This window comes from Pseudarthrobacter linnaei (assembly GCF_055412825.1).
Map to the genome: position 1 here is coordinate 1 of NZ_JBVAYX010000020.1, position 56256 is coordinate 56256.

Sequence of the window (56256 nt, forward strand, 5' to 3'; positions counted from 1 at the left end):
TAATACCCCCGGGGGTATCCTGCAAGTGGGTTACCGGCGAGCTGGCGCCAACGGATTGGCGCCAGCGGGTTACCGGCGGATTGGCGCCAGCAGGGCGGCGCCCGGTCAGCCCTGCGGCTGTACTGCCTGGGCCCGCACGCTGGCCATGTCCAGGTTCTTGACGCCCTCGATGACTTCCTCGAGGCCGGCGGCGTTGAGCGCGCCGGGCTGGGAGAAGACCAGGGTCTTGTCGCGGAAGGCCATCAGGGTGGGGATCGAGGTGATTCCCGCCGCAGCCGCCAGGGCCTGCTCGGCTTCGGTGTCCACCTTGGCGAAGACGACATCCGGGTGCTTCGTCGAGGCCGCTTCATAGGTGGGCGCGAACATGCGGCAGGGGCCGCACCACCCGGCCCAGAAGTCGACAAAGACGATGTCGTTGGTTTCCAGCGTTTCGGCGAGAGTCTTTTCGGTGATGTCGATGGTTGCCATAACTATCTTCCATTCCTCCGGGTCGTGGGGTGAGAGGGAACTGCTGTTCAGGGACGGATCAGGTGGTCGGCAGGCCCGCGCGGGTCCATGCGATCATGCCGCCATCCATGGTGTCTGCGGTGAAGCCCGCGGCATTGAGGGCATCCGCCACACGGGCGCTGCGGTTGCCACTGCGGCAGATGGCGATAACGGGGACCTTGGCGTCCAGCTCGGACAGGCGGGCCTGCAGCTCGCCCATGGGGATGTGGATTGCTCCAGGGATCATTCCTTCGGCGACTTCGGAGTCCTCGCGGACGTCCAGGACCTGCGCCTTGTTCCGGCGTTGGTCTGCTTCGGTGATGCTGATTTCTGCCATGGTGATGCCTTTCGTTTCGGGATTGACTGTGGGTGGCCGGTTAGGTCAGACCGACGTGGGCTGGGAGTCTTCGCTGGTGGTGCGGTTAGAACTGCGCAGCGGGCAGGTGCTGACGAAGAACCAGCAGACTGCTGCCGCGACGAGCGCGGTTCCGGCAACACCCAGGGCGATCGGTCCGCGCAGATCCACGGGGGCCTGCTGGATGAGGACGAACGCGCCCATCACCAGCACGAACCAGCCGAAGCCCTTGCGCAGGGCCGCTTCCGGAATGCGACCGGCGAGCTTGGACCCGATCAGGGTGCCCACGATGGCGGCACCCGTCACTGCCAGCGTGATCCCCCAGTCCAGCTCCACGGTGGTGAGGTAACCGGCCAGGCCCGCGAAGGACTTCATCGCGATCACGACGAGCGAGGTTCCGACGGCGATTGCCATTGGCAGGCCGCCGAGCAGCGCCAGGGCCGGGACCACGAGGAATCCGCCGCCGGCACCGACGAGACCGGTGACCAGGCCGACGACGAGGCCGTCGAGCAGGACGCGGAACAGCGGCAGTTCAGTGTGCTTGGGCGCCTCGGTGCCCGAGCCAGCCTTCTTCTTGCGTCCGCGGATCATGGCGATCGAGGTGGCCACCATCATCAGGGCAAACGCGATAAGCAGGATCTGGCCGGGGATGTGCCCGCCCAGTAGACCGCCCACGAAGGCGCCGACCATGCCGGCAGCGCCAAACAGCAGGCCGGTGCGCCACATGACGCGTCCGGCCCGGGCGTGGCTGAAGACGCTGACGGCCGAGGTTACGCCGACCACGAACAGGGAGGCGGCAATCGCTTCCTTGGCTTCGAATCCGGCCACGTAGACCAGGATCGGAACCGTCAGGATGGATCCGCCGCCGCCGAGCACACCGAGCGACAGCCCGATGAGCACCGACAGGGCAAGAACGAGGATCAGCGTTGTGGTCATGAGGCCTTGGACTCCGGGGTCACGGAAGCAGCAACGGGGAACTGCAGGATGGCGGACTCGCGGGTCGGCTCCTGGGCGGCCTTGTTCCAGGGCATGGCAGAGATGGCCTGGCCCATGGCGCAGGTGTTCGTGGCGGCTGAGAAGGTCAGTCCGCCGCCGATGGCTCCGGCGAGGAACCGGATCTTCGGCGAGACGAACTTGCCTCCGGCAAGGCCCAGAACCACGAGGGAACCCGCGGCGAGCCGGACCTGGCGTTCGAGGTCCCAGCGCGACTTGCCGCGGACCACGTCTCCGCCTGCCTCAGCGAATCCGGGTGCGCCGCCCGCCAGGACATAGGCGGTGCCGATACCCGCGCCACCCAGGCGCTGCCGTGCCTGCTCGGCCCGCGCTCCCGACTGGCAGACCAGCACGACGCGGCTGCCCAGACGCGCGGCCAATTCGTCGGTGTGCTCGGAGAGCAGCGGCAGCGGGACGTTGTAGGAGCCGCGGATGTGCATGTTTTCAAACTCAGCGGCCGAACGGACATCAATCACGATGAGGTCCTTATGTTCCTGGAACCAGCTGCGCAGCGTCTCCGGCGCCAGCGAGGTGACCGCCTGTGCGGGGGAAGAAGCCTGGGCGGAGGAAGTGGAAGAGGGCGTCATGGGTGTCCTTTCGAGACGGGCTAACAAAAACTGAATACCCTACCGAGTATTGCAGATACCCCTGGGGGTAGTCAAAAATACCCATGGGGGTATAACCTTGAGGATAGCCAGCCCTACCTTTGGAGACACCCATGGACCTTGATTCAGCTGAACTCGCCCCCGCCATCAACCGGCTCAAGCGCGCTCAAGGGCAGCTTGGGGCCGTCATCCGGATGCTGGAGGAAGGACGCGACTGCAAGGACACCGTCACGCAGCTGGCCGCCGTCTCGAAAGCCCTGGACCGGGCAGGCTTCGCCATCATTGCCAGCGGACTGGAGCAATGCGCGGTCCGGAAGGACTCAAGCATGAACACAAAGGAGCTGGAAAAGCTCTTCCTCTCGCTCGCCTGAGGCTCCGGCCATCGCGGGTTCCCCGCGGCTCAGGTTCCGCAGAAGGTCCGGTAGGCGCCGAAGTCTTCGGGCGCGGCGGCGGCGTAGCGCCCCAGGCCGGGGCGCTCGTCGTACGGCCCGGTCACTGCCTCCAGAAGGCGTCCGAGCGGTTCCAGATCGCCGCCGGTAGCAGCGGCGAGTGCCTCCTCGACCAGATGGTTGCGCGGGATGTAGGCGGGGTTGACCCGGTCCATCGCGTCAGCGTCGGGGCCGAGGGCGATCCAGCGTGCGGCCCACGCATCGAACGCTGACGGATCAGGCAGCAGGCTCCGCGCCGGTTCGGCGTCGCCCCGGGCGGCCGCGCTGAGGCTCCGGAAGAACAGTGTGTGGTCAGCACGGCCCTCCTGGAGAAGGCTGAGCGCCTCGTCCACGAGAGCCGAGGCCAGGTCGTCGTCGAGCCCGTCAGGCAGACCGAGTTTGGCCGCCATGCCGGCGGCCCAGGCCGCGCCGTACTGCCGCCGGAACGCGGCGAGGGACTCCTGCGCCCGGGTGACCGCCTGCTCCTGCTCGTCATGGAAGAGGGGCAGCAGCGACTCCGCGAGCCGCGTGAGGTTCCATTCCGCCATGACCGGCTGGTTGCGGTACGCGTAGCGCCCGGTCTCGTCGATCGAGCTGAAGACCGCGGCCGGGTCGAAGGCGTCCAGGAAAGCGCAGGGCCCGTAGTCGATGGTCTCGCCGGAAATGGTCATGTTGTCGGTGTTCATGACGCCATGAACGAAACCCACCAGCATCCACCGGGCCACCAGCGACGCCTGGGCAGCGACCACCGCCTGGAACAGTGCGAGATAGGGCTGCGCGGCCTCCGCGGCGCCGGGGTAGTGACGGGCGATCGCATGATCGGCAAGGCGGCGCAGGAGGTTCAGGTCGCCCGTGGCCCGGGCGTACTGGAAGCTGCCCACGCGCAGATGGCTGGAGGCGACCCGTGTGAGCACTGCCCCCGGCTGCATGGTTTCGCGCAATACCGGGCGCCCCGTCGCCACCACCGCGAGGGACCGGGTGGTGGGGATGCCCATGGCGTGCATCGCTTCGCTCACGATGTACTCCCGCAGCATCGGACCGACCGCCGCCAGGCCGTCGCCGCCGCGGGCGAACGGTGTGCGCCCGGAACCCTTGAGGTGGACATCGCGAAGGTGGCCGGACGCGTCCGTGATCTCACCGAGCAGAAGCGCGCGGCCGTCGCCGAGCCGGGGGGCCAACCAGCCGAACTGGTGGCCGGTGTAGGCCTGGGCCACAGGAGTAGCGCCGCTGGGGACGAGGTTGCCGATCAGCAGAAGTACGCCGTCCGAGCCCCGCAGGTAGTCGGCGCCCAGGCCCAGTTCTGCGGCCAGCGCCTCGTTGAGCACGAGGAGCCTCGGCTCAGGTGCCTCCTCCGCCTGCCAGGGTATGGCCATTTCCGCGAGCTCCCGGGCAAAGCGTCCGTCAAAGGCAACGTTTGAGGGGGCTGCGGCAGTCATATGCCAAGAATATCCTGCGGCGCGGTGGTGCGCTCGGCTCAACCCGGCCGTCGGCCCGCCGCGACGAGCCAAACCTTCAGTCGCGGGAGTGGAACGGCCGGCCTAGAAGGCGGACACCGTCTCGATGGCGACCGTCTCGATGATCCTGGTCGACGGCTCACCGACCAGCGCCGGTGCCGTCACACCTGTCTTCCAGGTGTCGTTCTGCAGCCGGCCGAGGAAATCCACGGCAGCTGCCTGCGTATCGAAATCCATCTCCAGCATCACGTAGTCCTCCTGGTCGAGGGGACGTGAGATCCTGTACGACCGCACGCCCGACGCGGCGCGGTTCAGGGGGTCACTGTCAAAGGCCCTCCTCCACATGCCGAAGTCCCGGACCTGGTGTTCGATCTGCAGGGTAATCACTGGGGCACTCCTGTCGACGGCCTGTACATGCCCCACTGTAGGCCCGGAAGGCCGCGGCAGGTAAGGCATCGGCAGGGTGATATTTCGGGCGTGGCCCTGCGGCCGCCCGAGGAGGCGCAAAAGAACATCGCGGGCGGAAAGACGCGGTCAAGACTGGTCCCGGCAGTGCTGGCACGGTGTGATCATCTATGCCGCAAGGGCACTCACCACGGCACTTGCTCCTAACCTTGGAGTGCTCTTGGGCTGGTCCCTCCTGAAGGGCCTCGGTGCGCACTGATTATGCCCAGGTCCGGCTCGATTTTGTGGGGTCCGCATTGTCGGTCGTGGGACTGGGAATGGTGGTGTACGGCGTTCCTGCGGCGGACATCGCACCCTGCCGCAGTGGGCGGCGATCCCCTGATCGACCCCGGGCTGTTCCGGAACCGGCGTCTCACCGGCGGGCTCAGCGTCTTCTTCGCTCAATTCCTCGTGCAGGCCGGGGCGTTCTTCACCATTTTTCTGTTCCTGTCGGTCGTGTTGGAGTTGAGCGCGCTGGAAACCGGAATCCGGATTTTCCCGGTGTCAGTGGCATCGATTCTGGCCGCCGCCGGAATCCCCAAGGTCTGGCCGCGTGCCAACCCACGCCGTGTCGTCCGCCTGGGGCTGATGCTGTTGATCGTCGGCATCCTCATCCTCGTGGCGGGAATGGACCCCGGGGCAAATGCCGGCATTGTGGCCAGCCCGATGCTGTTGATGGGCTTCGGGTTGGGGCCGCTGTCCTCCGGCGTCCCGGTCCATTCCCGATACGCAGCTCCGCGGCGCACTAAAGGAGGCCGTCGGGACGCAGGGAGAGTCTGCACACGGCCGGTAGCGTGAGGAGTGCGCCGTCCCTGCGGAGTCCCCCAATGACGCAGTGACGGCGCACTCATGGCCGGCGCTTCTAGCGCTGGAAGAGATTCAGAATGTTGCCTTCGCTGTCCAGGAACCACGCGGCCTTGCCCACCGGAGTAGAAGCGATCCCGTTCTCAGTCTTCAGACCGGGAAAGTCGTACTCCTCGAACACGACACCGCGGCCGCGTAGATCCTTCACCTCGGCTTCGATGTCGTCTGTTCCCCAGCCCATCTGGGTGTTTTTCGCTGATCCTGCGTTGTCGGTCTTGTAGAGCAGGAACGCCGTTCCCTTGCCGCAGCGGTACAGCAGATTCTCCTCGTCCATGGCGTCGGCAGGCTCCAGTCCCAGCACGTCACGATAAAAGCCTCTCGCTCGGGCGATGTCCTTCGCGGGGAGGACTGCATTAATTTCGAGATCCTTCAGCATGATTGTTACTCCCTCTTTGATCAGACTTGATCAGGTTCCGGGGGGTCACCCCAGCTGCCATCCACGATGTAATCGACGTCCGCCGGCAACTCGGCGCACCCGGCCCGTCGGGCTGACCCCGGGCCTCGCGCCCCCGGTCACCAACTTGCTCAGCATCGGCAATGGACAACACACATCTGCTCCTCGACGGTGCTGATGCGCACTATCGTAGGCCCGGGGCTGCGGGAGTCAATACCGTCTGAAATCGCCGACGGCACGGAGGCAACTTCGGGGCGGCTGGCGGGTGACGGCACCAACGAGGACGCCTAGGATCCCGAGTCCGTGGTGCTGGTCGGGGCGTTGGCCTGGTCGGACCGGTGGCGCTGCCGACGGCTCGCCAGCAGGAAGGGCACGGCGATCAACTCGATCACTCCGCCGATGGCCAGCGAGGCAGGGTAGCCGTAGACGTCGGCTGCCCGGCCAAGCACCGGCTGCACCACGACGCCTCCGCTGGAGCCGATAAGCGAGTCGAAGCTCAGCACCGTCGCCCGCTGCTTCGAGGCGATCATGTCGTTCAGGTAAGCCTGCCGCACCGGAGTCCCCGCCGAGGACACCACGGCCCAGACCGCCAGCAGCACAAGGGCCACCCAGAACACCCGGGTGAACCCGAGAACGACCAGAATCAAGACACTCATCATGCTGCTCAGAATCAGCACCGTCGTGCGTCTGCGGACGAGGCGCCGGACGCGGGGCGCCAGCCAACCGCCGAGCACGTCTGCCCCTGCCACGAGTGCCGCCGCCAGGCCTGCCACGGAGTAGGCGCGCGGGTCGCCGAAGAGCTCAAGGAGGTAGGGCTGGAGGGCATAGAAAACGTAGAACCCGACGCCGGCAGTGAACGGCGCTGCCAGCATCACGTAGCGTACCGGCGGATTTTTCAATCCGTTTTCGATCGAGGCGGTGAGGACGGCACGGGTTGCCCGAAGAGGATGGGCCGAGCGTTCAGGGGTGAAGCCGACGTCGCGCATCAGGGCAAAGGCCACGACGAACATCACCAGCAGCACACCCACGCGCAGCAGGAACGGCACACCGAGGTTGGTGGCCTGCGCGATCACACCGCCGGCTACCGAGCCGACGAGCATCCCTACGCCCGAGACCATCTGTCCCCGCCCGAGGACCGTCTCCAGTCCGCCTTCATAGCCCGAAAACCGCAGCTCATCGACGAGCCACGCTTCGACCGCGCCGGAGAAGAACGTAAATCCCAGACCGAGCAAAACCGACACCACCGCCCACCACCAGAACGGGGCGGCAAGTTGCCAGAGCACGTAGTAGAGGTAGGTCGAGACGGCCAGGGTCACGGTCCCAAGCAGGAACGAGGCGCGGCGCCCCCACCCGTCTGCAATCACCCCGGTGGGGACCTCGAACAGCACCATACCGGCCATGAAAAACGCGTTCGCAGCAAACGCCTCGAGGTTGCTGAGCCCGGCATCCAGCAGGAAGAGGGTGTTGATCCCCCAGATAAACGAGGCCGCGAGGGTATTGCCCAGCGTCAGCGTGAGGTAAATGCGCTGGATCGTGCGGGCGGCGGCGTTCATCGGAGGGCCGTCCCTGTCAGGGCGAGAGGGGGACACGGGCCCATTCTTGTCTCCTTCGCCGGCGGGCGCCAGAGGAACAGGGACTGCATCCGGTGGTACTCAGCCGGGCGCGGGCACTTCAAAGTGAACCGTGACCTGGTCCCCTGCCTCGAGTCCGGCCGCCGTTCTGATGGCCTTTTTGACGGGCAACAAATAGGTTCCGCTTCGGCTGTCGGGAAAGAGTGAAGTGGACCAATTGTGGCCGGAGACCGTGGCCGTGATTTTAACGGAGCCAAAGCCGCGACGGAACGCTGCCGTGTCCTCCCTGATCTCGGCTGCAAGTTCTTCCGGAAGGGTGAGGAAGTGCCAGCCTGCTTCTCCCGGATAGTGCCACAGGGTCGCCGTGAAGGCGTAGCTCAGCGCCATTCTTGACGGAGCCTAGAGTGAACGCCGGCGACTCCCGGGCGTTTGCGTGTCGGAGGGTCCCCCGTTGCCGCCTTCCTGGCCCGGCGTGCGACCTTGTGCAATGTGGACATCGATGCCACCTCCTCGACCTGTTCCTTAAGGAACCAGAGCATGGACTGTTCACCCAGCGGGTCATATTCCGCCCGGGCCGCCGCAAACAATTCCTTGATGCGGTCCGTGACCTCAACCTCCTGGGCGAGGGCCAGGATCAGCGGTTCCTTGGGCCAGCTGCTCGTTGAATTGGGGGCCCATGGGAGCTCTCCTCAGGTCGGTGTTCAAGGGTGTGGACCAGGGGCGCCGTGCCTGTGCTGGCCCGGAACCACCGGAGGGCCTGAACCGAGCGTCCCCGTTTGGGATCTCCGCGTCAAGACCCTGTTGCTCTGCGTCAAATCTTGGGGCCCACAAGAGGGTGAGACCGTGGGCTCCTGCCCGGTGGCCCGCAAACATCACAACTTCCGCCGTCTGTTGACACCGACATCCGGGGGTCTGAAGCTGGGCTGATCAGGGTCATGCTGACCCTCAGCCGGACAGTCAGCATCGGGCAGTTGCAGCATCCGCTCTCATCATGGACCCACCGGAGAGATAGCCAAGGAGCACACCATGCACATTGATATGCCGACCCGATACGACGTGGAGCGCCTGGCGGCCGCACGCGATCCGCACAGCGTCACAGTCTATCTTTCGACGAGCAGCGTCCCGGCCGATTCGGAGAAGAACCAAACCAGGGCGCGTGTTTTGTTCGGATCCGCCATTGCTCAGCTCCGTGAGGGGAGAGGCAAAGAACCGGTCGCCGCGATAGAAATGTTTCTCAACGAGCTGCTGGAAGCCCCGGAATTCTGGTTCGACATGGGGCGCAGCCTGGCCATCTTCGCGACGCCGACGTCGGTTCTTGAGTTCCGATTGCCCAACGACCTCGAAGACCATGTCAGCGTGGCCGATCGATTCGCCATTACCCCGCTCCTCCGGGCCCTGACCTTCCCGAACGCGGCGCTGGTGCTCGCGATCTCCCAGAACGGGGTCCGCCTCGTGGAAGTCTCGGCCGACCGGCCGGCCGAAGAAATCACCGTGCCGGGCATGCCCAGTGATGCCGCGAGTGCTGTCGGGCTCGACTCCATCGGCGGCCGCGCCCCCTCCGGGCGTCTGCAGGGCGACGAGGGACGCAAGGTGCGGCTAACCCAGTACGCCCGGTCCGTCGACCACGCGCTTCGTCCCGTTCTGAACGGCCAGTCCTTGCCGCTGGTTATCGCTGCGACGGAGCCGCTCAGGAGCATCTACCGCAACCTCTCAGGTTACGCACACCTCGCGTCAGAGGTCATCGAGGGGAACCCCGACGAACTGACCGCGGCCCAATTGGCGGATGCGGCGCGCCGTGTGCTCGACCGGATCTACGCCGCCGATCTCGTTGCGCTGCAAGAGACCTTCGAAGAGCGCCGCACCAACGGGCGTGCCTCGACGGACCTCAGCGATCTGGCACGGGCGGCTGCCTTCGGTGCTGTTGCTACCCTCCTCGTGGACATGGATGCAGAGGTCAAAGGTTCCGTCGGAGACGATGGCCTGCTCAGCCTGGATGCGGATACGGGCCAGGATGCGATCGAGGAAATTGCCCGTCGGGCGCTCGGAACGGGTGCCCGCGTGCTCGCGGTGCGACGGTCCGATATGCCGGAGAATGTGCAGGCTGCCGGAGTTCTTCGCTACGCCATCTGACGCCAGCACTGTTCGGTTTGACGGGAGGTGGCAGCGGCCGGGACGCCCGGCCGGGCCGCCGGCCGGTCAGATAGCGTGAAGACCTTGCGCACCCAGGTCAAAGGGAATAAGCCATGGTGACTGATAGCAACAACCCGGGCGAGAATATCGCCGCGGGCAGACCGCCCGACGGCGTGACGGCGGCAGTCACCACGATGATGCGCCAGGGCGCCATCCCGGGTCTCTCCATTGCCGTGCTCAATCGCGATCGTGTGCTCCTCGCCGCCGGATATGGCCTCGCCGACCGCGCAGCACATACCCCGGCGACAGCCTCGACGTCGTACCTGTGGTTCTCGATGTCCAAGATCGTGACCGCGACGGCTGCAGTCCGGCTCGGTGACGAAGGCCGCCTGGATCTCCAGGCCCCGGTTGGCGAGTACGTCGATTACCTGCGGGTGCCCGGGACAACGGCGCCGACCGTGGGACAGTTACTCAACCACACCGCCGGTTTCGGCAACCCGATGCCCATCCGCTGGGTGCACCCGGCCGACGCGGATCCGCCGGGCCCCGAGGCACTGCTCCGCCGTCTCATGGGCCGGCGCCGCGCCTACCGGTACCCGGCCGGGCAGAGTGCCAGGTACTCCAATGTCGGCTACCTTGCCGTCGGACAGGTCATGGCCGCCGCGTCCGGGATGCCGTTCGAGGCTTATGTCCGCCAGTCCGTCCTGCGGCCTGTGGGCATGGAACACACCGGGTTCCGCTATCAGGGCGGCGCGGTCAAGGCGACCGGTTACGTCAAGGCACCCCGGATCGTGGATCCCATGCTGCGCGGCCTCCTGCCCGGCGGTATTTCCGGGGACCGTCGCGGGCCGTACCTGTCATTGAACCCCTTCTACGTGGACGGACCCGCCTACGGCGGCCTGGTGGGCGACGTCCTGGATGCGGGCAGATTCCTTCGCCTGCACCTTCGCGACGGCGAGATCGACGGAACGCGGGTCCTCTCCCCCGGATCGGCCTGCAGCATGCGCACCATTGACCAGGCGGGAAAGCCGTTCGACCACGGAACCGGCTGGTTTCGCCGGCCGGCGGCCACCCCGGGGCAGTGGGTGGAGCATTTCGGCGCCGGCGCGGGCTTCTGGAACGTCATGCGCCTCTACCCCGGCCTCGGTCTCGGCATCGTTGTTATGAGCAACAGCAGCCGCATGTACGGTTTCGAGCCGCTGTTCGCGCTTCTGGCATCAGCGCCATGGTCGTAATCGCCGCATTAGGCCACGGTACCCAAAGCTGGTGCACGCCGGCGCCGGATTCGCAGCCGGGCCACCAACGTTGAGGCGAGCCACGCCGTCGTAAGCTCCCCGCCACCAGCCACACGTGGAAGAGGCAGGAGCCGGCCGTCTGGGCGGAAGCGCGGACGTCCTGCACGGGGAGACGTGGAAGCTACTCGTCCTTGCCGACGTTCTGGATGCCGACAAGCGCGCCCGGCCCGGTGTTGGTCCGCTTCGTAATCAACCACGTGATGAACCACAGCACGACGCCGACCGCCATCAGCCCCCCGGCGATCTGGTACTGAATGACGGGCCGGCCGACCCACGGACCGGCGAGGAAAGCACACAGCAGGGCAGCGACGACCGGCAACTGCCCGGGCGAGGTGAAGAACACCTTGCGGTTGGGGTCCCTCTTGCCGCGGAGCACGAGGCAGGCCACATTCACCACGGTGAAAACGCACAGCAGCAGGAACGCCGTGGTGCCGGAGAGGTTCGCGACGACGTTACTGTCCGGGTCACTGGTGACGTACAAGATGAGCCCCAGAGCGAGGACGGTGGAGAAAACGATCCCGGCCCAGGGTGTACGGCGTCCCGGGAGGACCTTTCCCAGCGGCCGCGGCAGGACGTCCTGGCGGGCCATGCCGTAGATCAGCCGGCTGGCCATCAACATGTTAATCAGTGCGGTGTTGGCGACCGCGAAGACCGCGAGGAACGGAAAAACCTTGTCGATCGGAAAATCCGGTGAGCCCTTGGACACGACCTCAAGGAGCGCGGCGCCCTCGGCCTCCCTGATCCCTTCGAGTTCGGTGGGCGAGAGCACGGTGACCACGGACACGGCCACCAGCATGTAGAGGATCACCGCGATGCCGAGACCGGTCAGCATCGTCCGGGGGAAAATCCGCTCGGGGTCCTGGGTCTCCTCGACCATGTTCACCGAGTCCTCGAAGCCGACCATGGCAAAAAACGCGATGGACGTGGCGGCGGTGACTGCCAGGAACAGGCCCTTGTCCTGGGAGTCGGTGAAGACTGTGATCTCTCCGAGGTTTCCGGTTCCTTGGGCCATCACGAAGAAGCCGACGCCGATCACGATACACAGGGCGGTCATCTCGACCAGGGTCAGGACTACATTGAACTTCACGCTCTCGCCCACGCCGCGCAGGTTGATCGCCGCCAGCAGCAGCATGAAGCCCATCGCGACGGCGGTGACCGCTCCCTGTCCGGGCATGCCAATCCACCCGTTGACTTCAAAGCCCCCAAAGAGGTTCTGGGCGAGCACGTTCGCGGATGTGGAGGCGCTTGTGACACCGGAGCAGACGACGGCGAACGCCACCAGGAAGGTCACGAAGTGGATACCGAACGCCTTGTGGGTGTACAGCGCAGCACCGGCCGCCTGGGGGTACTGCGTGACCAGTTCAAGGTAGGAGAAGGCGGTCAGCGTAGCGACGACGAAGGCGAGCAGGAACGGCAGCCAGACGATGCCGCCAACGGTGCCGGCCATGGTTCCGGTGACGGCGTACACACCGGCGCCGAGGATGTCACCGACGATGAACAGCAGAAGGAGCTTCGGTCCCAGGACCCGCTTGAGTTCGGGTGTGTCACCTTCGGGAGTTGCGTCGAACACTTTGTCTTCAGTCGTGCTCATGCGTGACCTCCGCAACAGTTACACGGCGCGCTGATGAACCCCGGCCGGACGCCCGATCTCAATGTGACCTACTTCACCTTGGCCCTCCCTTGTCGCTTTGGCAACAGCCAGAGTCACGCCGGGATCGGGCAGGAACACCCGTTCCGTCGCTGTGATTTAGAAGGGCAGCCTCCCCTCAGCGGCGCCGGTCGAGTGCTTCGAGAAGTCTGCTGACCGAGCCGCCGAGGTTCCATTCGGTCGCGAGACGCTCAAGTTCAGCGCGCGAATCGCCGGCGACGGGTCGCAGCTGCGCGCCCGCCTCCTCCAGCGTCGGCAGCTCAAGGTCGCGCACGACGTTGACGACGGCGGGCGCGACCGCGAGGTAGTCCGTGGCCGCGGCGAGCTTCGACCGCACGGACGCGGACAGCCCGCTTCCAGCGTCCGCCGCCGCCGCGAGCAGCCCGTCGAGGGTGCCGTACTCGCCAAGCAGCGAGGCGGCGGTCTTCTCACCGATGCCGGCGACGCCCGGCAGCCCGTCGGAGGTGTCGCCGCGGAGGGCAGCGTAGTCGGCGTACTGCCCGGGCAGCACACGGTATTTCTCGACGACGACCGCTTCGGTGAGGACTTCAAGGTTCTTCATGCCCCGCGCGGTGTAGATCACCCGCACCTGACGGGCGTCGTCCACGACCTGGAACAGGTCGCGGTCGCCGGTCACCACGTCGACGGGCCGCTGCGCGCGGCTGGCGTAGGTGCCGACGACGTCGTCGGCCTCATGTCCGGCTGTCCCCACGACGGCGATGCCGGCGCGCTTGAGCACCCGGCGGATCATCGGGATCTGCTCCAGGAGCGCGTCCGGCACGATCTCGACGTCGGGGCCATCTGCGACCACTTCCGCGACCCGGTGCGACTTGTAGCTCGGGATGAGATCGACCCGCCATTGCGGGCGCCAGTCGTCATCCCAGCACGCCACGAGGTGCGTCGCGTCATAATCGGTGGTGAGCCGGGCGATCATGTCCAGCAGCCCGCGCACGGCGTTCACCGGAGTGCCGTCGGCGCGGCGGATCGTGTCGGGAACGCCGTAGAAGGCGCGGAAGTACAGCGACGCGGTGTCAAGCAGCATCAGGCGGTCGGGCATACCTGATCCTGACACGGAAGACCCTCCCTGAGAACCCGCCCGGGACCGGACTGCCGTTCAGGGCTCGAGGTAGTAATACAGCATCGGTTCTGCGCCGTTTGGCTCGGCGGTGGTCAAGCCGCGTGCTTCATAGAATCGGGGTGCCCCAACGCGCCCTGCCGGACGCTGACTACGAAGGCCTGGACCAACGTAAAGTTCGTCCAGGATCGCGACCGGACCCTGGTACCAGGCATTGAGCCGGAAGTTGAGCAGCGGCAACTCCGCCGGCCGGTTCGCCGACCAGCAGCACCACCACCTCCTCGCCCGCCAACAACTGGGCCAGCCGCGACGTCAGCTCCTCGACGCCAGGGGTGGGCGTCGAATAAACTCTGGGTTCCACGGGTCCATCAATTCGAGCCCCGACGGTCATCCAGGCCGACAGATCGCCGGGTTGACCAAGGGAGGCCAGCCATGGACTTCGCCCCGGCCAGTGAGCAGGCGCTGGATCCTTTTCCCCATTACGAGAGAATGCGGAGAACCGCACCCGTCTTTTACGACGAGCAATCCTTAACTTGGCATGCCTTCCGGTATGACGACGTGCAGCGGGTGCTCTCCGAACATGCCAGGTTTTCCTCCCGAATGGGCGGCGACGAGCCATCCGGGACAGGCCACCTGTTCGCGTCGAGCCTGATCACCACCGATCCCCCGCGGCACCGGCAATTGCGCTCCCTGGTGACCCAGGCGTTCACGCCGAAAGCTGTGGACGCGCTGGCGCCCCGCATCTCAGAACTCACTGACGGGCTTCTGGAAGGGATCGCTTTGCTCGGCACAGCGGACCTGATCCAGGCATTGGCCTACCCGCTGCCGGTCATCGTGATCTCCGAACTCATGGGCATACCCGCCGCTGACCGTGACCGCTTCAAGCAGTGGTCCGACGTCATCGTCAGCCAGACGCGGACCGGAGCGGCGACTGATGACCACCAGGCGACCAACCAGGAGATGACCCAGTACTTCCTGGACCTGATCGAACAGCGCCGGAGGCGGCCCGGCAATGATTTGATCAGCAACCTGCTCGCCGCCGAGATTGCCGGGCAGAAGCTGAACGCGGCCGAACTGCTGGGCTTCTGCGCCCTGCTGCTCGTCGCCGGGAACGAAACAACCACCAATCTGATCGGCAACGCGGTTCTGTGTTTCACCGAAGTGCCCGGCACCATCGAACGGTTAGTGCAGGAACCATCGCTGCTTCCCCCAGCGATTGAAGAGGTGCTCCGCTTTCGGTCCCCCGTCCAGTCCATGTACCGGGTGACCGTTGCCGACACCACCCTGGGCGACGTTGAGATTCCGGCCGGCGCCCCGGTGGTGGCGTGGATCGGCTCCGCGAACCGCGACGAGCGGCAGTTTGAGCGGGCAGCCCAGTTCGATATCGACCGCGGCCAGACCCGGCATCTGGCGTTCGGCCACGGCATCCACTTCTGCCTCGGTGCCCCGCTGGCAAGACTGGAGGCCAGGATCGCACTGGAGGCAACCCTGGCCCGGCTGCCCGGCCTGAGCCTCGCCCCCGGAGCGGACCTTGAACGGATGGACAGCACCATCGTCTACGGGCTGAAGACGCTCCAGGCCAGCTGGCAGGCAGCCTGATCGGAAAAGCGCCCGCGCAGCCGGTCTGGCTGCGGCATCCGATGGTTGCTAGCGTGGCAAAATGAACCCGTCAAAGGCCCCGGCCGAGATCCTCAACATCGCCGGCACCGAAGTTCGAATCTCGAGTCCGGACAAGGTGGTGTTCCCCGAGCCCGCGCTGACGAAGCTTGACCTGGTGCACTATTACCTCGCCGTCGCGGAGGGTGCGCTGCGCGGCGCCGGCGGCCGGCCCATGGTGCTCAAGCGCTTCCCGAAGGGGATCGACGCCGAGCCGTTCTTTCAGAAGCGTGTGCCCGAAAACCACCCCGACTTCATCGATACGACCACGCTGCGCTATGCGTCGGGAACATCGGCCGAGGAGGCCGTGCTCCGGGATGCTGCGGGCTTGGCGTGGGTGGTGAATCTTGGCTGCCTGGACCTGAACCCGCACCCCGTCCGCGCCGAGGACCTCGAACACCCCGATGAACTGCGGATCGACCTCGACCCGATGCCGGGAGTCGACTGGAAACAGATCGTCGACGTCGCCCATGTCGCGCGGGACGTGCTCGACGACGCGGGGCTGGTCGGGTGGCCGAAGACGAGCGGATCGCGGGGACTCCACATCCTGGTGCGCATTGCGCCGCGGTGGTCATACCGCGACGTGCGGCTCGCCGCCGAGACCCTCGCCCGCGAGGTCGAAAACCGGGCTCCGGGCCTCGCCACAGCGCGATGGTGGAAGGAGGAGCGGGGCGAGAGTGTGTTCGTCGACTTCAACCAGAACGCCAAGGACCGCACCGTGGCATCGGCGTACTCGATCCGGCCCCTGCCCGACGCCCGGGTCTCGACTCCGCTCACCTGGGACGAGGTTCGCTCCGCCCGGCCGGAACAATTCACGGTGCCGACGGTGCTTGAGCGTTTCGCCGTGATGGGCGACCCGCACGCCGGGATCGACGACACGGTCGGGACGCTGGCCGGACTTCTCGCCTTGGCGGCCGAGCTCGGCCCCGCGGAAAAGCCGCCGCGCGGCGGCGACGGCTCGGGCCGCCGGCAGTCGGTAATGCCGCTGATCGAGGTGGCACGTACCAGGACCAAGCACGAGGCGCGCGTGGCGCTCGACGAGTGGAAGACCCGGCATGCGGACCTCGTCCCGGCCCTGCATCCCGCCGACATCCTCGTCGACGGAATGCGCGGAACGAGTTCGCTTTGGTACCGGGTGCGGGTTAACCTGCAGCATGTCCCCGAACATGAGCGGCCGCCACAAGAGGAGCTAATCGCCGACTACGACCCGTGGGCGGGCAAAGAGTGGCCGGGGCGGCCCTAGGCCACCTTTTAACCCGGGTCAGTGGCGTTTCGGTATTGGCCACCCCTGCACCGCCCAGCCACGTTTGAACACTGAAACTGTATTCACCGATGTGGTTGGCAGAGGACGGGAACTAAAATCGCACCTCTTCGGGAACTCAACTGCGTCGCCACTGCTGCTGCTGCCCAATGCGTTGGACATCGGATCCGCCTTGGCATTTGTGTCAGAGACGGTTACTCCGATGATCCCGTCGAGGTTGCGGAACTGGGGGCCCATCTGGCCGCCCTCGGTGTGCCCGGGGTCAACCTGGAGGACAGCACCGCCGGGCGCGCCGGCCACCCTCATCTGCATGCCCGGACTGTGGTTCAAGAAGTCCAGATCGTCACCGCTGGCATCGGACTGCCGGTCAATGTGCTGGCGCACCCCCCGCAGACGGTTGCCGAGCTGGGCGAGCCGGGGTCCGGCGGGTGAGTTCCGGCTCCCCGCCGTACCGGGCAGCCATCGACGCGGCAGCGAACGTGGCCAGCGGGGAAGATACGGACGGCAGCCCCGGAGGCCACATGATTTGGGGTGTGGTGTTGCTGCCACGGATCGACCAATACGATGATGCCATGGAGCGGCGGATCAACGACGTCCTGATTCATTACGTCGAGCACGGTTGCGGAGTGCCGCTTATTGCGCTTCACGGCGCCGGTGTGGATCACCGCGAAATAGAAGCGGCGATCGAGGCCGTCGTCCCCGGCTCGGGATACCGGCGGATCTATCCGGATCTGCCAGGAATGGGCCGCTCCACAACCGGCGACCTGGCCTGCAACGATGATGTGGTCGCGCTAATCGTCGACTTCATTGATCGGTTGGAGGCGGGACCGGTGATGCTGCTTGGACATTCCTACGGCGCATATCTTGCGCGCGGCGTGGCCGCGCAGCGGCCAGAGATCGTGCGCGCGCTGGCTTTGCTATGCCCCGTGGCCGAGCGCGCACAAAATGTGCCCGACCATCAGGTAGTTTTTCAGGGCGCTGACGCGTACGACGAACTCGAACCTGAGCAACGTCAAGGTTTCGACGAATACTTCGTCGTGCGCACACCGGCCACCGCCCGCCGCTACCGCAGCCACATCGTGCCGGGCACGAGGCTCGTCGACGCGACCGGGCTGGGCCGGATCTTCGCCGAATGGACGGTCGACGTCGGATCCGGCACCTTCCCGGCGCAGACCCTAATCGCGGCCGGACGCCGCGATTCGGTCGTTGGCTATACCGACGCAATGGACTTACTCGAGCGCTATCCGCACGCCACCCTGGCAGTAGTAGACGGCGCGGGCCATGCACTCATGCACGAGCGGCCCGACCTCCTCGCCGCGTTGCTCGGTGACTGGCTTGACCGGGCCCGCCCAGACGACAAGTGACGGCCTTTCGCCCCAGCGGCTCAAGGAACGCTACCCGTCGTAGCCCTCGGCGCGGCTCCTGATACCGTGGAGCATCCGCCGGGACATGATGAAACTGGCAACCTCCACCGCCTCGACCAGGCACCGGGCCCACCACTGCAGGTAGGCATACCGCTCCCGCACCAGCAGCCGGGTGGTCCCGTCGGACTGTGGCTGCAGGACAAAAGCCCAGGAAAAATCGAACGGGCCGGGCGGAGAACCGGGAGGAACGCGCAGCACGAGCGCCTTGCCCTCGACCACTAACCCCACTTCCAGGTCTGCGGAAGCAGCCGGTGCCAGGTGAAAGCGATCGCCTACCTTGATGTCCTGCCACTCCGGGTGGATCCGGTCAGCACTGTGGATATCCAGACCGGCCAGATTTTCGAGGAAGTCGTAGCTGTAGAGTCCGCCGCGTCCCTGACCCATCTGCGCCAACCAGGGCCACACTGCATCCGCCAGAGCCTCGATGGTGATCGCCCGCGTTGACTGTAGACCGGCAATGGACAGGAAGTCGTCGCCCGGAAGCCCGCCGTCGGCTTCGGCGGGGGTGGCACCCCAGCGCAATTGAAAGCGCCGGAACAGAAAGCCCGATGCCACCAGCCCAGCGAACACTGCGGCTGGCCTGTAAGGCGTTTTCATGTTTTGTGGCTTCGTCATCTAGCAATCCTCCAGACCGCCGAGTCCGCTGTCACGGGCCATTGGCCCCGGGGCGGTTTCACTCCTGAATGCATTTCCGGGCCACCGCCTACGGGACGTTTGTCCTTGCCCTTGCTTCGTGGACCCGGGGGCTGGATACGGGAGCGGTCCTTCCGGCGTCCTGCCGGCACTCCAGCGTCGGGGCTGACATCGGCGCTTACCGGCGGCGCTAACCCCGGCTCGAGTAACCGACGTGGCGCTTGATTTCATCGAGTTCAGTGCTGAGCCGTTCGACCTGCAGTCTGAATCTCGCAAATTCGGCCCTACGGCGCTGGGCGTCCCGGTAGCCCACCACGAGCGCCACCAGGCCCAGTGGCACGGCAACAGCCAGGGCCCAGCCGGCTGATGCCAGGAAATCCACGGCTACCGGAAGCGAGGCCCGGAAATCGTTGAATTCATTCACGCCGTCCACTACGCCGTCCAGGAGCGCGTCCAGGGATCCAAGGAACTGTCCAACAACGGGGGTATCAGCCAGCGAGGGGGCATCCAGCCGCTCCTCCGCGCCCCCGCCCCAGCGCGAATCTCCGAGGTGGGACAGGACGTAGATGCCCGCTGCGATGTTCGCCACCGCAAACGCGAGGACGGAGCCGAGCGCGGCCCAGTGAACGCGGCGAGGCCGCCAAAAACACAGCAGCAACCCTGTGGCAAGGGCCGAGAGCCACGTCAGGGCCTTCAACCACTCGCCGCTTACACCGCTCAGAATGTCCACAGCACAGCCCCTTCCAAGACTCCCTTGGCAGGTTACCCGCCTTCGCTCCCGTCCCCGGGTGCGACACGTCTGACCCGTGCGCGGCCGGTGGGATTGGCAGCGTGACAATTTCCGGTTCCCAGCTCCGGTCCGTCACTTGCCTCCGTAGCCCGCTCCCGCCACCTGGGCCAGCCGAGACCTCCCCCGGCCTGCACTGTGGCATCCCAGCGCAGGATGGGATCATGGGTATATGACTCCTGCTCAGGGCCCATCCGGCGTCTTCCGGCGTCCCCAGCCCATCAAACCCAAAGCCGGTCAGGAATCGGTGTGGGACTACCCTCGGCCGCCAAGGGTCGAGCCGCGATCCGAACGGGTTATTGTGCGCCTTGGCGGGCAGGTGATTGCCGACACCACCGATGCAGTGCGCGTCCTGGAGACGAGTCATCCGCCTGTCTACTACTTGCCAGTGGACTCATTCCCTGACGGGGTGCTCGTCCCGGTCGAGGGAACCACCTTCTGCGAGTTCAAGGGAGAAGCGCACTACTTCGACGTCGTTGCCGGCGGAGTCGTTGTTCCCCGTGCCGGGTGGACTTACCCTGCACCCACCCGGGGGTTCGAGTCGCTGAGGACCCGGGTGGCCCTCTACCCGGGTCACATGGACTCCTGCGAAGTCAACGGCGAGCAGGTGACCTCCCAGAATGGGGACTTCTACGGCGGCTGGATCACCAAGCAGATCGTTGGTCCGTTCAAGGGTGGTCCGGGCACGGCCGGGTGGTGAGCACGCCGCCGCTGTGCGTCCGGGACGATCTCATCGGAGCGCCGGCGCACGAGATCTCAGGATGCGGAACCGGACCATCCTGCCGGTTCCCGTCGCCTACCAGTTCATTCCGCGGGGGCAACTCACGAGCCAAGGGCTGGCCGCAGCGCTCAGCGGCGCGCTGGGCGACACGGCCTTGCGGTCCAGGGCCGCGGAATTCGGAGTCAGGATCCGTGCGGAGAACGGCGTCGCTGCAGCGGACCTGCAATTCGACCGGATCGGACGTCAGGACACAGGCTCCCCGATCTGACACCGCACCGGCTGACCGGCAGCTGGTCATGGCGGACATGGGCCCACCGGACATGAACCGTCTCGCTCAAAAAGTGATGCCGCGGTCTTCGTCCGAGCTCCCTGACGCTTGAGCTCCCCATGAGCACTGGCCCAGACACTCAGTCCCTGGAGCCCCAGGGAAAACTGCCCTAGTCTCGGGCGCGGCACAGTGGGACTATGCAGAGATGAGCGAGAACGCACGGTGCCGCTAAGGCGCTACTCCTCCTGGGGGCGAGGAAGAAGCCCCGCGCCGACGCCACTTGGAGATCATCCCGGAGAACCGTCCCTGCAGCAGAAGAGCGCCGCAGGCCAACGCCCGATGGGATTCAGAGGAAAAGACAGAACACAAACAACGCGAGACAGGGTCAGGCCGGTCAACTGAGCCGGCGTTCGCCATCGTCTGTGCGCTCGTGGTACCGGAAAGAATACCGGTACGGGAGGAAATCAATGGACGTCAACGTTCTGCGCCGGGCGGCCCGGAACGGCTTGGACGATGGAAACTTCACCCTGCTGGATCTCTCGCTCGGCTTCTGGGCAAACGGAGGCCACGCTGACGCGTGGGACCTCGACGCCTTCATATACGGCCTGACGACCTTGTCAGGTCCGGACATACTCGTTCTGGCTTGGACGCTGGAGGAACGCCACATTGCCTGATAAGTCGGCTGCGCCACCACAGACACTCCGATGGCTTAGCCGCTATCCGGGTTCTCGGCGGTCAAGGCCTCAGGGGGTCGAGTCTGTAGCCGACGGTGGAGACCGGAGCAGGTGATGCCGGTTGCCTGCACGATCTCCCCAGATCGAGAGCCTATGGCCACGCAGGTGAGCGGCGTAGGCAAGTTTCCTCTTCACGGCCCCGGCTTTACCCGGAGACGGCCCGCTGGGGTGCCTGGATCAACGACTACCGCTCGGAAGCTGCTACCCGCGCCGCGGCCAGGGCTTCCCGTATGCTGGCCGGGGCAGCTCTTGCCCGCCGTGATCCGAAAGATACCAGTGACCAGTCCCGCCCCGTGGAACGAACCTGACGGCTTTGCCTAGGCCACGCCGCCCATCTCGAACACGCTGCCGATGTGGGCGAGGACCCTCCGTACCGTCCTGATGGCACTCGGTTGGGTCGGTGTTGCAGCCTTCATTGGGATTTCTGTCAGCTTTGCTCTCCCGGCAAGCATGTACGAGCCCGGAGGGCTTCGCGGAGTCGGCTTTGGCATCATGCTGTCGCTTTTCTGCGCGGCCGGATCGGTCCCCTATTTGATCGCGAACGTCGTTTACGCCATTCGCCGGGCAACCTCTCTGCGCGGCCACGGCTACAGTGTCTCCCGACTCAGCTCAGCCTTCCTCGTAGCTGCCCCGATACTGGTCGCCATTAGTGTCGCCCGTGGCGTTGCATTGCTCTGGTGGCATTAGCGCGGACCGCGGCACACGTCTCCCCGGAGAAGCTGGAGCAGGCCGCCCATAGGGGACCCCGTCATGCCGGACTACCTAGGCCAGGTCATTGAAGCCCGGGCCAGTCAGCCAGGAAATGCCGCTTTGGGAAGTGAGCTGCCCCCGATCTCTGCTTTCCGCACCCTCATTGAGGAGGGCTCGCTGTCCGAGATCTCCGCGGCAGTTCACTCCTACACTGGGACCCGGCCACCGTCCATTTAGTCGGGGTGGTCACCGGGTTCAGTTACACCCGCTCGTGCCCTGTTCCGGAATCTTCCGCGCCCGACAGGAGTGCGTAGTATCCCGGAACCCACTGCGAAAGACCGCTTGCGTTCAACGGGACCACTTCAATGTCCACCGGGCCGTCCGCAATCACCTGCCACTCCAAATCCGAAAATACGCTGCGCCGTTCTTTAGCACCGAAGTGCCCGGGCCGGGGAAGATTTTCCAGGGCGCGCTGCACCTGCAGGGGCATGCTTTGCCGGGTGGCGCCGAGCCCCGCCAGGTAACCGAGACTATTTCCGCGGAAATTGGTCTCGGCCAGTAACACTCGGCCTTTGTTCCCGATGACGGTTCGCAGGTTGGCAGCCACGGCGGCCTGCCTGTCGGGCTTCAGGACGTGGAATACTCCGCGGACGAAGACATTGGCGGGCCCCAGCCGGTCCAGCAGGAGGTCTCCCGCACCTGCCCCCGCAGCATCCAAAACAATGAAGTCGGCATTTGGGATGCCTTCTGCTTCCCTGCTCGCCATCTCGACCGCCCCCTTGGATACGTCGATGCCGAGAACTCTTGGAAATAGGCTGGCAAGCCAGCGGGTGTGGGTTCCGTTGCCGCACCCGACGTCAACTACCGGAAGAGCTGGATCAAAGTGCGCAAGAACCGCGCCGGAGTACTGCGCACGCTCTGCCAGGGAGTCGGAGTCCCAAAGCACCTCGCCTGAACGGCCAGTGGTGCGGATTCCGCGCCAGTATCCTTCCCACGCAGCGTCCGGGTTCTTCGGTGCCCGCGAAGCGAGGCGTATTACTGAGGGGACAAGCAGCATCCGGTCCCAAAGCGTCGACATACGCTAACTCTACAGACGCCGTGCGGGCCGGCGGAGTTGATCCGGTACTTCCGCGGCCGGTGCCGGAAGTCCGTAGAAGTAACCTTGCCCGTAGAGGCAACCCATGGCCCGCAGCTGAGTCTCCTGCTCGGCTGTTTCGATGCCTTCCACGATCGCCCTAAGTCCCGCTGCGGAAATGAGCTGCAGAATGGCTGAAACGAACTTTTGTTGCCGGGGGTCCGACCCTATGTTCTTTATCAGAGACTGGTCTACCTTCACGGCGTCTGCCGGAAGCGACATAAGGTAGCTGATGGACGAATACCCGGTACCGAAGTCGTCAATTTGCAGCCCCACGCCCAGCTCCCGGAGCCTGCTGAGGACCTGTTCTTCCCCGGTTCCCCGGGACATCAACACTGTCTCAGTGATCTCCAAGACCAAACGCCGCGGATCCACGCCATGTTTGGCCAGCGTGTCCCGGATGTCCTCCAACAAGTCGGTTCGAAGCAGTTCGGCGGCAGAAAGATTGATGTGCAGACAAAAGTCTGGAAGGTCCGGGTCGGTTTGGCTCCAGCGCCTCAATTGTGCGACACCTTCATGCAGCACCCACCGTCCCAGTTCAAAGATCAAGCCGGTTTCTTCTGCGATGCCAATGAAGCTGCCCGGCATAACGGTTCCGCGTTCAGGGTGATGCCATCGGAGGAGGGCTTCTAGGCCGATGACGCTACCGGAAGCCAGTTCAACCACCGGCTGGTATAGCAGTGCCAGCTCCCCTCGGGCAACCGCTGTTCGTAATTCGGCGGTTATTTGCGACCGTTCCCGGACGGCGTCAAGCATGTCTGGGTGGAAGAGTTGTACATTGTTGCGACCCCGCAGTTTAGCCTGATACATGGCAATGTCGGCATCGCGCATCAGCGCCTCCGCCGGGTACCCCGGCGCGCCAATGCAAACGCCGATGCTGGCCATTGCCCAAACCGTTTCTGTTCCGATACGCACGCTGTCCTGCAGATACTTCGACGCACGGTGCGCGATTTGAAGGATCTCCTCTTCCGTGGCAGCGGTAATGAGGATGGCAAATTCATCCCCGCCCAGGCGGGCCACAGTATCCGAGGCCCTGACGGCGGAGCGGAGACGTTTGGCAACCTCCACCAGCGCGGCGTCACCGGCACTATGGCCCAGGGTGTCGTTGATGGCCTTGAATGAATCCAGATCCAGGAGCACCACGGCCGGGAGTTTTCCGCCGTCCGCGCTGGACCGGATTGCTTCTTGGATCCTCTCGGTGAGCAACGTCCTGTTTGCAAGTCCCGTTAAGGCATCTGTCTTGGCCATCTGCTCCAGTTCAACCTGCGTTCGCCGCAACATAGCCGTGCGGGCGGCCACCCGCTGTTCCAGCTCCGAATGAATGTGGCCCAGTTCTTCCGCGAGCAGGTTGACTCCCGTAATAACAGCATCAATGTCATCCCGGTGCTCCGAGGGTTCGATGCGTGCGTCCAGCTCTCCGGCGGCCAATCGGACAACGCCGTCAACCAACAGCTGCAGGCGCGGGTCCTCAACACCTTTTCTCGAAGTCATGAAATCCCTGGGAGCAGAAAACTGCGGGAAGGTGGGCCGTTGACGGGCTCCTCCTTACGAACGCAGCAACAGGGAGAAGTGCGTTCACTAACTGGGAGCTGCCCCTGGGTGCCCCTCGACTTATTTCTCTTCACGTCCCGGATTCCCGTTCACCGGCAACCTCGGATGCGGTGTCCCGTTGTCGCATCTCCGCCCAAAAACGTCTGCTCCGGGCGGGCGCGCCAGCTAGCGGATGAGCAGGAATGCGGCCGGTGGCCAGTCCTGGACCCGAGGACGCCCGCGTGCTGAAAAAGCGCACCGGTCGGACTGCGCCCACCTCCAATACCGGTTCGCCTCTCAAAATCGGCCCAGTTGAGTGGCTTGGCCTCGTCGGCCGCTGGAAGGACATCCGGAACTCACACACCGGCAATCAGCCAGGCCACAGCCTCGCTGCGCGACGTAAAAAAACGGGTCGGGCAAGGCGGGACATGCACTCCAAGGAAGAAGTTCGCCAGGACCCGGTCTACAGGCGACTCACCTAACAACGCGATGCGGGAAGCGCCGCAGGGAATGGACCATATACCCCTGGCCTCTCGGCTAACGGAAGCGACTGCTGCCATGTCCACAAGCATTGGATGGTGCTCTTGCTGGCATACCTCGTTGACTTTCGCCATCGCCGCCCGGGCATCCTCGACCTCAATGCGGGCCCCGTGAGGCCAGAGCAGATGGAGAAGCCCGTCGGCGCCCAAATCGACACTGGCCTTTCCGCCGCCATCAGCGACTGGTACCACGATCACGTCCTCCCCGAGCAGGCAGCCGAACATTTCGGCAACTCCTCAAAAGTACCCCCGGTTCCCCATTTCTCATTAAACGACGCCCGGCTGACGCCCCGCGTGTTAACCAGCTACCGTGTGAGGCCGTTCATGCCTCTCTCCGGACCCACTGATGGCCCTGCCCGCGGTTTTCTGGCCTTGGTCGCCTCCTTGCCCATCGTCGCAGCTGCGCTGGGGTCTGTGCCTTCGGTCCGGCTTCCGCGAGGCGCGTGGACCTGGGTTTCATTCGCACCAGTGTTGGCCGGGGATCCGCGAATTTCTCGTGTTGTTCGGCGGAGCCGTAGCCGGCGGCGGAGGCGCTCTCTGCTTTGAGGCTCTGGTCTTCGCGCCCGGCTGCTGTCGATGCCGGTGACGCGGTCCTCGACCTCGCGGCCGACTTTTTCCATGCTGGCAAGGAGTTCCTGTTCCGCGCGCTCGTACCGCTGCTCCACCAGTGTTCGTTCGGAGCCCTTGAACCCGCCCTCGGCCAGAAGCTTGGCCTCGTGCATCTTTTGCCTGCTTTGACCAGCGCGGGATCCTCGAAGCGTGAGGTAGGCGGCGTCTGTGCCGACGTCGTCGGCGTCGATGCCGTAGCGGGTGAGCACTTCCTGACGGATCTTCTCCGACGCGGCCAAAGCGGCCGGGACGTGCAGGCCCGGGGGTACCTTCGCGTCAAGCAGCGGCAACGGCGCCCTTCATCCGGCCAGCCGGCGGGTAGCCTTACGGCATTGACCACCGGGACGCCACCGCTGCCCAGGGCGCGCACGCGGCCCGTACCGTTCTGCCTGGCCTCACGGGGGCACCGGACCCTGGACCCAACAGCGACGAAGGGGGATTCACTCTCGCCGCACGCGCAGCCGGCTCACCAGCCCGTAAACACATATGACACGAATCAAGCTGCACAGCCCGAAACCACAGGAAGGGTTCCGCAGTCAGCAGCTGAAAATGACATCGCCCCTCCCAATCGGAACGCGCTGGAAGGTCAGCCCTCAGTGTAAAACGGGGCATCGGTCATCTTGCGCCCAGTCAGGCACGAGCGCTATTGCGGTGCGCGCCCTCCAGGTGCGCTACATGCCTTTCTGACCCTTGAATATTGTTCTTCCGGTTTGTACCCGTTATGAATGATCTGAGTGGGCCGAGCTGTGCTTGCTGGATCTGCGGAGAATCAGGAGTCCGAAGATGAGTGGACGTCGCCGCCGACCATCAGAATCCATCGCCAGGCGCTACGCACGGCCCCCAGTCGGGAGGGTGGTGACCCCGAGGGTGTGGTGGATGATCAAAGGCCACAATGATGCGCCACGCAGCCCCACGACGACCTGCGCTGCTGTGACGGCGGGGTTGACGACGAAAGCGATGCCGGCGAGGCCCATTACTCTAAGGAACGCAGAGGGCAACGGCGTAGCGCTGATGGATGCCCACTGGACGACGTTTTTCGAGAACAGTCCGCGGAAGCACAGATCCTTGGGCGGCCTTACCCTTCTTCTTCGGTACCCTGTCGGCCATCCCCGGCCACCACTGGGGATTGGGTACAGGATTGCCGCACCTTCCCGATTGGTTGTGCGCCTCGGGGCGGGGTTCGTATGGCACGTCCGCTGATCTCAACGAAGCTGTTCATCCCAAGAGTGCGTCGCCATGTTGTGACGCGCCCACGGCTCTTAGATCGCCTGCGTCGGGGAACTGAGGCGCGATTGACGCTGGTGTCTGCTCCGGCCGGGTTCGGCAAGACAACACTCCTTGCCGAGTGGCTCGGCGGAATGGAGGAGGACCACCGTCGTATTGCGTGGGTTTCGCTCGACGCTGCCGACAGCGACCCTGCGTCTTTTTGGACCTATGTTGTGACCGCGCTGCAAACAGCGGTGCCTGGTGCCGGAGGGTCTGCCTTGGAGCTCATTGCTCCTGCAGGCGTCTCGACCGAGTCCGCGCTCACCATGGTGCTGAACGATCTGGCGATGGTGCCGGCGGATGTCTGGTTGGTGCTCGATGACTACCACCTCGCTGACAGCCACGAGGTCGCCAGCGGGATGGTCTTCCTGCTTGACCACCTTCCGTCCCACGTCCACGTTCTGATCAGCACGCGCGCTGACCCCGAGCTGCCTTTGCCCCGTTGGCGGGTGCGCGGCGAGCTTGTCGAGCTCCGTGCAGCGGAGCTGCGTTTTACATCGGAGGAGGCTACCGCATACCTGAATGACGTAGCAGGATTGGACCTTTCCGCCGTAGACGTCGAGGCGTTGGAGCAGCGTACGGAAGGGTGGGTAGCAGCGCTGCAGCTGGCAGAGCTCTCGCTCCAGGGCCGCACGGACGTTGCCGGTTTTATCGCCGGGTTCGCCGGGAATGACCGGTACATCGTCGACTACCTGGTCGAGGAGGTACTTGCGCATCAACCCGGTCCGGCTCGCAGTTTCCTATTGCTCACGTCCGTTCTCGACCGCTTCAATGGCCCCCTCTGTGACGCGGTGACGGGACGCGGTGACGGGACGGAGATGCTCACGTCACTGGAGCGCGCCAACCTTTTTATCGTCCCGTTAGATGACCGGCGGGAGTGGTACCGCTACCACCACCTCTTCGCGGACGTGCTGCGGGCGCGTCTGCTCAACGAACAGCCTGGATTGATGCCGTTGCTTCATCAGCGCGCCAGCGCATGGTACGAACGCAAGGACCTGATGGAAGAAGCGGTCAGGCATGCCTTGGAAGCCCAGGACTTTAACCGCGCGGCCCACCTTGTGGAATTGGCCGTGCCGATAATCCGGCGCAACCGGCAGGAGGCAATTTTATTCGGCTGGCTGAAGGCACTGCCGGCCGACGCCGTCCGGAACAGCCCGGTGCTTAGCGTGTTCTACGGATTCATGCTCATGGTCTCCGGTGACCTCCACGGGGTGGAGCCGCACTTTGAGGATGCGGAACGTGCACTGGCTGCCTTCCCGTCCCGGGCAGCTCAGCCCTGGGCCGTCACTGAGGAGCTCCGGACGCTGCCGGCGACCATCGCCGTCTACCGAGCCTCCCTTGCGCAGGCGCGGGGCGATGCGGCAGGCACGTCCGATCACGCCCGGCACGCCCTTGCCCTGGCCGGTCCCGGCGACCATCTTGCACGCGGCGCTGCTGCGGGCTTTCTAGGGCTCGCCGCGTGGGCGGACGGGGACTTGTCGTCTGCGCTTGATACGTTCACGCAGGCCGTGGCCAGCCTGCACGCATCCGGCAACCTTATTGACGCGCTCAGCAGCACCGTCGTGCTCGCTGACATGTGGCTCGTGGCCGGCCGGCCCGGCAAGGCGCGGCGGCTTTACCAGGATGCGCTGCAACTTGCCGACGCCGAGGATGAGCCTGTCGCCCGGGCATCCGCCGAGCTGCATGTGGGGCTGGGTGGGCTTGACCTGGAAGCCGGAGATATCGCTGCCGCAACACGGCACCTCACGAGCGCTGGTGAGTTCTTCGAACGGGCGCCCATGACCGAGAGCCGCTACCGGTGGTTCGTAGCGAGGGCGCTGGTTGCCCGTGCCGAGGGAAGCTTGGCCCAGGCCACCGACCTGCTTGACCAGGCGGAGCAGATCTACCGGCCAGGATTCTTTCCTGAGGTGCAGCCGATTGGAGCGATGAGAGCCCGGATCTGGATCGCCCAAGGCAAGACAGCGGAAGCCGCCGAGTGGGCACAGACGCGAGGCGTGTCTGTAACGGATGACGTCAGCTACCTGAGCGAGTTCGACCACCTCACGCTCGTGCGGCTGCTCTTAGCGCAGAACCGGGAACATCCCGACCGCGGCGCGTCCGGGCAAGCCGATCGCCTGTTGGGACGGCTGCTCCAGTCCGCAGAGACAGACGGACGCGCCGGCAGCAGGGTGGAGATCCGCATGCTGCAGGCTCTTTCCGAAGCCGTTCAAGGAAACCACGCGCAGGCCCGCGGGATACTTGGCCGGGCTTTCGCGGAGGCGCCCGAACCTACCGGCTATGCCAGGGTCTTCATAGCCGAAGGGGCACCGATGATGGAGCTGCTGCATGATGCGGCCGGCCACGGAATCGCCGAAGATCACACCCAGCGGCTCCTCGACCTGGCTGCGCCGCCCAAAGCGCTAGCCCCCGTCCCGGGGTACAGGCTGACCTCCTCGGCAGAAGAGAAGTTGAGCCGGCGCGAGCTGCAGGTACTCCGGCTCCTCGACAGCGAACTGAGCGGCCCGGAGATCGCCCGGGCGCTGTTCATCTCACCCAACACACTCCGGACCCACACCAGGCACATCTTCACGAAGCTCGCCGTCACCACCCGCCAGGCCGCGGTCCGCCAGGGGCGCGACCGGGGCCTCACATAACCGGCAAAGTCAAATCTCACCCTGTCGCTCACATCACGGGGTGATGCCTGCTCACCCAGCCCGTCCCTAGGTTTGAACCATCCCGCGATGGCCTGTTGCGGAAACCCAGACCCAGGAGACGAAGATGACCATCACCACCACCACCCTCGCCCGGGCTGCCGGCCTGTCCGCTGTCGCGGCAGGCCTGCTGTTCATCGGCGTCCAAATTAACCACCCCCAACTTGATGCGGCGTTCGCCGCCACCACCGAGTACACGGTCCGCCAAAGCCTGAAGGTGCTCATGGCCGGATTGTCGCTGGCCGGCATCACCGGAATGTACCTGCGCCAGGTGAAGCAGACCGGAGTGCTGGGCCTGATCGGGTACCTCGTGTTCAGCGCCGGATACCTCATCATGATGAGCGTGGAAGTGATCGGGGCCGTTGTCTTTCCGACTCTTGCCCACACGGCACCCGGATACGTCAACGACGTCTTTGCTGTGGTTACTGGCGGGCACGCCAGCGGCGACATCGGCCTGATGCAAGTCCTCATCCTCGCTTCGGCAGCCACATTCCTGGGCGGCGGACTTCTGTTCGGGATCGGGCTCTTCCGCGCCAAGGTCCTCCCCCGCTGGGCCGCCGTGCTGCTGGCCGCCAGCTCCGTGGCGACTCTGGCCATCCCCTTGCTGCCGCAGGTCAACGAAAGGCTGTTCGCCATACCCACCGGTGTCGCACTGGTGGGCCTGGGATACTCGTTGTGGCGGGACCAGCGCGCCGGGGCTATTCGACCACTGCCCCAGGACGCAAACCGCCCGCTCAACCCGGCCGGCGCCAAGTGACCATCCACAACATGGCGCGCCCCACCTGGCCGGCGCGATCGACCGGGTGGGTGCCGTTCGCGCTGGTCGCCCTCGTCCTGGTCCCTGCCGCAGCCGGCACTTTGCGGCTTATCGACTGGCCGGCGGCCCCCTTCTCATCCCGGAGAATGCCCGCATGAGAGCCTCACCCGCGCCCGTGGTGGTGCACATCGTCAGCGCGATCCCCTACGCGGTCCTGGGCGCCTTCCAGTTCTCCCGCCGGTTCCGGCGCCGCTGGCCAGCCTGGCACCAGGGGGCCGGACGCGCCCTCGTGGTCCTGGGACTCGCCGTTGGGTTCTCCGCTCTGTCGATGACGCAGTTCTACCCCCGACAGCCCGGCACCGGAGAGCTCGCCTATTTCTTCCGGCTTGCGGTCGGTTCTGGCATGGCAGCCAGCATCATCCTCGGCCTCGCAGCGATCCGCCACGCCGACGTCGAACGTCACCGGGTCTGGACAACACGCGCCTGCACTGGCTCTCGGCGCCGGCACCCAGGTCTTCACCCAAGGCATCGGCAACGCCGTCTTCGGCGTCAGCGAACTCACCACGGACCTCATGCTGGGGCCAGGATCGGCCTGAATCTCATTGCCGCGGAGTTCATCATCCGCAGCAGCGGCAAACGAACGGCCAGGACAACGGGCGAGACCCCGCTCTCATGACAAAATCCCACGTACCCCACGGCTACCGGCTTCGGGTCGACGGGCATCTTCCGGACCGCTGGTCAGCCTGGTTCGGTTACCTCACCCTGACCCGCGAAAACGACGGCACGACAAGCCTCAGCGGTCTCGTCACCGACCAAGCTGCCCTGCACGGGCTGCTTACAAAGATCCGTGACCTCGGCATCCTCCTGATTTCCGTGGAGCCCATCGAAGCAACGGAACAAATCGGCTGCGTCGGTGACGGCATTGCCAGGAACGGCGAAACCATTACCCAAGACCGGGGCGACAGGGATCATGAAGCACCGCTGCCAGGGGACTGAGCGGTCAGCAAATGATTCGGAGCGTCCGAACCGGACGTTTCTGGCATCCAGCGCCTTTGCAGGGCCCCTTTGCATGGTTCAGCTGAGCCGTTCGGCGTACCTGCCCAGAACGATGATAACCAGCGCCCTATTTGTACGCGCCCCGCTGCCACCGCCTAGCGTGTGGCTCTAACGCATCACCGGTACCGGTCACCGCCTTAATCACCATGGTGGGTGATGCCCAGTCACCACCCACGCCGGTAGCTTCCAATTATCGCTGGCACCCACACACCGGCTCATAACGAATGTTGAAACACTCGTTATTTCCCGCATTACCCAAACAGACAAGAGCCTTAAATGTTCTCCAAAATACAGGTATTCCTGCCTGCCGTACTGATTAGGATCTTCGCCTTCGCGGGATTTCTCTCAGGAGCCATATTGGTGGTGAACGCGGCCAAACGGGCTGGAATCATCCCAACGTCGCCCTTCACCCAGCTCGCCGCACCGGTCGCCCAACTCGCCGCTATCGGACTGGTGATTGGTATTTACCTGCTGATTTCGCGCACAACCGGGGCGCTGGCCGCGACAGGTGCACTGCTCACCATAACTTCGCTGGCCGGGCTCGTCGGGGTCGAATTTGTTCTCAACCTTGTCTTTCCCTACATTGACCCGGGTGTAATCATGGCGTTGCGTGCGGGCCCGCTTGGTATCGCCCTGACAGCGGTCTCAGTGCTGTTCCTGCTCGGCACGGTGGTCTTCATGGTGGCGCTCTGGCGCACCTCGGGTGTTCCGAAGGGCGCGGTCCTGCTTTACACCGCGAGTGCCCTTCCCATCGCCTTACGTACTATCTTTCCGGAGACTGTGCTGCAGCTGGGTCTGATCGGCCTGGCCGTAGCTATCATCTGGCTGGCCACCTGGATGCTCCAGAACACCCCTCCCGAAAACGCCGGTCGGACCGCGGCCCGGGCCCGGCAACAGGCGTGATTTTGGGGCTAGTTCAGCCACGCACTCCGGGGAAGCCCGGCTCCCAAGGGGTGGGAATGCCGTCGGCAGCACGGCGGTCGCACTGAGTCATCAGGAAGCGCCGGGCTGGTGCGGCAACTCCTGATAAGGAAGGGTTCGAACGAAGCTACCTGCGACCGTTCGGGAGCGTGGTAGCCGCGACCAGTGCCTGGTCACGTACCTCAGGAGGCTCGTCGGCCCGACAAAATAAAGGCTACTCCTAGAAGTCTCCGGCAACGCATCCGCTGGCCGGATCAGAGCTGGCGCCTACCTTGCTCGCCGCGCTTCCCATCCGCGCCGTTCGCCGGCAACGAGCCAGAAAACCGGCAGATCCGACGCCACCGGTCATACGCCCGGTGCCGGGAGGATGCTGTTTCACCGGTCACGGAACGGCCCGCCACCGTTGCGGGGGTGACAACGGTGACGAGCACGTTCAGCTTTTCAGCGGTGGCCTGCACGACTGCGTCGCCCCCAACTTTTGATGCCCCTCAAAAAACAGGGAACCATTGCTGATCCCCAGGTCCCTGCAATGGAAGTCGACCGGGATGAACCGAAGATTCTTGGGACTGGTTCCGTGAACCCCGAGCTAGTTCCGCGATTCGCCATCCACCTTCGGGTCCCGCAGTGCGACGGTGAGCGATGTTCCCTAGTCGAGCAGCTCCCTGGTAGTCCACCGGCCGATGAATCCAGTCGCTCCCACGACATTCCGGTTGGAGCTGAGGGACGGGGCTCGCTCAGGTGACGGCCCGGGCTGAAGCCCGGCCATGCTGATGGGGCGTTCACGCCCCCGCAAGGCCATCAAGCACTTTCTTCAGTCCCCACCTGTACTGCTCGGTGGAGACATAGGCAGCCATGATTCTTGCCGCTCCCGCCGACAACGGGTACTGACCGGCCGGTATCGCCGAGAACCCCTTTAGCCGGGTGGAAACTCTTGCGGCTTCCGAAATGCCGCTCAACCCGTCCGCCAGCTCGGCCGATTCAAGGGCTATTGAGCCGAACACGTAGACGACCAGCAGGTAGGACGCCCTCGCAGCCTCAGCTGGATCCAGCCCTGATTCGCGGAGTGTCTCCATCAGGTGTTCATTCAGGGCAAGTGCCCGTGGGCCGTCCATGGGTCCGCCAATCATCAGGCTAACGGCCCCGGGGTGCGCAGTAAGCCGTTCCCGGAGCTCCAACGCCAGGGACTCAATCCGCTGGCGCCACGGAACGTTGCGGTCCGAAAACACCGCCAGATCAACCTGCCCAAGCAGGTACTCGACAATAGCTTTTATGACTGCAGCCTTATCTGGAAAGTAGGTGTAGACGGCGTTCGGGGCGACGCCGACCCGGGCCGCAATCCCCCTTACCGAGGCTGCGCTGACACCCCCCTCGTCGAGGAGCTCAAGCGCGGCGTCCATGATCTCGTTCTCGGTCAGGGACCGGCGGGGTCCGGGTTTTGAACTGCGAGCCTGCGTCGTCATTAGGTCCTCCCTTGACTTTATTCCTCACAGCGTACACCATTTGTACATCGTACAATTTGTACGGCGTACAGAAATAGCAGGGAGAAGCTGTGAGCACCACCTCAACCCGTAGGATCCACCTCGTCACCGGCGGGCTGTTTATCGTCAGTGCCCTGGCATTCGCCACCGCGGCCACGGCACTGTCGATGATTTTTGACTGGCCGGACGTGCTGCGCGAGCCGGCTGAGGTGGTGTTACCTGCCTTTAGCGCCGGCGGCCCGGGTCTGATCTGGGCATGGTTCGCCGCTGCCTGGACCTACGGGCTCCTCGCCATCCCGATTCTGCTCCTGCCGGCCGCGCTGGAGGTTACGGGCAATCCCGTCTGGAAGGTTGGCACTTATGCCGGTGCTGCCTCTGTGCTCCTGTCACTCATCGGGTTCCTGCGCTGGGTGTTCGTCGTCCCGGCCCTAGCCAGCACCTACGCGACGGGTGATGGGCAGACGCGTTCTGCGGTGTCAGCTGCCTGGACAGCCCAGCACCAGTTCGGCGGCGCCCTGCTGGGCGAGCATCTGGGCCAGCTATTGGTGATCGTTTGGTCCGCCATTGTCAGCATTATCATCCTGCGCAGCGCGATCCTTGCCCGGTGGCTGGGCGCCGCGGGCCTTGTTACCAGCAGCATCTATCTGCTGAATCAAGGTGACATCCTTGCCACAGCTGTCCCCGGGTTCCCCGTCTGGGACCTCGCGGGCCCTATCGGCAGCACCGGCTGGGGCCTCTGGATCGCCGCCCTCGGGGTCAGCATCCTGGTGCGATCCTCCAAACGGGTAGCTAGCCACGGCACCGCCGACGCCGACCCCAGCCCCTTCCCCGCCCATCACGGCCGCCCGCCGGCATAAGGATTCTGACACCATGACCGAAACTAAGCTCCCAAGAACTGCCGCCTTCCGGACCTGGCTGCTTTGGATTACCAGCTTTCTGGCCCTTCCAGTAGGAGGATATGTCGGCAGCATGATCAGTGGCCGCGTCAACGACCCGCTCTCGGCGGTTGTTGGGGGGCCGTTGCCGGATTCGTCATCGGCGGCGTCCAGGCCCTGACCAGCAGCCACACGTTTCCGCTCCGCACATGGATCCCGGCGACGGTCCTCGGCATGAGCGCCGGACTGGCCATGGGGACCGCCGTCGTCGACTACCGCACCACCCTTCCCGACCTCGCCTTGATGGGAGCGGTGAACGGCCTCGTCCTGGGTACCACCCAGGCGTTTCCCCTGCCCCGTCGGTTGGGGTCAACCCGCCCGCCATCGCCCACACCACGGCAAAGGTTGCTTCATGAACTCCGATCTGCATGTCATCTTCGGCACCGGAGCCATCGGACTCGCCACGTTTGATGCTCTCCGCCGCCGCGGCCGCACCGTCCGCCTGGTCAACCGCTCCGGCCACGCCGCCGTCCCGAAGGGCGTGGAAATTGTGGCCGGAGACGCCGCACCCCGATTTTGCTAGCCGCGCAGCTCACGGTGCAGCCGTCGTCTACCAGACGATGAACCCGCCCTACCATCAGTGGAGCGCGCAGTTCCCGAAACTGCAGTCCGGAGTATTAGCGGCCGCTGAGACCGCACGCGCCCGGCTGGTCAGCATGGAAAACGTCTACATGTACGGGCGCCCTGCAGGACATCCTCTGACCGAGAACCGGCCCAACAACGCGCACACGAAGAAAGGCCTGCTTCGCGCCGCCATGGCTGATGAACTGCTGAAGGCCCACCATGCGGGCCGGGTCGAAATTGCCCTCGGCGCGCCTCGGACTACTCCGGTCCCCGCGGCGGAGCCCAATCCAATCTGGGCGACCGCGTCTTCCCCGCCGCGTTGGCCGGGAAGACCAGCAACGTCCTGGGGGATCCGCACCAGCCGCATACCTACACCTACATTCCCGACGTCGGCGAAGGTCTCGCCGTCCTGGGCGAACACCCGGATGCCCCTGGCGAAATATGGCACCTGCCCAACGACCCGCAAACCCGCAGCACCCAAGAACTCGTTGACACGATCTACCGGCAGGCCGGCCAGGACTGCACCAGGCTCCGATCGGTTCCGCCGTTTCTTCTGCGCGCCATAGCCCTCACCAGCCCCGTCGTGCGTGAACTCCTCGAAATGCGGTACCAGTTCGAGGAACCCTTCATCGTTGACAGCAGCAAGATCACCACCAGGCTCGGCGTCACAGCCACTCCGCTGGATCAAGCCATCACGGAAACACTCGCAAGTTGCACCAACTCCGCTCAGCCCCGCATGAAACGAGCACCATCATGAATCAGAGCCACAGCCTTTTTGCGGGAGCTGAACGCGGTGAACACGGTTTCGGCGACCTCGGCCTTCGAGACCCAGGTGTTGGTGGTCTCATCGAAGACCGCATCGGTGTATTCGATCGTTTTCCACGCCGCCTCAGGGATCCCGGCGATGGCCCGTTTGACGGCCGGGTCCATACGCACGGTCACCGAGACCGCCGCCCCGCCGGCCAGGGCCACGGAAACCGCGGCATGGCCGTAGAAGGCTGAATCGAACCGGCAGAGCACCCGCCCACCGGTCTGGACACGTTTGAGTGTGGACAGCGCATCGGTAATCAGGCGTTTGGCGCCGCGGGCCGAGTTCGCCGCACCCTTGCGTAAGCGCTGGGCCAAGATCACCGGGGCATGGTCCTTCGTCGAGACCGTGGCCAGCAGGGCGTTCAGGCCGCGGACCCCGGAATAGCCGTAGCCGGAACCCTGCTTGGCATAGCCGTGGACCTCGATGATCGTGTCGTCAACATCGACGAATACGAAGTCCGCCGCCCCTGGGCTCCCGAGCAGCGGCGCCAGAGTCCCCAGGTTGGCCAGGAAACGGGAGGCGACCGCGTCCAGCTGCCGGACGTGCCCGAACGTGAAGGCACGCAGGAACGAACCCAGGGTCGAGGGTGCATAACCGGCGGTGAAGAGCCGCTTCATCCCGCCGTGGCGCAACAGGGCCATGTCATCGATGCTGTCCGCGCCGGCGACCATCCCGGCCACGAGCGAGGCGACCTTCAGCCCGGCGTTGGCGCCCTTGTCCGTCGGCACCGACAGCCACTGATCGGCCAGTTCCTGCAGCCCGGCGTCCCGGGCCAACGTCATCACCGGCAGCAACCCGGCCACCGACACGAGATTCGGCTCGTCAAAGGAAACTGACACGGAGGCACGCTTATGGGAAACTTGCATCTACGAGATGCCCTCTTTTCGGTGGTCAATGTGCTCTAGACAAGCTCCATTTTCCTTGAAAAGACGGGCATTCTCGGTTTAAACCGCCGTCGGCGCCCCGACCATCATCGGTGGATCAAGGCTAAGGCCTGGGCGTCCCGTCGGCCGACGGAATGCCGCGAGGCGAATTAGGCGCGGTTCTCTTGCGTGGGACCCCAGCCCAGCGGCTCTAGCGCGTTGACGACGGACTCCTGTCCGTGTTTCGCGACAACAGCACGGCCAGTGCGACCATCCCAAGGCCCAGAATAAGATGCAGCCAGTTGTCCGCGTCGTTGACCGGGACAAAGTTCGCCGGGGTATCGTGCCCGACGAGGAGGCCGTAGAGCCAGAGGGCCAGGTAAACGATTCCGCCGTACAGGAGGAAGTTCCTGGACTGGGCGTTAGTGCGCGCCATCAATATTCCTGCCACGCCGAAAAGTAGGTGGACAAGGTTGTGCAGGACGGATACCTGGAAGATCCCTAGGAGCAGCGCCTCGGAGCCGTGTCCTGCCATGCCCAGTGATTCGTAGTTGGTCGTGATGCCTGGAATGAAGCCGAGGACCCCGACCAACAGGAAAATAGCCCCCACTGCCTGGGATGCCCTCTGCAGCGTGCTCTTGGTGCCGACCTCGCGGTTGGTGCTGACCATTTCTCCTTCTCCTTTAACTCATGACTGCGGTTCTCTTGGGCGTGTTTTGCGGCCTGCGCTGCCAATCCCCGAACTGTGGTTCCGGTGGAAACGCGGTTCTCAAATAGTAAGCCTGCTGACTATTTGTGTCCAGAGTGCGTGCGGGAACCACAGTCACGGTCAGACCGCGCCCGGCGCAGCGCGGGACGAGAGATACCAGGTCCTGACTGAAGGACCTCGTCGCGCAACGACGCAAGATTCAACGCCCCATTACTCGTGCTTCCACACCCCACTGGCCGTGCCCCTGAGGTGCCCGGGCCCGAAAAGCCAGGTCGACCCGGGTTCCACGTCATGCCACAACGCCGTCAGCCAATAGGTTGCCGCAAGGATCATCCGGGCTACCGGAGCGACGTGGTTTATGGCGACCTCTCCTGCAGGATCCCCATTCCCAGGGGTGCGAACTCCGACGCTGTGGCGGCCAGTACATTGACAGCGTGCTGGAAATCAGAGTCCGGTTACCGGAGCAGTCCGGCACATCGTCCACGACATCCACGTCAGCCGCGGCGGCACCCAATCACCGGATGCACCCGAGAACAGTACGACCTGACGGGCTGGGACCACGCGCAGGCCGTCGGCTCTGTACCGGGCGAGCACTACCTGAATCACGCGGCGCCGAGCCTGCGGATGCAGTCGGTCCATTGTCAGGTCCGGGAAGTCCACCCTGGGCCCAGGAAAATCCTCCCCCGTCCCAGGCCCTGCACCCCCTTGACCTGGCTGGAGCGGGAGACGCGACCGGGCCCGACGACAACGTCCATCAACAATCGCCGCGGGGTCGCGCCGGCAGCGGCTCAAGAAATCGCCCGGGCTAGGCGAGGTGGCCGGACAACCGTGCCCCTGACCTCGCGCAGGAAAATACGCAATTCTTGCCATCAAGCGCGGGGCAAAGGAACCCGATCACGACGTCGCCAAAGCAGCTAAGGCCATGCACAACAAACTCTATAGAGGAACTGACCGGCCGCCCATGCCGGGGTCTATGCGCCGGAACCTCCGTGGAACAGACCCGCCGTCCACCTGCATCTGTAACCCGCGTAGCCTCTGCCCGCCCCCCACCGAAATCAAGGACAGAATCGTCAAGGCCTATGCCGATAGCCCGCCGGTTCTTGTCCGGAGCCGCGGGCGGTTCTGCCGTGGAGCTATGGCACCGCAAGGAACCCCGCCCCGATGTCGGGAGAGTTGGCCCCGCCCGCCCAGGAGGCAGAGTAGACACTGCACCAGCCTTAACCAGGGGAAATCTAGCGGAACCAGCCTAGATAGACATGGGGCCCGAGCGCCATGAAGGCGCGTCAGCGTTGCGGCCACCTCGAAGAAGACCGGTCCATCCGGCGACAAGGTCCCCGGAAACGTCCAGGACCGAACCCCCGGTCAAGCGAATTCACCAGGTTTAGGTGTTTCCCTCCTCTTCCGCCGCACCGTTCCTCCGGTTCCAGCCGCCGAATGGGGCCCGGCGGGCCGGGCCGCTCGGTGCCCTCATCCGACGCGCGGCGACCATGGCCCATGTGCCGATCAGGACGCCGATGAAGACAAGAAAAATGCCGACGGTAAACCAGACGCCCTGCCCGAAAATCATCAAACCAACGCCCGCTAGGGACAGCCCTTTCGCCGCGACGTCCAAATACAATGGACCCTTCAGGTACTCCATGCCTCTAAGGTAACCCTGGAGTGAATCCGGAAGCACTGGTCGGCTGGTGAGGTGGCTGTCACCCGATGTCAGAACTGAATGTTCCTCCCCTGGTGCTGACCGGCCTCCCGCCGGCGAGGAAGACCAAAGCGCCTCGACGATGCCGTTCTCGGATGGCAAACCGACCCAGCAACTGCCCTACCTCGCGGCGGCCGGCACTGCGACGTGGACTCCCGCGGCCGGCGAGCGGCGCGACGCGTTCAGGGACCGGGGGTGAGATCCGTTGAGGACGTCCGGCAGCTGCTTTCCAGCACGGCCAGAGTTCGCGGTGGACGGGGTAACCGCACGCTGCCGGGCCGGCTGTCCTCAGACCCGGACACTTGCTTGCACGGTATACAGGTGGACATTGGCGCGCAGGCCGGCTCATTCCCCGGGGGTGAGCAGCGATGAACGCGGACGGGAAGCAACGCTCTAGCCCATTGCTGACCCATGTGGCCTACGCAACGAGCCCCGGCGGCCGGGTGTTCTATCGCGTTCCACCAGGTAAGTTGCCGACGGCACTTCTTATTCCGACGGTCGCTGTGTAGGCTCTGAGTTAGTAAACAGACGTCTCCCGTCTGGTGGTCCTCAGAGACCTTTTCCGCTCAGCGACCGGGAGCATTGCTTCGCCAGTCGTAGAAGGCCGCCAGCGTGGAACCGTTCATTGATTCAATTTCTCCCCCTCTTTCTATCGCCCAGGTCGATTCGACCGTCTACGGAGTACGCGAACCGGGGTCACCCAGCCCCAAGGCAGCCGCTGACTTGGTGGCGCTGCAAGAGATGCTGCTGGCGGCCGTGATCACCCGCGTCGGCGAGGTTGAGGCCGCTGAATGGGCCCTGGACCAGGCAAAAACCGCGTGCGATGTGCAGGTTGCTGCCGCCCTGGCCGCCGGGGTGCCGGCCGAAAAGGTAGCCGCGGTGGCAGGGGAACAGGCGTCGGCTCTGACCGAATTCGCCGAAGACCGGAAATCCCCGGCCGCCGAAGGCTGATCTGCCTCTGCATGCCGGGCTCCGGATGCGGGTGATCTTCCTGCGAGTCTTTCAGCATCTTCGCTGTTCGGACGGCGGCCAAGCTGGAACCGACTGCCAGGTGCCACCGGCAGGAGATCCAACGTGCAGCAGCAGAGTGGTCTGTCGCCTCTTTTTGCGAATACTGCCCGCCCGGCCGGCGGCCGTGTCCGTGCCCGTCCGTAACGTGCGACGCCGCGCCCTCCAACTCGGCCCCCATTCGACAACCTCGCCCTCCGCTGCCGCATGTTCCGGCGCTGTGGGATCGCGGGAGACGAAAAGCATGTACACCACGATGTTTCCTTCTCCTCGATCGTTCAGTCAGCATGACGATCGGGATAACACCAAAAACACCTGATGGGAATTCTTTTCCGGGGGCGGTCCTCAAAGCATTCAGCGTCCGGGCTCAATAAGGCATCAAGCCGCGCGGATCTCCTCGACAGCGGACAGCCCACCGACCGGGATGCCACCGGCACAGATGATGCCCTCGCCACGGGAGATGATGTCCAGGATTAGGCTGGAGTGCTGCTGAAGAACTTGACCAGCAAAGGTGCGACAGCGTCGTCGGCGACTGCATGGTCTTGGCCTTCCAGCTTTTCTTTTTTCATGCCAGGAACGGCCGCGGCGACGGCATTGATGGCGTTCCCGGCCCAGGACGGGCTCTTACCACCGTAGATTCCGAGAGTGGGAACCCGAATGCTCGACAGCCTTTCCGGGACACTTCCGTCGCTTATAAGGGCGAGGTCATACGGCAGGGTGTTGGCAACGCTAAGAAGCGCGGGCCACCACAGCATTGTTTTGATTCCTTCGTCGAAGTCAGAGCCTGTATGGCGGATGAACAGTTCCACGGCGCCTTCCCGATCTCCCTCGTTCAGTGCCGCCTGGACTCGGTCCCGAAAATTCTCCCAGGATTCTACGGGCACGTTCCCGGTCAGATATGGCGGTTCGTAGGCCGCCAGTTTGGCGAGGGCCGCTCCGGCAGCCGCCGCTTCAAGAGCCAAAATAGCACCCGAGGAATGGCCGTAGGCGTAGGCCGAACCGCCTGCCGCAGCTATCAGCGCTTCCAAATCCTCTATCTCACGGGCGGGGTCGTAGGGAAGCGAGTCGGAGCTCTCGCCCCTCCCACGGCGGTCATACGCGTAGACGGTGAAGTGCGGGGCCAGCCATTTCACCAGCAGGTCGGCCGAATGCCGGCTGTTCAATGCACCACCGACAATGATCAGGGCTGGCCCACCACCCGTCCGTTCGAAGGCGATTCTCGTTCCGTCGGCCGATCTCTGGAAGTCGATCATTGCAGGTCCTGTTCTTCAGTGCCAGATGTCAGGCCAGTTACTGGGGAAGCCGAAGATCGTGACGTCCTCGAAAGGAAAACTCACCCTAACATCCCCTCCCGGTAAGCCCCTGAAACGGATCCAGCGGACATCTGAAACGCCCCCGGACGTCCCGCAGTCAGCCCGCGGCGCCAGCCGTCGGGGAGCCAGGAAGTGGGACACAATTTCTAGGCCGTGTATGGAAACCGAGGCTTTGTATCCGAAGTCAAAGATCCCGAATTCCACCATCACGGGACGAAGGCTGACCTGAAGCCGGTGACTTCCTGGAACCCGGTATAGCTCGAATTTAGGGGAGCGAAGAGGGCGGACTACATCCTACTGACCGCTTTCTAACCGCGCTCTGGACGCGGCTCTGCTCGGGGGAGGAACTCTGACCGGGTGATGGAACAGGCAGAATTAGCAGTGTGAAACCAACGAAGTCCTTTTGAAGTCTCACCCCGCGCCGGAGCTCAGGATCGTCCACCGCACCCCACCATCCGGCTCTGACTCACAGGCGCTTGGATGCATTAGGTCGGGCAGCTGCGATCCTATTGATCGTCACGGGACCGGAAGCGGGTCATTCGCGGGGCACGCCAGCCTGCCCTCTAGAACCTCCGGCCAAGAACATACGAGCCTTTCCATGCTGGCCTGCGCAGCGGATCGCTTGAGCTGATCTCTCGAATTGGATCTGATTGCACGGCGGGAAGGGCCCGACACGAGGGCTGGCGCGGAGAGATCGGCGGGTTGGAACTGGCGCTGGAACACCTGCGAAATAGGCGGCGATGTGCATCCAGGCCGCGAGCTGTCGGGCATCCACAGGCTTTCCAGCCATAGCCAAACCAAACGCTCATGATCGTGGCTCCGCAAATGCCACTCCGCCGGCGCGTTTGAGGAACGGCGGCGTCCCTGCAACGCATTGAAGTCCAGCAGCCAACACCCGGCCACCTTCTGGTCCATATAGGCTAGACGGGACGCCGGCCTGCCCGGGCCAGCCCGCCGGCCTCCCTGGCCGGCTGGAAACGGACGGAAGGGCATCATCGCCATGAACGAACCTGGCTGGGTCCAACACGCCATCTGGTGGCAGGTCTATCCCCTCGGTTTTGTCGGCGCGGAGAAGACCGCGACGACGGAACCCGCCGCTGACCACCGGTTGCTGGACCTTGTCCCGTGGCTCGACTACGCGGTGGAACTCGGAGCGTCGGGGCTGGCGCTCGGCCCCATCTTCGAATCCGAGACACACGGGTACGACACCAGAGATTACTTCCAGATCGATCCCCGGCTCGGATCCGAGCAGGACTTTAACACCCTGGTGGCCGAGGCACACCGTCGCGGGCTGCGCATACTGCTCGACGGCGTCTTCAACCACACCGGGCGCTCCTTCGCACCGTTCCAGGATGTCCTCGCACGCGGGCCGGAGGCGGACACCGCCTCCTGGTTCTCGCTGGAGTGGCCCGACGATGCCGCGCCCGGCGTCGAACCCGCGTACCGCGACTTTGAGGGCCACCACCACCTCGTGGCGCTCAACCATGACGAACCGGCCGTCGCCGATTTCGTCGTAGATGTCATGGAGCACTGGCTGCGTCGGGGTGCGGACGGCTGGCGACTCGACGCCGCCTATGCCGTCCCGTCGTCGTTCTGGGCCACGGTCACGGCGCGCGTCCGGTCATCCCATCCGGACGCGTACTTCGTGGGCGAATACATCCACGGCGACTATGCAGCAGAGGTCCGGTCCGGCGGACTCGATTCCGCCACGCAATACGAGCTCTGGAAGGCTGTCTGGAGTTCGCTCAACGACACGAACCTCTTCGAACTTGCGGCCGCATTTGAACGACACAACGCGCTCCTGGGCTCCTACGCACCGCTCACCTTCATCGGCAACCACGACGTCACCCGCATCGCGAGCAAGCTGACCGATGCAGCGCTCCTGCCGCACGCCGTCGTCGTCCTGCTCACGGTCGGCGGAACGCCGTCCATCTACTACGGCGACGAGCAGGGCTACCGGGGCATCAAGGAGGACAGGGCAGGGGGCGACGACGACGTGAGACCGCACTTCCCGTCCTCCCCCGACCAGCTCTCGGCCGTGGGAGGACCCATCTTCGCCGTGCACCAGGAGCTCATCGGGGTGCGGAGACGGAACCCATGGCTGCACCGCGCGACCACGGACGTCCTCCAGCTCGCCAACGAGGTGCTTGCATACCGCGTCGCGGTTGACGCCGATGCGCTCGTGGTCGCACTTAACCTCTCGCACGACACCCAGCGGATCAGCGCCGCGGGCGCCACCTCCGTCGTCGCCGGACAGGCGACACTCGATGTCGGTGCGAACGCCGTCCTGGTGCCGCCGCGGGGGTGGGCCGTCCTCGGCTAGCGCAGCTGCGAGAGGACGCTCCATCGATCCTTCCTGGTCGGCAGGTCCTTCCCCCGCCCGCTCCGCGTCGCCCGTGTACGTCCGGAACTCTCCCCCGCGGACATCATCCTGCCGAGATGCGTATACATGGCCGGGGCGCCTTCGAACACAGTGGATCGGCGACTAGGTGGCCGGCTCAATAAGTTCCGGGCCGTTGTTGCGCACGCTGTTGACCCGGTCAGAGACCACCCGGGGCGTCAGAACCGGCTCAGGGATGGCATCGAGCATCTCCTGCACCTTTTCCGTGGCCGTTGTGTCCGGGTCCAACCACTGGGCATACATACTCGGCGGGATGATAACGGGAGCCCTGTCATGGACGTGGCCGAGGGAATCGTGCGCCGTCGTTGTCAGGATGGTGCAGCTGAGCTGCCACCGGTGGGGATCATCCTGGGGAAGGGACGGGTCGGGCCAGAACTCATACAGCCCGGCGAAGGCCAGCAAGTCATCCTTTTCGGCGTGGAGTTAGTTCGGGATCTTCTTCCCGTCTTCGGTTTTCTGCCACTCGTAATATCCCTCCGCCGGGACCAGCGCCCGGCGTTTGACGGCGGCTTTGCGGAACGACGGTTTGTCCAGGATCGATTCGCCGCGGGCGTTGATCAGCCGCGAGCCTATTTTGATGTCTTTGGCCCAGGACGGGACCAGACCCCATCGGGCGATCAACAGCGGCGATCGACGGAGTCGTCGTCTAGGCGCTCAGCGATGATGGGGACGTCCTGGGTTGGAGCGACATTCCAACTGGGCTGGGGTGGGCTGCCTTCGATCGCGTTCGCCTCGAAATGGGCGAGGAGGTCCCCCGTGGCTTTGGACATCACATATCTGCCGCACATGGATACATTGTGCCCCACGCCGCATTGAACGGAAGGCAAATCCAGGTGCGGCCAGATGCGTGGGGCCGCGGCTGGACGAGGCGCCACCCGGTGCGGCATCACAGCGAACAAATTCAGGGTTGCCGGGACTGCTACTCTCCGTCGCGGCTTCGGAACTCTTCGTCGAGCTCATCGTGCCGGAACTCGGTCTCCGGGTCCGTCTCTCCTGCAGTAACGACCTCCAAGTCGAGCTGGCGCTGGATTTGGCTGTCCAGGACCTGCAGCTCCTGATCCCCGACCTTGGCGAGATCTTGGGGAAAATTTTCCTCCGGGGTGAGATGCAAATTCTCAGTCATCGTGTCCGCCCTAAAGCCAGGCCGGTCAAACGCCGGACTCCTGCGATGTCCAAATTCTATGGCCATCAGGACGCGCTGTCTCCTGTGTTGACGTGGACGACGGCGCTTTGACGCATCGCTGCCCCATCAAGGCTGTTGAAGCTGGGACACCGCCCGGTCCGGGGCTGTGCTGGGGAGTAGAGATCCGTCTAGAGGATCGAGAATGTCGTGCGAACACCCTGCGGGACCAGCACCTAACGACTCCGCTGGATCGATCGGGATCCTTGCGGCGTCTAGCACGCAGCTGAGGAGAGTAGCTCGCAATAAACAGGCATGATTGAGCAAACGGGCTCCAATCCGAATGCTCATTTCTTCCCGGATTTCCGTCGAGCTGTCATGCAGTTGCAGACGCTTCACCCCATGAACTGGTAATCCACGGCACGTCTATGCAAGGAGAGGACGAATCGCCAGCCAGAGCAGCGGCTGCCAACAAAAGAGGCCCCGAACGCGCCCATAGGCGAACAGTTTGTGCCCACACAGAGGCCCACAAGCCGCTGAACAGGGAAACACTTGCCTGAGGCGGGAATCGAACCGGGCTCCATCCCTTGAACCAGCCACTCCCCTGAAAACAACGCGAAGCCTGTCCCGTCCGGCACCAGTACGACCCGACCCGACATTGTTCACACCCTCTTTCTTGCCCACTTCGGCGCCCCAACCACGCTGGTTAAAAGGCCGTCCGGGCGCGGCAACCGGGCGCCCGGGCGCGGCAGTTGTGTCTTGCAGGCGATTTCGCCGCGATATGAAAAGCAGGCCTCGGGAACCGTACCGGCCGCCAACAAGCACCGCATGACGGGGCGGCCCTCGTGCTGGCGTTATCACGCTGGAAGTTGACGAACATCGTGGCGACGGGTTCTTCCTTTCCGAACATCTCATGATGAAGCGAACCGCAAGCTGCATGACCAGCCGACAGGCCAGCCCTCCACGAAGTGAACACGTGCCACCAACGGCGCAGCGGAGCCTGCCATCCCCCGTCTAGACGTCCGCCTCGAGGCAGGGTGGAGCCGGATTCGGCCACCACCGGGAACTCGAACTGGCCTGCGACGGTTCGTCTGCCGCTGTTCTCGGCAGGACTACGTGGAGCTGTGCCCAGGGGTCCAGTAAGCGCTGCGATCTTGCCGGCAGAGTGCGTAACAGAATCAGCCAGATGTGATTTCGACCTCTATAGGGTCCGCAGAGCATTGAGAATGGTTCCCATTCGCGTGTTGCGGGGGCAGGCAGCTGACGCCAGCGCCGCAACCCGGCCATCTTCGCCCCATACCCCCGCGTGGGCCATGCACTGCTTAGAGGACTCTGGACAGGAATTCCTTCGTGCGGGCATGCTGCGGATTGCTGAGGATCTATGGGGTATCGCCGGACGCCACAAACACGCCGCCGTCCATGAAGGTCAGTCGGTCGCCAGCAGCGCGAGTGCCCGGTTCCCGGCGGCCTCCCGGGGCCGGCCCTTGACGTGGGCCGGTGCCTCCATAGCCACGGAGCAACGCGCACCCTCGGGCCGCTCACGGCCAGAGATCTGCCGATGGCCCAGGGCAGCGAAGCCGCCACGGCCAGCCGATGTAGGAACAACGTCGGGCCCGGCAACCGGATGAGAAAAAAGGCACACATGGGCCCCCGTGCGTCGTATTCTGGGGCCATGACAAGTCCTCCCGATGAATCCACCGTCTCAGACCTCCAGGACCTCATCACGGAATCTGGCACCGTCAGCGAGTTCCTGGACGAACTAGCGATCTTCGCGGCCCGGACCATCAGCCCGGCCATCGGCCATCCGGTCGAGTGCGCCGTGGCGTTGCGGCGGCGCCGGCGCACCATCACACTCGCCGGTAGCAGCGATGAAGCACGCACCCTGGACCAGATCGAGCAGGCCCTCGGCAGCGGCCCCTGCATGCTGGCCCTGGAGACCAACACCACGGTCCTGCTCAACGACGTCAACCGCGACCCGCGCTGGCCCGACTTCCAACGCGAACTCACATCCCGTGGCTACCACGCCGTCCTCGGTATCCCGCTCGAGCTCGCCAAAGATTCCTGGGCCGCGCTTGACCTGTTCGCTCCAGCCGCCGGGGCCTTCACTCCGGAGGCCATCGCCATCGCCGAAAACTTCGCCAGGATCGCCGGCGACGCATTGCGCCTGGCAGTCCGAATAGGAACCGAACAACTCCTGGCTGAAGACCTCAAAAGCGCCATGACAAGCCGGTCAACAATCGACCTCGCCTGCGGAGCCATCATGGCCCAAAACCGCTGCAGCCAGGAAGAGGCCTTCGCCATCCTGACCCGGGCCTCAAACCACCGGAACAAAAAACTGCACCAAGTCGCCGAAGAACTGTTGCTCGGGCTCACCGGCAACGTGCCCCCAGAAGCCCGGTTCGATACCTGAACGACAACCCAGGCTTCCCCACAACACACACGGGGTATCCCACAAGTCGCCCCGCACGAGACTCTGCCCTTGCCCCGGCCGGCCCTCGATCAGAGGACCCGCTCCGCGGAGAAGTGCCACCGCGCTGCTTATATCAGTGAAGTCCTACCCGGGTTCCTCGCAAATGCCGTTCCCGAGATTGAAAGGGGAGCAAGCAACAGCAGGTCCGGAGCGGGCAAACGCCCGGAAGGTGCGCCGCCGTCGCCCCCGCTGTGTGTTCCTGGAGCAGAGGCCTATCCAAGGCGCCGATGAACCGACCGGGGTTCTTGTGATCACCGGGACATTGAGTTGGGCCCAGGAGCGGGGCTTAGCCCGGATCCCGGCGCGCAGTCGAGGGGGCAAATGTGAGGGCCCTGTCTTCAGTCCGCCAGCCGGAGAAAGCCGACCCATGGACTGGCCGATCTTGTTCCCGGCGCGGCTTGTCGACGTCGGATCGATGTTCGATGCGGTGGACGTACAGGATGTGGTCTTCAATGCCGAGGGTGAACAGCACGCGATAGTCGCCGCGCCGCGCCGTACGCAGGCCGAGCAGCTCATTCGTGAGTGGTTTGCTCAGCCGGCGGGGGTTGTCGGCCAGCGGGCCGGTGACGAATTCAACGATCGCTACTGCCGCCTTCTCGGGAAGCCGGCGGAAACCCTTTAGGGCCGGACTCGTGACCTCGACTTTCCACGCCGCCGTATCGTCGGATTCTGTGCCGGTCACCGCGGCGGCAGTCCGAACTCGCGGCGCAGGTCAGCACCGCTGGTCGTGTTGCCTTCGGCGGCTCAACCAGACGCTTTTGGACAGGTTTCAGGCTGGCGCTGCTACTGACGTGAGGGGGTCATCATCCATTTCACTCATTAGGTATAGGTCTTTCACCAATCCCCAAAACTTGGGTACAGGGGATCGATTGCTCAATCTTTGTTCCAGGTTTACGCTTTGAGATAGCTCGCACTAAGCCTTCGTTGTTTCTCGGTCGACGCTGGCTCAGGCAAGCCGGATACATCAAATCCCTAGTAGAAACAGCGATAAACATGAAGGCTACGAGCGACCAGGCGTTGCCAACTCGGCAGAACCGACGTGGCATGATGTTCCGGCGTAAATGCGGAGCGGTTGCATCGTCCATTCTGATTATGTTCGCAATCATCACTCCGACAACCGCAAGCGCCGCAGCGACAACCTCGTTAGTCATGGACACTTACGTGCAGGCGGACAGGGCGACTTCGAACTTTGGGGCCAGCATCCGTTTATCTACAGAAGGCCGTGCGAATATATGGCGGAACTCGCTTCTACGGTTCTCCGTGCAAGTTCCCGCTGGCGAACACGTTGTTTCAGCCAAACTTCGGGCGTATTCCGAGGCATCTACAGCTTCCACTGAGTTCGTGGATGTCTTTACTACATCTGGCGGCTGGACAGAGAGGGGGGTCACTTGGAATAACGCACCGGCCCGCGGGATATGGCTCGGGAAGGTTGGCGGATTCGCCACCGGCTCCTGGGTTGAATGGGATGTAACCAAGGGCGTGAACGCGAAGGGCGGCGAGCAGAACTTCAAGCTGGAAAGCAACGCGCGGAAGTGGATCGGGTTCAAGTCAAAGGAATCGACGAACCCCGCCCTGCGCCCAAGACTAGTAGTGACGACTGCGCCTGACACGATAACCTCCACGGAGGCGGCCGTAGTCCATGGGTGGGGCGCGCGTGTAGCTGGGGACGAGTTCAACTATACCGGCGCGCCCGATGCCACGAAGTGGAATGTCTACAACAGTGCCGGCCACGCGGGCAACGGTTCCCGGAGTCCTCAGCAGGTTACCGTGGATGGTTCCAAAATGGTCATCACTGGAACCCAGGATGGCACGACTGCTGGGATGGGCGCGAAGTTTGCTAACCAGAAGTACGGGCGGTGGGAAGTCCGGGCGGCCGGGTCCGGTGATAACGAATACCATATGGTGTCCATCCTGTGGCCCGATAGTGAAAATTGGCCGTGTGACGGCGAGATTGATTACGCGGAGACGACTGGTGACTGGAATGTCATCAAGTTCTTCCACCACTATGGGTGCTCGAACTCGCAGACGTCGTTGTCCAAGCCTCTGGACGTTACGCAGTTGCACAACTACGCCGTTGACTGGTCTCCGCGCGGAATCGTGGGCTACGTCGATGGCGTGAAGTGGTTTGAAGACACCGACCCCGCGCATCAGCCCCCCGGTCCGATGCACCAGACCTTGCAACTGGACTGGTTCCCTGACAGCACTGCCAACGGCGCCGGCGAGATGCGGGTGGATTGGGTCCGCGTGTACGCGGCGGGTTGAACATCCACCATTCCAAAGACCCGTCATAGTCGCCCAGGTACTTCGCTGAAGTGATCGGCGCCGAGGTCACTAAACCGGGCCCCCGGATCCTGCAGCAGGTGCCAGCCGATCACAAGGATGGAACGTCCGTCAGCGACAATGGCTCGCTTCTTACCCCGCCCTCGGGCGAGCCTTCGATAGCGTTCGCCCGGGAAGGTGTCCGTCCTGCCGGCCGCTCATCTGATACGCCCTCGTATCCACGAAGAACCCCTGCGATCGCACAGGCGATCGGTGATGATCCGGTCTGGGCCTTCAGCCTTCAGCCGTCAGCCGTGATCACGCTGAACTTCCTCCCAATAGACTCCGAGTTGTGGTCTGGGTAAATACCTCTGTTCTTGCAGTTGGCACTGTCATTTTCGTCGCCCGGGCGATCGGATTGTCGTTGTGGCAATGGGATGAGTACTGGCGGGAACGCGGCAAGACCCTAAGCATCACTTGCCGTCCTCGATGCGGAGGAAAACGCCGACGGCTCAACCTCGACAATTTCGGAGATGAGCTGTGGTGGGCACTGACCACCATAACTACAGTCGGATAGGCGACCATTTCCCGGCAACCCCGATTGGCAGGCTCGTCGCCGGCGGCTTGATGATTGGCGGGGTCGCCGTGCTCGGTGTCGTTACACACGTCCGTCGCGTCCTGGCTGATCGATCACGTGGCGCTAGAGACGGCGGCAGACGTCGAAGCGAATGAGGACCCGCTCCGCGCTGAAGCAGCCACGTGTCGGCCTGTTGCGCGATCTCCGCCGTTTTGTCGGCAGAGAGGTACACCCGATTCTCCTTCAGGTCCACACGGATCAGATGCCAGGGCACCGTCTCAGCAGGATGAGTGGTCTTCTCTAGCGAAGACAGACGAGCTCAAGAACGACGGATCCACGAGTGGCAGGCACGACCCAATTGCTCACGAACGGAGTCAGTCATCGGGCATCTCCAGAGAACTGTTCACCGTTCGGACGACCAGGTCATTTGGCGACAGCACGGCTTTCAGGTTCTGATTCGCCGGTCCGCCGTGGCCGAAGACGGGCACGGCATCAACGCGCGCCCGGAGACCCTTCCGGTGGGCCATCCAAGCGCCTTGGACCTGTTCGAGAATCGCGACAACGCTCGCAACCGTGGCTCCCGAGGCGTTATCGGCTAGCCCGCTGACACATCGATCAGCACCTTGCCGACGATGCTCTCTTCCACCGCCGCGTGAGCCGCAGACGTGTCAGCCAGGTCAAAGCGATGCAGCGGCAGACCCGCCGCCTCTCCGACCGGAAGGGCACCGTCCGCGATGGCCGCGTTGATGTCCTCGGCGGCGGCGTGCACCGCCCCCATGCCAACGGTGTAGAGCAGTACGAACTGGTAGCGGACGTTGAGGCTGAAGTGCCTGCGCACGTCCAGGGTCACCTGATCGCCGCCGTTGTTGGCGTAGACCGCGATGGAGCCGCGGTTGCGGATTACTGCCAGGTCGAGTTCCGCGTTCTGCGCGGGCGCCACCTCCACGATCTGGTCGACGCCCTCGGGAGCGATCCGACGGATCTCCGCGGCCGCGTGGCTTTCCCGGTAATTGATGACGTGATCAGCGCCGGAGGCCGTGGCCAGCGCAGCCTTCGCCGGGCCACTCACGGTCGTGATCACAACGGCGCCGGCCCACTTGGCGAGCTGGATCGCCGCATGGCCCACGGCGCCGGCACCTCCAGCAACGAGAACTACCTTGCCGTCCAAGGCTCCCGGGCGCAGACGCCGCGGGCCGTCCTCGGCGATGGTCAGGGCCCTGTGGGCGGTGACCGCGGGAACGCCCAGGCTTGCGCCGAGGTCGAACCCGGCATTCTCCGGCAGCGGAAAGACCCGCTCGGCCGGCAGGACGGCGAACTCCTGGGCTGTCCCGCCGTCAGCGCGCTGGTAGGCGGCCAGGGCCACCCAGACCCTGTCACCGATGTGGAGATGCTCGACGCCGGGTCCGACGGCGTCCACGATTCCGGCACCGTCTTGGTTCGGCACGACCTCCGCGAAGGGCAAGGGCCGGCCCGGTTTGGCGCCGCGGCGCGACTTCCAGTCGGTGGGATTCACCGCGGAGACCATGATCCGCACGCGCGCCTCCCCCCTCCCCGGGGCGCGGATCTCGCGGTCGACGAGCTGGAGAACAGACGGATCGCCGGTGGCACGGTACACGATGGCTTTCATACTCAGACCTAACGCCGGCCCAGACCGAAAATTCCCGCCGGGTGTCATCGAATCGCCACATCAGCTGCTCCGGTGCCACAAGGTAGGCTCCAAGCCCCCGGACTTTGGTCCACCGGTCAACGAGCATTTGGGGGCCACACCCCGCCTCCGGGAGGATTCCATTGAACCCCGGCACCACCCAGGTCGCTGATGGCCTAGAGGCCCACGGGTGCCATCGCTTGCACGTCGCATTCCGGCCGCGTCGCGATAAACTGGATCGATCATGATCGGTGCCCCGCTCCGTCTTCTGGTCTGGTTCGTCGTCCTAGCGACCCTCATCTCGGCCTGCGCGCCAACGATCAGACTCGATGAGGCCACCGCCGATCCACCGATCCAGACCTCCTCGGCCCCGCCGGCCGCACGCGATGCCGTCCCCGTTCCTCACCGGGCCCCGTCCCCCACCCCGTCGCCGGTTCCCACGGCGCCCCCGACGCCCCAGGCGTTCGCCCTCAACCTCTACCAGGAGGGGGACTTCGTGCCGCAGTACACCTTTGACTGGTGTGTGGCGGCGAGCATCCAGATGATGCACAACCTCATCGACGACACCGGTGCCGGCATGTGGACCGATCGCGTGCAGCAGGGGGAGCTGTGGGAAATGGCACGGGCACGGTCGTTCAATTCGTTCGGCGGTGCCAACCCCTTGGGTTGGGCGGAGGTGCTGACCGAGGTCGGGATGGGGCCGTACGCCGTCGTGAGCGTCGCCGACTATGAGGACGCGCTGCAGACCGCGGCGCGCGCCATTGCCGACACGAATCGGCCGGTCGGGCTGGTCATGTGGCGCGGCCGCCACGTATGGGTGATGAGCGGCTTCGAGTCACTCGGCGATCCCGACCAGTTCCCGGAGTTCCCGGTCACCGGCATCCGTGTCCAGGATCCGCTCTACCCGTATGGCGACGACCGGTGGGGACCGTCCCCCGCGCCCAACGCACTGCTCACCCCCGAACAGTTGGCGATGCAGTTCGTCGTCCGCGAGCCGCGACGCTGGAGCAGCGATATGCCGACCGGCTACATGCTGGTGCTGCCGATCGCCAAGGCCTGATCAGCCCCTGATAGCCCTAATTCCCTGATGCTCACCCATGAAGGTTCCAAGAACCTAGCGGCCTCTCTTGAAATCTGAAGGCGCCGGGCGTAGCTGGTCGCAGAATAAACACCCGAGGAGGTCACCATGACGGTCACTTCAACCACACCATCGTCTACGCAACGGACAAGCGCCATTCGGCGGAGTTCCTAGCCAACGTGCTCGGACTGCCAAAGCCCCAAGCCATGTGGTCTTTCATGACCGCTAGCACCTCGACCACGGAGTGGCCCTCGAATTCGCCACGGCAGACCGGCCCATCTCCCGCAGCACTACGCCTTCTTGGTCAGCGAGGAGGACTTTGACGGAATCTCGCAAGGATTCATCTGCCCAGGCATCCCCTCCTGGGCAGACCCGGGACGGTCTCGCCCGCAGCAGATCAACCACAACGACGGCGGACGTGGCGTCTACTTCGCGGATCCTGACGGGCATTTCCTCGAAGCGATCACGCGTCCATACGGATCGGGTGCTGCATGAAGTCCTGGGCACCCTGACGGCCGCCTTGGCAGCTCGCCCTATCTTCTGGGAGCGGAGCGCTGCAGTTGGCGCCAGATCTGCCTGATTGGCACTCCCCAGGGAGGGCCGGGAGGGGGACCCTGCTCCTGCCGTCCTCCTTACTCGCCGCTGTAGCTCTGTTCAGGCCACTTCCAACGGCCGTCAGGTGTGATTTCGTAAGACACCTGACCGAACAGGAGATCATTCGTACCGGCAGGGTTGCCGCCGTGGGCCACGTAATTTGCCTTTGTCTCTATGCCGCGTCGCTTGAGGAATCGCAGGAGCCACCACACAGACGCCGTCGCGCACAACAACGGAATTCCGACCAATGCCCATTGACGTACCCCGGCCCAGTGCAGGATGAACATGGGGGCCACACCTCCAATTCCAACGAACAGGGCGAGTTGAAATCCTAGGGAGAACTTGAGCTCAGCGTTGGAGGGCCGGATGTCAATGTCGAAGAGAGGATCCTCAGGGCTTTGCACAGTGTCATTCCTATCAGAAGTTCGGCGGGATCATTTCGTTAGCAGCGGCGCGCTGTCACGCAGCCGCCGGCCGGGCCTGGAGTAGCGCCGGAACAAAGCGTCGGGCTCCCACTTCCATCGGTCGAAGTCTGGCTGCTGACCGGCAAGGCTAGCGGCCAAAGCTCCGGAGGGGTTGGCGTCGAGGACCAGTAGCCAGTCCGTAAGGGGAACCCTCAACACGGGGTCAATCTCAAGGGTGTCATCTGGGCGGGCGTCCCCCGTCGGCACTTTGCGCTGCCTTGAGTTCCTTGATGCGGAGGCGGAGAAAGATGATGACAAGCACCAAGGCGTAGATCGCCATGCCCGCGATTACCGCCATGACCACGGAGTAAAGAATCCCTAGTATTCCAAACGAAACCACGCGAAGCCCCCAAATATTTATGCGTCTACTTTCTCAAAAGTCCGAGGCTAGCACTGCTAGCCGATTGATCGTTTGCGGATCCCCCATCGCCCGGCGGGTTGCCGTCCACCAACCAACACTCCCTTGCCCTCAACGCAGCCTCAATCATTCCACCGGCCGATAATCCTGCACTGATGGAATTCGGTGGAGGAAGTCCTTCATGACGACCCGGGAGAACCAGCCCTGTACAACCACTTGACTCCTGGCTTAGTTGCCTTTCGTGTCGGAGGGCCCCCGTTTGTCGGCGTTTCATCGTTCACACTTTCCATGAGATCGGGGGTGAGGTCGTCGTACATCGCGCCTTGGCGGATGCAGGCACGTGGGGTTCAAGAGCGATGCAGCGTTCAGAGTGCAAGTCCCATAAACGCTTCAGCTGTTGTCCTGTGCCGGTTAGAACAAGACTTTGGTTTTCGGTTCAGGGAGGTCAGATACATTCCGCCCGCTATGGTTCTCGCAGTCCAGGGAAATGCCAGCAATGCGGGTGTGGCGAATCGAAGGTCCAATGTGAGCACCGTACGACCCAGCTATCGCATCGGCTTACGGGCCCGTTCGTAAGCCGATTCCCCACCGCTACACCTTCCGCCCGCTCCCCCGGCGGCGAAAATTCCATGGCGCCACTGATATTCCGGATTCCCGTTTACCTCGCCCGGGACAGGGCCCGGTGAAGGTCGCTCAACTCCTACAGTTCCCAGTGCTGTAGGCTCCGATTCGAACCTTGGGGGACTGATGCTGAACTACTTTCGTGAGGTGCAAGAGGCACGATTTGCGTCCTCTGCGCGCCGGATCTACGGCTATGTCTCGGGCGGCTTCGTGCTCGCTGCCGGGGCTTCGTTATTGCAGGTCTGGCACCTATATGGATTTCCTGGGCGACCATCGCCGTTTCTTGCGTCCTGGATGCCGTCCTCACCAGAAAGTGGATCAGAGAAGACGCACTCAAAGCCTCTGGAAGCGGCCCTACCGGCTGACTCCGATCCGGGCGGCAGGCGCCGGGAGACTCCAAGCATCTTGCCGATGTCGAAGGCACTGATCCCTTAGCCTTTACGTTCCCTGGCCCGGGCAGCGGCAGCGTCGTCTATTTCCGGGGCCTTCCACCCGTAGCGCCTTCGGTCAGGGATCGAAAACCCGCTCCCCGTTCCCGGACTTCCGGTTTTGCTGCGTCGGCCATGAGCTGGTCAATGCGTGCCGAGTCCGTCTGGGCGACTTTGGGCGCGTCGGTGTGCTTGAAGGGTTCCGCCAGTGCTTTATCTGCCTGTTCGACGTCCGGCCCGGTACGGTTCACACCGCCATCGAGCGGTTGGTTAGGCTGGGTGGATGGCGACAGTTATTCTCGTGCGGCACGGCCGCACCACAGCCAATGCCACTGGACTGCTGGCCGGTCGGGCCGTCGGCGTCAGCCTGGACCAGATCGGGCGCGACCAGGCGGCTCTGACCGGAGACCGGCTCGCCGCCGTGCCCGTAGTCGGGGTGGTGTCG

At 64.3% G+C, this 56256-nt stretch carries 49 protein-coding genes and 3 pseudogenes (1 of these 52 only partly in view); 24 read left to right on the forward strand and 28 right to left on the reverse strand.

The window, feature by feature from the left end; translation table 11 throughout:
- Window positions 1-105: 105 nt before the first annotated feature.
- From ACZYZ3_RS15125 to ACZYZ3_RS15140, 4 genes are read right to left on the reverse strand one after another with little or no spacing between them, the layout of a single operon-like run.
- The gene (locus tag ACZYZ3_RS15125; protein WP_463964634.1) at window positions 106-468 is read right to left on the reverse strand and encodes a thioredoxin family protein; all 363 of its coding nucleotides are present in this window, start codon (window positions 466-468) and stop codon (window positions 106-108) included.
- A 58-nt stretch (window positions 469-526) separates the two neighbouring features.
- Window positions 527-823, reverse strand: a complete 297-nt coding sequence (locus ACZYZ3_RS15130; RefSeq protein WP_463964635.1) for a rhodanese-like domain-containing protein — start codon at window positions 821-823, stop codon at window positions 527-529.
- 45 nt (window positions 824-868) lie between these two features.
- Window positions 869-1777 (reverse strand): sulfite exporter TauE/SafE family protein, encoded by a 909-nt coding sequence (locus ACZYZ3_RS15135; protein WP_463964636.1) that lies wholly within the window; start codon window positions 1775-1777, stop codon window positions 869-871.
- Window positions 1774-2421: a rhodanese-like domain-containing protein gene (locus tag ACZYZ3_RS15140; RefSeq protein WP_463964637.1), complete on the reverse strand. Its 648-nt coding sequence runs from the start codon at window positions 2419-2421 to the stop codon at window positions 1774-1776. The genes ACZYZ3_RS15135 and ACZYZ3_RS15140 overlap by 4 nt, the downstream gene beginning before the upstream one ends.
- A gap of 131 nt (window positions 2422-2552) precedes the next feature.
- On the opposite strand from ACZYZ3_RS15140, the gene ACZYZ3_RS15145 reads away from it, so the two are divergent.
- Window positions 2553-2810 (forward strand): metal-sensitive transcriptional regulator, encoded by a 258-nt coding sequence (locus ACZYZ3_RS15145; RefSeq protein ID WP_463964638.1) that lies wholly within the window; start codon window positions 2553-2555, stop codon window positions 2808-2810.
- 29 nt (window positions 2811-2839) lie between these two features.
- On the opposite strand, the gene ACZYZ3_RS15150 is transcribed toward ACZYZ3_RS15145, so the two are convergent.
- Together ACZYZ3_RS15150 and ACZYZ3_RS15155 are read right to left on the reverse strand one after the other, a co-directional pair.
- Window positions 2840-4303 carry a protein adenylyltransferase SelO gene (locus tag ACZYZ3_RS15150; RefSeq protein ID WP_463964639.1) on the reverse strand — a complete coding sequence of 488 codons (1464 nt, stop codon included), beginning with the start codon at window positions 4301-4303 and terminating at the stop codon, window positions 2840-2842.
- A 102-nt stretch (window positions 4304-4405) separates the two neighbouring features.
- Window positions 4406-4708, reverse strand: a complete 303-nt coding sequence (locus ACZYZ3_RS15155; protein WP_463964640.1) for a hypothetical protein — start codon at window positions 4706-4708, stop codon at window positions 4406-4408.
- A gap of 381 nt (window positions 4709-5089) precedes the next feature.
- Between ACZYZ3_RS15155 and ACZYZ3_RS15160 the strand changes: the two genes are divergently transcribed.
- Window positions 5090-5563, forward strand: a complete 474-nt coding sequence (locus ACZYZ3_RS15160) for an MFS transporter (RefSeq protein WP_463964641.1) — start codon at window positions 5090-5092, stop codon at window positions 5561-5563.
- A gap of 64 nt (window positions 5564-5627) precedes the next feature.
- Here ACZYZ3_RS15160 and ACZYZ3_RS15165 read toward each other — a convergent pair whose 3' ends face one another.
- The 4 genes and pseudogenes from ACZYZ3_RS15165 to ACZYZ3_RS15180 all read right to left on the reverse strand — a co-directional run.
- Window positions 5628-6005 carry a VOC family protein gene (locus ACZYZ3_RS15165; protein ID WP_463964642.1) on the reverse strand — a complete coding sequence of 126 codons (378 nt, stop codon included), beginning with the start codon at window positions 6003-6005 and terminating at the stop codon, window positions 5628-5630.
- A gap of 305 nt (window positions 6006-6310) precedes the next feature.
- Entirely contained in the window at window positions 6311-7576 is a 1266-nt protein-coding gene (locus ACZYZ3_RS15170) for an MFS transporter (protein WP_463964689.1), read from the reverse strand.
- Window positions 7577-7675: 99 nt separating this feature from the next.
- Window positions 7676-7981 carry a DUF1905 domain-containing protein gene (locus ACZYZ3_RS15175; RefSeq protein WP_463964643.1) on the reverse strand — a complete coding sequence of 102 codons (306 nt, stop codon included), beginning with the start codon at window positions 7979-7981 and terminating at the stop codon, window positions 7676-7678.
- Window positions 7982-8058: 77 nt separating this feature from the next.
- Window positions 8059-8241 (reverse strand): annotated as a pseudogene (locus ACZYZ3_RS15180) (ferritin-like domain-containing protein); the annotation flags it as partial.
- A 379-nt stretch (window positions 8242-8620) separates the two neighbouring features.
- Here ACZYZ3_RS15180 and ACZYZ3_RS15185 point away from each other — a divergent pair.
- Together ACZYZ3_RS15185 and ACZYZ3_RS15190 are read left to right on the forward strand one after the other, a co-directional pair.
- Window positions 8621-9724 (forward strand): baeRF11 domain-containing protein, encoded by a 1104-nt coding sequence (locus tag ACZYZ3_RS15185; RefSeq protein ID WP_463964644.1) that lies wholly within the window; start codon window positions 8621-8623, stop codon window positions 9722-9724.
- A 113-nt stretch (window positions 9725-9837) separates the two neighbouring features.
- The gene (locus ACZYZ3_RS15190) at window positions 9838-10959 is read left to right on the forward strand and encodes a serine hydrolase domain-containing protein (protein WP_463964645.1); all 1122 of its coding nucleotides are present in this window, start codon (window positions 9838-9840) and stop codon (window positions 10957-10959) included.
- 181 nt (window positions 10960-11140) lie between these two features.
- On the opposite strand, the gene ACZYZ3_RS15195 is transcribed toward ACZYZ3_RS15190, so the two are convergent.
- Window positions 11141-12610, reverse strand: coding sequence for an APC family permease (locus tag ACZYZ3_RS15195; protein ID WP_463964646.1), 1470 nt, complete (start codon window positions 12608-12610; stop codon window positions 11141-11143).
- A gap of 175 nt (window positions 12611-12785) precedes the next feature.
- A complete protein-coding gene (locus ACZYZ3_RS15200; protein ID WP_463964690.1) occupies window positions 12786-13724 on the reverse strand; it encodes a 5'-3' exonuclease in 939 nt (312 codons plus the stop codon).
- A 450-nt stretch (window positions 13725-14174) separates the two neighbouring features.
- Between ACZYZ3_RS15200 and ACZYZ3_RS15205 the strand changes: the two genes are divergently transcribed.
- The 3 genes from ACZYZ3_RS15205 to ACZYZ3_RS15215 all read left to right on the forward strand — a co-directional run bounded on the left by ACZYZ3_RS15205 (window position 14175) and on the right by ACZYZ3_RS15215 (window position 18023).
- Entirely contained in the window at window positions 14175-15341 is a 1167-nt protein-coding gene (locus tag ACZYZ3_RS15205) for a cytochrome P450 (protein ID WP_463964647.1), read from the forward strand.
- 61 nt (window positions 15342-15402) lie between these two features.
- Window positions 15403-16641, forward strand: coding sequence for a non-homologous end-joining DNA ligase (gene ligD / locus ACZYZ3_RS15210; RefSeq protein WP_463964648.1), 1239 nt, complete (start codon window positions 15403-15405; stop codon window positions 16639-16641).
- Window positions 16642-17180: 539 nt separating this feature from the next.
- Window positions 17181-18023, forward strand: coding sequence for an alpha/beta fold hydrolase (locus ACZYZ3_RS15215; RefSeq protein WP_463964649.1), 843 nt, complete (start codon window positions 17181-17183; stop codon window positions 18021-18023).
- A 30-nt stretch (window positions 18024-18053) separates the two neighbouring features.
- Here ACZYZ3_RS15215 and ACZYZ3_RS15220 read toward each other — a convergent pair whose 3' ends face one another.
- Both ACZYZ3_RS15220 and ACZYZ3_RS15225 read right to left on the reverse strand, forming a co-directional pair.
- Window positions 18054-18698, reverse strand: a complete 645-nt coding sequence (locus tag ACZYZ3_RS15220; RefSeq protein ID WP_463964650.1) for an SRPBCC family protein — start codon at window positions 18696-18698, stop codon at window positions 18054-18056.
- A 208-nt stretch (window positions 18699-18906) separates the two neighbouring features.
- Complete coding sequence (locus tag ACZYZ3_RS15225) at window positions 18907-19446, reverse strand: hypothetical protein (RefSeq protein WP_463964651.1); 540 nt, start codon at window positions 19444-19446, stop codon at window positions 18907-18909.
- A gap of 229 nt (window positions 19447-19675) precedes the next feature.
- On the opposite strand from ACZYZ3_RS15225, the gene ACZYZ3_RS15230 reads away from it, so the two are divergent.
- The 3 genes from ACZYZ3_RS15230 (at window position 19676) to ACZYZ3_RS15240 (ending at window position 21166) form a co-directional block, all read left to right on the forward strand.
- A complete protein-coding gene (locus tag ACZYZ3_RS15230; RefSeq protein WP_463964652.1) occupies window positions 19676-20203 on the forward strand; it encodes a DUF427 domain-containing protein in 528 nt (175 codons plus the stop codon).
- A 61-nt stretch (window positions 20204-20264) separates the two neighbouring features.
- Window positions 20265-20492, forward strand: coding sequence for a hypothetical protein (locus ACZYZ3_RS15235; protein WP_463964653.1), 228 nt, complete (start codon window positions 20265-20267; stop codon window positions 20490-20492).
- 467 nt (window positions 20493-20959) lie between these two features.
- Window positions 20960-21166, forward strand: a complete 207-nt coding sequence (locus tag ACZYZ3_RS15240) for a hypothetical protein (protein ID WP_463964654.1) — start codon at window positions 20960-20962, stop codon at window positions 21164-21166.
- Between the two features lie 1009 nt (window positions 21167-22175).
- Here ACZYZ3_RS15240 and ACZYZ3_RS15245 read toward each other — a convergent pair.
- From ACZYZ3_RS15245 to ACZYZ3_RS15260, 4 genes are all read right to left on the reverse strand, one after another.
- The gene (locus ACZYZ3_RS15245; protein ID WP_463964655.1) at window positions 22176-22862 is read right to left on the reverse strand and encodes a class I SAM-dependent methyltransferase; all 687 of its coding nucleotides are present in this window, start codon (window positions 22860-22862) and stop codon (window positions 22176-22178) included.
- Between the two features lie 141 nt (window positions 22863-23003).
- Entirely contained in the window at window positions 23004-24542 is a 1539-nt protein-coding gene (locus ACZYZ3_RS15250; protein ID WP_463964656.1) for a putative bifunctional diguanylate cyclase/phosphodiesterase, read from the reverse strand.
- A 395-nt stretch (window positions 24543-24937) separates the two neighbouring features.
- On the reverse strand, window positions 24938-25345 hold the full coding sequence (locus tag ACZYZ3_RS15255) for a DUF7793 family protein (RefSeq protein WP_463964657.1): 408 nt from the start codon (window positions 25343-25345) through the stop codon (window positions 24938-24940).
- An 80-nt stretch (window positions 25346-25425) separates the two neighbouring features.
- The gene (locus ACZYZ3_RS15260; protein WP_463964658.1) at window positions 25426-26019 is read right to left on the reverse strand and encodes a hypothetical protein; all 594 of its coding nucleotides are present in this window, start codon (window positions 26017-26019) and stop codon (window positions 25426-25428) included.
- Window positions 26020-27030: 1011 nt separating this feature from the next.
- Here ACZYZ3_RS15260 and ACZYZ3_RS15265 point away from each other — a divergent pair.
- From ACZYZ3_RS15265 to ACZYZ3_RS15285, 5 genes are all read left to right on the forward strand, one after another.
- Window positions 27031-29628 carry a winged helix-turn-helix domain-containing protein gene (locus ACZYZ3_RS15265; protein ID WP_463964659.1) on the forward strand — a complete coding sequence of 866 codons (2598 nt, stop codon included), beginning with the start codon at window positions 27031-27033 and terminating at the stop codon, window positions 29626-29628.
- A gap of 124 nt (window positions 29629-29752) precedes the next feature.
- On the forward strand, window positions 29753-30442 hold the full coding sequence (locus ACZYZ3_RS15270; protein WP_463964660.1) for a hypothetical protein: 690 nt from the start codon (window positions 29753-29755) through the stop codon (window positions 30440-30442).
- Window positions 30443-30596: 154 nt separating this feature from the next.
- On the forward strand, window positions 30597-31118 hold the full coding sequence (locus tag ACZYZ3_RS15275) for a DUF2306 domain-containing protein (protein WP_463964661.1): 522 nt from the start codon (window positions 30597-30599) through the stop codon (window positions 31116-31118).
- A complete protein-coding gene (locus ACZYZ3_RS15280; RefSeq protein WP_463964662.1) occupies window positions 31115-31438 on the forward strand; it encodes a DUF8691 family protein in 324 nt (107 codons plus the stop codon). Before ACZYZ3_RS15275 ends, ACZYZ3_RS15280 begins: the two co-directional genes overlap by 4 nt.
- Before the next feature lie 336 nt (window positions 31439-31774).
- A complete protein-coding gene (locus tag ACZYZ3_RS15285) occupies window positions 31775-32401 on the forward strand; it encodes a hypothetical protein (protein ID WP_463964663.1) in 627 nt (208 codons plus the stop codon).
- A 797-nt stretch (window positions 32402-33198) separates the two neighbouring features.
- Here ACZYZ3_RS15285 and ACZYZ3_RS15290 read toward each other — a convergent pair.
- Window positions 33199-33879: a TetR/AcrR family transcriptional regulator gene (locus ACZYZ3_RS15290; protein WP_463964664.1), complete on the reverse strand. Its 681-nt coding sequence runs from the start codon at window positions 33877-33879 to the stop codon at window positions 33199-33201.
- A gap of 89 nt (window positions 33880-33968) precedes the next feature.
- Between ACZYZ3_RS15290 and ACZYZ3_RS15295 the strand changes: the two genes are divergently transcribed.
- The 3 genes from ACZYZ3_RS15295 (at window position 33969) to ACZYZ3_RS15305 (ending at window position 36153) form a co-directional block, all read left to right on the forward strand.
- Complete coding sequence (locus ACZYZ3_RS15295; protein WP_463964665.1) at window positions 33969-34754, forward strand: DUF4386 domain-containing protein; 786 nt, start codon at window positions 33969-33971, stop codon at window positions 34752-34754.
- A gap of 430 nt (window positions 34755-35184) precedes the next feature.
- Entirely contained in the window at window positions 35185-35355 is a 171-nt protein-coding gene (locus ACZYZ3_RS15300; RefSeq protein ID WP_463964666.1) for a hypothetical protein, read from the forward strand.
- A 360-nt stretch (window positions 35356-35715) separates the two neighbouring features.
- Complete coding sequence (locus ACZYZ3_RS15305) at window positions 35716-36153, forward strand: Rossmann-fold NAD(P)-binding domain-containing protein (protein ID WP_463964667.1); 438 nt, start codon at window positions 35716-35718, stop codon at window positions 36151-36153.
- A gap of 14 nt (window positions 36154-36167) precedes the next feature.
- On the opposite strand, the pseudogene ACZYZ3_RS15310 reads toward ACZYZ3_RS15305, so the two are convergent.
- From ACZYZ3_RS15310 to ACZYZ3_RS15320, 3 genes and pseudogenes are all read right to left on the reverse strand, one after another.
- Window positions 36168-37073 (reverse strand): annotated as a pseudogene (locus tag ACZYZ3_RS15310) (IS1380 family transposase); the annotation flags it as partial.
- Window positions 37074-37281: 208 nt separating this feature from the next.
- Entirely contained in the window at window positions 37282-37740 is a 459-nt protein-coding gene (locus ACZYZ3_RS15315) for a DUF4383 domain-containing protein (protein ID WP_463964668.1), read from the reverse strand.
- A gap of 1420 nt (window positions 37741-39160) precedes the next feature.
- Window positions 39161-39418: a hypothetical protein gene (locus ACZYZ3_RS15320; protein WP_463964669.1), complete on the reverse strand. Its 258-nt coding sequence runs from the start codon at window positions 39416-39418 to the stop codon at window positions 39161-39163.
- A gap of 783 nt (window positions 39419-40201) precedes the next feature.
- Between ACZYZ3_RS15320 and ACZYZ3_RS15325 the strand changes: the two genes are divergently transcribed.
- The gene (locus ACZYZ3_RS15325) at window positions 40202-40426 is read left to right on the forward strand and encodes a hypothetical protein (RefSeq protein ID WP_463964670.1); all 225 of its coding nucleotides are present in this window, start codon (window positions 40202-40204) and stop codon (window positions 40424-40426) included.
- Window positions 40427-40956: 530 nt separating this feature from the next.
- Here the strand turns inward: ACZYZ3_RS15325 and ACZYZ3_RS15330 are convergent.
- The gene (locus ACZYZ3_RS15330; protein WP_463964671.1) at window positions 40957-41736 is read right to left on the reverse strand and encodes an alpha/beta fold hydrolase; all 780 of its coding nucleotides are present in this window, start codon (window positions 41734-41736) and stop codon (window positions 40957-40959) included.
- Window positions 41737-42796: 1060 nt separating this feature from the next.
- Here ACZYZ3_RS15330 and ACZYZ3_RS15335 point away from each other — a divergent pair.
- On the forward strand, window positions 42797-44119 hold the full coding sequence (locus ACZYZ3_RS15335) for an alpha-amylase family protein (protein WP_463964672.1): 1323 nt from the start codon (window positions 42797-42799) through the stop codon (window positions 44117-44119).
- 162 nt (window positions 44120-44281) lie between these two features.
- On the opposite strand, the pseudogene ACZYZ3_RS15340 reads toward ACZYZ3_RS15335, so the two are convergent.
- Both ACZYZ3_RS15340 and ACZYZ3_RS15345 read right to left on the reverse strand, forming a co-directional pair.
- Window positions 44282-44967, reverse strand: a pseudogene (locus tag ACZYZ3_RS15340) (SOS response-associated peptidase).
- 149 nt (window positions 44968-45116) lie between these two features.
- Complete coding sequence (locus ACZYZ3_RS15345; RefSeq protein WP_463964673.1) at window positions 45117-45320, reverse strand: hypothetical protein; 204 nt, start codon at window positions 45318-45320, stop codon at window positions 45117-45119.
- 1669 nt (window positions 45321-46989) lie between these two features.
- On the opposite strand from ACZYZ3_RS15345, the gene ACZYZ3_RS15350 reads away from it, so the two are divergent.
- Window positions 46990-47727: a GAF and ANTAR domain-containing protein gene (locus tag ACZYZ3_RS15350; RefSeq protein WP_463964674.1), complete on the forward strand. Its 738-nt coding sequence runs from the start codon at window positions 46990-46992 to the stop codon at window positions 47725-47727.
- A 346-nt stretch (window positions 47728-48073) separates the two neighbouring features.
- Here ACZYZ3_RS15350 and ACZYZ3_RS15355 read toward each other — a convergent pair whose 3' ends face one another.
- The gene (locus ACZYZ3_RS15355) at window positions 48074-48469 is read right to left on the reverse strand and encodes a type II toxin-antitoxin system RelE family toxin (RefSeq protein ID WP_463964675.1); all 396 of its coding nucleotides are present in this window, start codon (window positions 48467-48469) and stop codon (window positions 48074-48076) included.
- 410 nt (window positions 48470-48879) lie between these two features.
- Here ACZYZ3_RS15355 and ACZYZ3_RS15360 point away from each other — a divergent pair, with 410 nt between their 5' ends.
- Entirely contained in the window at window positions 48880-50049 is a 1170-nt protein-coding gene (locus ACZYZ3_RS15360) for a CBM96 family carbohydrate-binding protein (RefSeq protein ID WP_463964676.1), read from the forward strand.
- Window positions 50050-51218: 1169 nt separating this feature from the next.
- Here the strand turns inward: ACZYZ3_RS15360 and ACZYZ3_RS15365 are convergent.
- Window positions 51219-52250 (reverse strand): NADPH:quinone reductase, encoded by a 1032-nt coding sequence (locus ACZYZ3_RS15365; protein WP_463964677.1) that lies wholly within the window; start codon window positions 52248-52250, stop codon window positions 51219-51221.
- A gap of 262 nt (window positions 52251-52512) precedes the next feature.
- Between ACZYZ3_RS15365 and ACZYZ3_RS15370 the strand changes: the two genes are divergently transcribed.
- Window positions 52513-53328 carry a hypothetical protein gene (locus ACZYZ3_RS15370; protein ID WP_463964678.1) on the forward strand — a complete coding sequence of 272 codons (816 nt, stop codon included), beginning with the start codon at window positions 52513-52515 and terminating at the stop codon, window positions 53326-53328.
- Between the two features lie 650 nt (window positions 53329-53978).
- Here ACZYZ3_RS15370 and ACZYZ3_RS15375 read toward each other — a convergent pair.
- Window positions 53979-54344 carry a hypothetical protein gene (locus tag ACZYZ3_RS15375; RefSeq protein WP_463964679.1) on the reverse strand — a complete coding sequence of 122 codons (366 nt, stop codon included), beginning with the start codon at window positions 54342-54344 and terminating at the stop codon, window positions 53979-53981.
- Between the two features lie 1750 nt (window positions 54345-56094).
- Here ACZYZ3_RS15375 and ACZYZ3_RS15380 point away from each other — a divergent pair.
- Window positions 56095-56256, forward strand: the 5' end (the start) of a protein-coding gene (locus tag ACZYZ3_RS15380) for a histidine phosphatase family protein (RefSeq protein WP_463964680.1). The gene runs 531 nt beyond the window's last position; the window shows 162 of its 693 coding nt (coding positions 1-162); the start codon lies at window positions 56095-56097; the stop codon falls past the right edge of the window.

Excerpts from the sequence above, each read along its gene's own strand:
- ACZYZ3_RS15125 (WP_463964634.1), bottom strand. The coding sequence starts at position 468 with ATGGCAACCATCGACATCACCGAAAAGACTCTCGCCGAAACGCTGGAA.
- ACZYZ3_RS15130 (WP_463964635.1), bottom strand. The coding sequence starts at position 823 with ATGGCAGAAATCAGCATCACCGAAGCAGACCAACGCCGGAACAAGGCG.
- ACZYZ3_RS15135 (WP_463964636.1), bottom strand. The coding sequence starts at position 1,777 with ATGACCACAACGCTGATCCTCGTTCTTGCCCTGTCGGTGCTCATCGGG.
- ACZYZ3_RS15140 (WP_463964637.1), bottom strand. The coding sequence starts at position 2,421 with ATGACGCCCTCTTCCACTTCCTCCGCCCAGGCTTCTTCCCCCGCACAG.
- ACZYZ3_RS15145 (WP_463964638.1), top strand. The coding sequence starts at position 2,553 with ATGGACCTTGATTCAGCTGAACTCGCCCCCGCCATCAACCGGCTCAAG.
- ACZYZ3_RS15150 (WP_463964639.1), bottom strand. The coding sequence starts at position 4,303 with ATGACTGCCGCAGCCCCCTCAAACGTTGCCTTTGACGGACGCTTTGCC.
- ACZYZ3_RS15165 (WP_463964642.1), bottom strand. The coding sequence starts at position 6,005 with ATGCTGAAGGATCTCGAAATTAATGCAGTCCTCCCCGCGAAGGACATC.
- ACZYZ3_RS15170 (WP_463964689.1), bottom strand. The coding sequence starts at position 7,576 with ATGAACGCCGCCGCCCGCACGATCCAGCGCATTTACCTCACGCTGACG.
- ACZYZ3_RS15175 (WP_463964643.1), bottom strand. The coding sequence starts at position 7,981 with ATGGCGCTGAGCTACGCCTTCACGGCGACCCTGTGGCACTATCCGGGA.
- ACZYZ3_RS15185 (WP_463964644.1), top strand. The coding sequence starts at position 8,621 with ATGCACATTGATATGCCGACCCGATACGACGTGGAGCGCCTGGCGGCC.
- ACZYZ3_RS15190 (WP_463964645.1), top strand. The coding sequence starts at position 9,838 with ATGGTGACTGATAGCAACAACCCGGGCGAGAATATCGCCGCGGGCAGA.
- ACZYZ3_RS15195 (WP_463964646.1), bottom strand. The coding sequence starts at position 12,610 with ATGAGCACGACTGAAGACAAAGTGTTCGACGCAACTCCCGAAGGTGAC.
- ACZYZ3_RS15200 (WP_463964690.1), bottom strand. The coding sequence starts at position 13,724 with ATGCCCGACCGCCTGATGCTGCTTGACACCGCGTCGCTGTACTTCCGC.
- ACZYZ3_RS15205 (WP_463964647.1), top strand. The coding sequence starts at position 14,175 with ATGGACTTCGCCCCGGCCAGTGAGCAGGCGCTGGATCCTTTTCCCCAT.
- ligD (WP_463964648.1), top strand. The coding sequence starts at position 15,403 with ATGAACCCGTCAAAGGCCCCGGCCGAGATCCTCAACATCGCCGGCACC.
- ACZYZ3_RS15215 (WP_463964649.1), top strand. The coding sequence starts at position 17,181 with ATGATTTGGGGTGTGGTGTTGCTGCCACGGATCGACCAATACGATGAT.
- ACZYZ3_RS15220 (WP_463964650.1), bottom strand. The coding sequence starts at position 18,698 with ATGACGAAGCCACAAAACATGAAAACGCCTTACAGGCCAGCCGCAGTG.
- ACZYZ3_RS15230 (WP_463964652.1), top strand. The coding sequence starts at position 19,676 with ATGACTCCTGCTCAGGGCCCATCCGGCGTCTTCCGGCGTCCCCAGCCC.
- ACZYZ3_RS15235 (WP_463964653.1), top strand. The coding sequence starts at position 20,265 with ATGCGGAACCGGACCATCCTGCCGGTTCCCGTCGCCTACCAGTTCATT.
- ACZYZ3_RS15240 (WP_463964654.1), top strand. The coding sequence starts at position 20,960 with ATGGACGTCAACGTTCTGCGCCGGGCGGCCCGGAACGGCTTGGACGAT.
- ACZYZ3_RS15250 (WP_463964656.1), bottom strand. The coding sequence starts at position 24,542 with ATGACTTCGAGAAAAGGTGTTGAGGACCCGCGCCTGCAGCTGTTGGTT.
- ACZYZ3_RS15255 (WP_463964657.1), bottom strand. The coding sequence starts at position 25,345 with ATGTTCGGCTGCCTGCTCGGGGAGGACGTGATCGTGGTACCAGTCGCT.
- ACZYZ3_RS15270 (WP_463964660.1), top strand. The coding sequence starts at position 29,753 with ATGACCATCACCACCACCACCCTCGCCCGGGCTGCCGGCCTGTCCGCT.
- ACZYZ3_RS15275 (WP_463964661.1), top strand. The coding sequence starts at position 30,597 with ATGAGAGCCTCACCCGCGCCCGTGGTGGTGCACATCGTCAGCGCGATC.
- ACZYZ3_RS15280 (WP_463964662.1), top strand. The coding sequence starts at position 31,115 with ATGACAAAATCCCACGTACCCCACGGCTACCGGCTTCGGGTCGACGGG.
- ACZYZ3_RS15285 (WP_463964663.1), top strand. The coding sequence starts at position 31,775 with ATGTTCTCCAAAATACAGGTATTCCTGCCTGCCGTACTGATTAGGATC.
- ACZYZ3_RS15290 (WP_463964664.1), bottom strand. The coding sequence starts at position 33,879 with ATGACGACGCAGGCTCGCAGTTCAAAACCCGGACCCCGCCGGTCCCTG.
- ACZYZ3_RS15300 (WP_463964666.1), top strand. The coding sequence starts at position 35,185 with ATGAACTCCGATCTGCATGTCATCTTCGGCACCGGAGCCATCGGACTC.
- ACZYZ3_RS15315 (WP_463964668.1), bottom strand. The coding sequence starts at position 37,740 with ATGGTCAGCACCAACCGCGAGGTCGGCACCAAGAGCACGCTGCAGAGG.
- ACZYZ3_RS15320 (WP_463964669.1), bottom strand. The coding sequence starts at position 39,418 with ATGGAGTACCTGAAGGGTCCATTGTATTTGGACGTCGCGGCGAAAGGG.
- ACZYZ3_RS15330 (WP_463964671.1), bottom strand. The coding sequence starts at position 41,736 with ATGATCGACTTCCAGAGATCGGCCGACGGAACGAGAATCGCCTTCGAA.
- ACZYZ3_RS15335 (WP_463964672.1), top strand. The coding sequence starts at position 42,797 with ATGAACGAACCTGGCTGGGTCCAACACGCCATCTGGTGGCAGGTCTAT.
- ACZYZ3_RS15345 (WP_463964673.1), bottom strand. The coding sequence starts at position 45,320 with ATGACTGAGAATTTGCATCTCACCCCGGAGGAAAATTTTCCCCAAGAT.
- ACZYZ3_RS15350 (WP_463964674.1), top strand. The coding sequence starts at position 46,990 with ATGACAAGTCCTCCCGATGAATCCACCGTCTCAGACCTCCAGGACCTC.
- ACZYZ3_RS15360 (WP_463964676.1), top strand. The coding sequence starts at position 48,880 with ATGTTCGCAATCATCACTCCGACAACCGCAAGCGCCGCAGCGACAACC.
- ACZYZ3_RS15365 (WP_463964677.1), bottom strand. The coding sequence starts at position 52,250 with ATGAAAGCCATCGTGTACCGTGCCACCGGCGATCCGTCTGTTCTCCAG.
- ACZYZ3_RS15370 (WP_463964678.1), top strand. The coding sequence starts at position 52,513 with ATGATCGGTGCCCCGCTCCGTCTTCTGGTCTGGTTCGTCGTCCTAGCG.